Origin of the sequence: Paracoccus onchidii (assembly GCF_028294535.1) — a bacterium.
Lineage (GTDB): Bacteria > Pseudomonadota > Alphaproteobacteria > Rhodobacterales > Rhodobacteraceae > Paracoccus > Paracoccus onchidii.
In genome coordinates this window covers 1-56906 of the sequence record NZ_JAQBIE010000013.1, presented here as the reverse complement: position 1 = coordinate 56906, position 56906 = coordinate 1, and the positions used below count along the sequence as shown (strand labels likewise).

General features: G+C 60.8%; 50 protein-coding genes, 2 tRNA genes and 2 pseudogenes. 28 read left to right on the top strand and 26 right to left on the bottom strand.

Going from position 1 to position 56906, the window contains the following annotated elements; translation table 11 throughout:
• The first annotated feature begins 62 nt into the window (after positions 1–62).
• Positions 63–1928 (top strand): autotransporter assembly complex protein TamA, encoded by a 1866-nt coding sequence (locus PAF17_RS11550; RefSeq protein WP_271889251.1) that lies wholly within the window; start codon positions 63–65, stop codon positions 1926–1928.
• Positions 1928–6406: a translocation/assembly module TamB domain-containing protein gene (locus tag PAF17_RS11545; RefSeq protein ID WP_271889250.1), complete on the top strand. Its 4479-nt coding sequence runs from the start codon at positions 1928–1930 to the stop codon at positions 6404–6406. The genes PAF17_RS11550 and PAF17_RS11545 overlap by 1 nt, the downstream gene beginning before the upstream one ends.
• Before the next feature lie 16 nt (positions 6407–6422).
• Here the strand turns inward: PAF17_RS11545 and PAF17_RS11540 are convergent, their stop codons facing one another.
• Together PAF17_RS11540 and PAF17_RS11535 are read right to left on the bottom strand one after the other, a co-directional pair.
• Positions 6423–8024, bottom strand: coding sequence for a PAS-domain containing protein (locus PAF17_RS11540; RefSeq protein WP_271889249.1), 1602 nt, complete (start codon positions 8022–8024; stop codon positions 6423–6425).
• Between the two features lie 67 nt (positions 8025–8091).
• Entirely contained in the window at positions 8092–9408 is a 1317-nt protein-coding gene (locus PAF17_RS11535) for an ActS/PrrB/RegB family redox-sensitive histidine kinase (RefSeq protein ID WP_271889248.1), read from the bottom strand.
• 70 nt (positions 9409–9478) lie between these two features.
• On the opposite strand from PAF17_RS11535, the gene PAF17_RS11530 reads away from it, so the two are divergent.
• From PAF17_RS11530 to PAF17_RS11520, 3 genes are all read left to right on the top strand, one after another.
• Positions 9479–10108, top strand: coding sequence for an SCO family protein (locus PAF17_RS11530; protein ID WP_271889247.1), 630 nt, complete (start codon positions 9479–9481; stop codon positions 10106–10108).
• Between the two features lie 72 nt (positions 10109–10180).
• Positions 10181–10735 (top strand): ActR/PrrA/RegA family redox response regulator transcription factor, encoded by a 555-nt coding sequence (locus PAF17_RS11525; RefSeq protein WP_271889246.1) that lies wholly within the window; start codon positions 10181–10183, stop codon positions 10733–10735.
• 74 nt (positions 10736–10809) lie between these two features.
• On the top strand, positions 10810–11121 hold the full coding sequence (locus tag PAF17_RS11520; RefSeq protein WP_271889245.1) for an H-NS histone family protein: 312 nt from the start codon (positions 10810–10812) through the stop codon (positions 11119–11121).
• A gap of 63 nt (positions 11122–11184) precedes the next feature.
• On the opposite strand, the gene PAF17_RS11515 is transcribed toward PAF17_RS11520, so the two are convergent.
• Genes PAF17_RS11515 through PAF17_RS11505 form a run of 3 tightly spaced genes read right to left on the bottom strand, consistent with a single transcriptional unit; the run spans position 11185 to position 12927 of the window.
• The gene (locus PAF17_RS11515) at positions 11185–11793 is read right to left on the bottom strand and encodes an HD domain-containing protein (protein ID WP_271889244.1); all 609 of its coding nucleotides are present in this window, start codon (positions 11791–11793) and stop codon (positions 11185–11187) included.
• Complete coding sequence (gene secB / locus PAF17_RS11510; RefSeq protein ID WP_271889243.1) at positions 11794–12324, bottom strand: protein-export chaperone SecB; 531 nt, start codon at positions 12322–12324, stop codon at positions 11794–11796.
• Between the two features lie 57 nt (positions 12325–12381).
• Positions 12382–12927, bottom strand: coding sequence for an FxsA family protein (locus PAF17_RS11505; RefSeq protein WP_271889242.1), 546 nt, complete (start codon positions 12925–12927; stop codon positions 12382–12384).
• Between the two features lie 113 nt (positions 12928–13040).
• Between PAF17_RS11505 and PAF17_RS11500 the strand changes: the two genes are divergently transcribed.
• Both PAF17_RS11500 and PAF17_RS11495 read left to right on the top strand, forming a co-directional pair.
• The gene (locus tag PAF17_RS11500; protein WP_271889310.1) at positions 13041–13694 is read left to right on the top strand and encodes a Tim44/TimA family putative adaptor protein; all 654 of its coding nucleotides are present in this window, start codon (positions 13041–13043) and stop codon (positions 13692–13694) included.
• Entirely contained in the window at positions 13694–14326 is a 633-nt protein-coding gene (locus PAF17_RS11495) for a Smr/MutS family protein (protein ID WP_271889241.1), read from the top strand. The genes PAF17_RS11500 and PAF17_RS11495 overlap by 1 nt, the downstream gene beginning before the upstream one ends.
• An 18-nt stretch (positions 14327–14344) precedes the next feature.
• Here PAF17_RS11495 and PAF17_RS11490 read toward each other — a convergent pair whose 3' ends face one another.
• The 8 genes from PAF17_RS11490 to tsaE all read right to left on the bottom strand — a co-directional run bounded on the left by PAF17_RS11490 (position 14345) and on the right by tsaE (position 25435).
• Positions 14345–14521 (bottom strand): PLD nuclease N-terminal domain-containing protein, encoded by a 177-nt coding sequence (locus PAF17_RS11490; RefSeq protein WP_271889240.1) that lies wholly within the window; start codon positions 14519–14521, stop codon positions 14345–14347.
• A 57-nt stretch (positions 14522–14578) separates the two neighbouring features.
• The gene (hslU, locus tag PAF17_RS11485; RefSeq protein WP_271889239.1) at positions 14579–15886 is read right to left on the bottom strand and encodes an ATP-dependent protease ATPase subunit HslU; all 1308 of its coding nucleotides are present in this window, start codon (positions 15884–15886) and stop codon (positions 14579–14581) included.
• A gap of 57 nt (positions 15887–15943) precedes the next feature.
• Positions 15944–16501: an ATP-dependent protease subunit HslV gene (gene hslV / locus PAF17_RS11480; protein WP_271889238.1), complete on the bottom strand. Its 558-nt coding sequence runs from the start codon at positions 16499–16501 to the stop codon at positions 15944–15946.
• 173 nt (positions 16502–16674) lie between these two features.
• Positions 16675–16995: a thioredoxin gene (gene trxA, locus PAF17_RS11475; RefSeq protein WP_271889237.1), complete on the bottom strand. Its 321-nt coding sequence runs from the start codon at positions 16993–16995 to the stop codon at positions 16675–16677.
• 60 nt (positions 16996–17055) lie between these two features.
• Positions 17056–20433, bottom strand: coding sequence for a double-strand break repair helicase AddA (gene addA / locus PAF17_RS11470; RefSeq protein ID WP_271889236.1), 3378 nt, complete (start codon positions 20431–20433; stop codon positions 17056–17058).
• A complete protein-coding gene (gene addB, locus PAF17_RS11465) occupies positions 20423–23371 on the bottom strand; it encodes a double-strand break repair protein AddB (RefSeq protein ID WP_271889235.1) in 2949 nt (982 codons plus the stop codon). The genes addA and addB overlap by 11 nt, the downstream gene beginning before the upstream one ends.
• Positions 23364–24038 carry a nucleotidyltransferase family protein gene (locus PAF17_RS11460; protein WP_271889234.1) on the bottom strand — a complete coding sequence of 225 codons (675 nt, stop codon included), beginning with the start codon at positions 24036–24038 and terminating at the stop codon, positions 23364–23366. Before PAF17_RS11460 ends, addB begins: the two co-directional genes overlap by 8 nt.
• Positions 24023–25435: a tRNA (adenosine(37)-N6)-threonylcarbamoyltransferase complex ATPase subunit type 1 TsaE gene (gene tsaE / locus PAF17_RS11455; protein WP_271889233.1), complete on the bottom strand. Its 1413-nt coding sequence runs from the start codon at positions 25433–25435 to the stop codon at positions 24023–24025. Before tsaE ends, PAF17_RS11460 begins: the two co-directional genes overlap by 16 nt.
• Positions 25436–25522: 87 nt before the next feature.
• Here tsaE and PAF17_RS11450 point away from each other — a divergent pair, with 87 nt between their 5' ends.
• Entirely contained in the window at positions 25523–26122 is a 600-nt protein-coding gene (locus PAF17_RS11450) for a COG3650 family protein (RefSeq protein WP_271889232.1), read from the top strand.
• Between the two features lie 3 nt (positions 26123–26125).
• Here the strand turns inward: PAF17_RS11450 and dapB are convergent, their stop codons facing one another.
• Positions 26126–26965: a 4-hydroxy-tetrahydrodipicolinate reductase gene (dapB, locus tag PAF17_RS11445; RefSeq protein WP_271889231.1), complete on the bottom strand. Its 840-nt coding sequence runs from the start codon at positions 26963–26965 to the stop codon at positions 26126–26128.
• 70 nt (positions 26966–27035) lie between these two features.
• Between dapB and rbfA the strand changes: the two genes are divergently transcribed.
• Genes rbfA through truB form a run of 3 tightly spaced genes read left to right on the top strand, consistent with a single transcriptional unit; the run spans position 27036 to position 29153 of the window.
• Complete coding sequence (gene rbfA, locus PAF17_RS11440; RefSeq protein WP_271889309.1) at positions 27036–27458, top strand: 30S ribosome-binding factor RbfA; 423 nt, start codon at positions 27036–27038, stop codon at positions 27456–27458.
• The gene (locus PAF17_RS11435) at positions 27448–28206 is read left to right on the top strand and encodes a phosphodiester glycosidase family protein (protein WP_271889308.1); all 759 of its coding nucleotides are present in this window, start codon (positions 27448–27450) and stop codon (positions 28204–28206) included. The genes rbfA and PAF17_RS11435 overlap by 11 nt, the downstream gene beginning before the upstream one ends.
• A 53-nt stretch (positions 28207–28259) precedes the next feature.
• Positions 28260–29153: a tRNA pseudouridine(55) synthase TruB gene (gene truB, locus PAF17_RS11430; protein WP_271889230.1), complete on the top strand. Its 894-nt coding sequence runs from the start codon at positions 28260–28262 to the stop codon at positions 29151–29153.
• 36 nt (positions 29154–29189) lie between these two features.
• Here the strand turns inward: truB and PAF17_RS11425 are convergent, their stop codons facing one another.
• The 3 genes from PAF17_RS11425 to PAF17_RS11415 form a co-directional block, all read right to left on the bottom strand.
• Complete coding sequence (locus PAF17_RS11425) at positions 29190–30017, bottom strand: C40 family peptidase (RefSeq protein ID WP_271889229.1); 828 nt, start codon at positions 30015–30017, stop codon at positions 29190–29192.
• Complete coding sequence (locus tag PAF17_RS11420) at positions 30014–31387, bottom strand: leucyl aminopeptidase family protein (protein WP_271889228.1); 1374 nt, start codon at positions 31385–31387, stop codon at positions 30014–30016. Before PAF17_RS11420 ends, PAF17_RS11425 begins: the two co-directional genes overlap by 4 nt.
• 68 nt (positions 31388–31455) lie before the next feature.
• On the bottom strand, positions 31456–31833 hold the full coding sequence (locus PAF17_RS11415; protein WP_271889227.1) for a hypothetical protein: 378 nt from the start codon (positions 31831–31833) through the stop codon (positions 31456–31458).
• A gap of 144 nt (positions 31834–31977) precedes the next feature.
• Between PAF17_RS11415 and PAF17_RS11410 the strand changes: the two genes are divergently transcribed.
• Positions 31978–32625: a carbonic anhydrase gene (locus tag PAF17_RS11410; protein ID WP_271889226.1), complete on the top strand. Its 648-nt coding sequence runs from the start codon at positions 31978–31980 to the stop codon at positions 32623–32625.
• Between the two features lie 107 nt (positions 32626–32732).
• On the opposite strand, the gene PAF17_RS11405 is transcribed toward PAF17_RS11410, so the two are convergent.
• The 4 genes from PAF17_RS11405 to PAF17_RS11390 all read right to left on the bottom strand — a co-directional run bounded on the left by PAF17_RS11405 (position 32733) and on the right by PAF17_RS11390 (position 36146).
• Positions 32733–33755 carry an aspartate-semialdehyde dehydrogenase gene (locus PAF17_RS11405; protein WP_271889225.1) on the bottom strand — a complete coding sequence of 341 codons (1023 nt, stop codon included), beginning with the start codon at positions 33753–33755 and terminating at the stop codon, positions 32733–32735.
• A 31-nt stretch (positions 33756–33786) separates the two neighbouring features.
• On the bottom strand, positions 33787–34467 hold the full coding sequence (locus PAF17_RS11400) for a glycosyltransferase family 29 protein (RefSeq protein WP_271889224.1): 681 nt from the start codon (positions 34465–34467) through the stop codon (positions 33787–33789).
• Complete coding sequence (locus PAF17_RS11395; protein WP_271889223.1) at positions 34464–35516, bottom strand: glycosyltransferase family 4 protein; 1053 nt, start codon at positions 35514–35516, stop codon at positions 34464–34466. The genes PAF17_RS11400 and PAF17_RS11395 overlap by 4 nt, the downstream gene beginning before the upstream one ends.
• Before the next feature lie 189 nt (positions 35517–35705).
• On the bottom strand, positions 35706–36146 hold the full coding sequence (locus tag PAF17_RS11390) for a hypothetical protein (protein ID WP_271889222.1): 441 nt from the start codon (positions 36144–36146) through the stop codon (positions 35706–35708).
• Between the two features lie 146 nt (positions 36147–36292).
• Between PAF17_RS11390 and leuB the strand changes: the two genes are divergently transcribed.
• The 6 genes and pseudogenes from leuB (at position 36293) to PAF17_RS20185 (ending at position 39989) form a co-directional block, all read left to right on the top strand.
• Entirely contained in the window at positions 36293–37417 is a 1125-nt protein-coding gene (gene leuB / locus PAF17_RS11385; protein ID WP_271889221.1) for a 3-isopropylmalate dehydrogenase, read from the top strand.
• 137 nt (positions 37418–37554) lie between these two features.
• Entirely contained in the window at positions 37555–38511 is a 957-nt protein-coding gene (locus PAF17_RS11380) for a DMT family transporter (protein ID WP_271889220.1), read from the top strand.
• A 48-nt stretch (positions 38512–38559) separates the two neighbouring features.
• Positions 38560–38636, top strand: a tRNA-Pro gene (locus PAF17_RS11375).
• 268 nt (positions 38637–38904) lie between these two features.
• Positions 38905–39333, top strand: coding sequence for a hypothetical protein (locus tag PAF17_RS11370; protein ID WP_271889315.1), 429 nt, complete (start codon positions 38905–38907; stop codon positions 39331–39333).
• Positions 39302–39703, top strand: a pseudogene (locus PAF17_RS11365) (IS3 family transposase); the annotation flags it as partial. The gene PAF17_RS11370 and the pseudogene PAF17_RS11365, both read left to right, overlap by 32 nt.
• 22 nt (positions 39704–39725) lie before the next feature.
• The gene (locus tag PAF17_RS20185; protein WP_408636412.1) at positions 39726–39989 is read left to right on the top strand and encodes an ImmA/IrrE family metallo-endopeptidase; all 264 of its coding nucleotides are present in this window, start codon (positions 39726–39728) and stop codon (positions 39987–39989) included.
• A 190-nt stretch (positions 39990–40179) separates the two neighbouring features.
• Here the strand turns inward: PAF17_RS20185 and PAF17_RS11360 are convergent, their stop codons facing one another.
• Positions 40180–41058 carry a sulfotransferase family protein gene (locus tag PAF17_RS11360; RefSeq protein ID WP_271889219.1) on the bottom strand — a complete coding sequence of 293 codons (879 nt, stop codon included), beginning with the start codon at positions 41056–41058 and terminating at the stop codon, positions 40180–40182.
• 352 nt (positions 41059–41410) lie between these two features.
• On the opposite strand from PAF17_RS11360, the gene PAF17_RS11355 reads away from it, so the two are divergent.
• The 3 genes and pseudogenes from PAF17_RS11355 to PAF17_RS11345 all read left to right on the top strand — a co-directional run.
• Positions 41411–43027: a glycosyltransferase gene (locus PAF17_RS11355; RefSeq protein WP_271889218.1), complete on the top strand. Its 1617-nt coding sequence runs from the start codon at positions 41411–41413 to the stop codon at positions 43025–43027.
• Positions 43017–44552, top strand: a complete 1536-nt coding sequence (locus PAF17_RS11350; protein ID WP_271889216.1) for a capsular polysaccharide export protein, LipB/KpsS family — start codon at positions 43017–43019, stop codon at positions 44550–44552. Before PAF17_RS11355 ends, PAF17_RS11350 begins: the two co-directional genes overlap by 11 nt.
• A gap of 336 nt (positions 44553–44888) precedes the next feature.
• Positions 44889–45089: pseudogene (locus PAF17_RS11345) on the top strand (DDE-type integrase/transposase/recombinase); the annotation flags it as partial.
• Between the two features lie 313 nt (positions 45090–45402).
• On the opposite strand, the gene PAF17_RS11340 reads toward PAF17_RS11345, so the two are convergent.
• Positions 45403–45479 (bottom strand) — tRNA-Met (locus PAF17_RS11340).
• A gap of 103 nt (positions 45480–45582) precedes the next feature.
• Here PAF17_RS11340 and selD point away from each other — a divergent pair.
• Positions 45583–47745, top strand: coding sequence for a selenide, water dikinase SelD (selD, locus tag PAF17_RS11335; protein ID WP_271889215.1), 2163 nt, complete (start codon positions 45583–45585; stop codon positions 47743–47745).
• A gap of 43 nt (positions 47746–47788) precedes the next feature.
• Here the strand turns inward: selD and gltX are convergent, their stop codons facing one another.
• The gene (gltX, locus tag PAF17_RS11330) at positions 47789–49111 is read right to left on the bottom strand and encodes a glutamate--tRNA ligase (protein ID WP_271889214.1); all 1323 of its coding nucleotides are present in this window, start codon (positions 49109–49111) and stop codon (positions 47789–47791) included.
• Positions 49112–49191: 80 nt separating this feature from the next.
• On the opposite strand from gltX, the gene PAF17_RS11325 reads away from it, so the two are divergent.
• Complete coding sequence (locus tag PAF17_RS11325) at positions 49192–49599, top strand: metallopeptidase family protein (protein WP_271889213.1); 408 nt, start codon at positions 49192–49194, stop codon at positions 49597–49599.
• Positions 49596–50549 carry a 1-phosphofructokinase family hexose kinase gene (locus tag PAF17_RS11320; protein ID WP_271889212.1) on the top strand — a complete coding sequence of 318 codons (954 nt, stop codon included), beginning with the start codon at positions 49596–49598 and terminating at the stop codon, positions 50547–50549. Before PAF17_RS11325 ends, PAF17_RS11320 begins: the two co-directional genes overlap by 4 nt.
• A gap of 50 nt (positions 50550–50599) precedes the next feature.
• Here the strand turns inward: PAF17_RS11320 and putA are convergent, their stop codons facing one another.
• Positions 50600–54001: a bifunctional proline dehydrogenase/L-glutamate gamma-semialdehyde dehydrogenase PutA gene (gene putA, locus PAF17_RS11315; RefSeq protein ID WP_271889211.1), complete on the bottom strand. Its 3402-nt coding sequence runs from the start codon at positions 53999–54001 to the stop codon at positions 50600–50602.
• Between the two features lie 111 nt (positions 54002–54112).
• Here putA and PAF17_RS11310 point away from each other — a divergent pair, with 111 nt between their 5' ends.
• The 4 genes from PAF17_RS11310 (at position 54113) to rpsI (ending at position 56141) form a co-directional block, all read left to right on the top strand.
• Positions 54113–54577 (top strand): Lrp/AsnC family transcriptional regulator, encoded by a 465-nt coding sequence (locus PAF17_RS11310; RefSeq protein ID WP_271889210.1) that lies wholly within the window; start codon positions 54113–54115, stop codon positions 54575–54577.
• 29 nt (positions 54578–54606) lie between these two features.
• Positions 54607–55029, top strand: a complete 423-nt coding sequence (locus PAF17_RS11305) for a PaaI family thioesterase (RefSeq protein WP_271889209.1) — start codon at positions 54607–54609, stop codon at positions 55027–55029.
• 153 nt (positions 55030–55182) lie between these two features.
• Positions 55183–55647: a 50S ribosomal protein L13 gene (gene rplM, locus PAF17_RS11300; RefSeq protein ID WP_271889208.1), complete on the top strand. Its 465-nt coding sequence runs from the start codon at positions 55183–55185 to the stop codon at positions 55645–55647.
• Between the two features lie 2 nt (positions 55648–55649).
• A complete protein-coding gene (gene rpsI / locus PAF17_RS11295; RefSeq protein WP_271889207.1) occupies positions 55650–56141 on the top strand; it encodes a 30S ribosomal protein S9 in 492 nt (163 codons plus the stop codon).
• 201 nt (positions 56142–56342) lie between these two features.
• On the opposite strand, the gene PAF17_RS11290 is transcribed toward rpsI, so the two are convergent.
• On the bottom strand, positions 56343–56906 hold a 564-nt coding region (locus PAF17_RS11290; RefSeq protein ID WP_271889206.1), incomplete at its 5' end, for a hypothetical protein.

The following is a 56906-nucleotide window of genomic DNA, read 5'->3' as shown; positions in this document are numbered from 1 at the left end:
CTGGAAATTTCGCCGCATTTCTGTTCATAATGACGAAAAGCCAAAGGGACGGGGCAGGAATGATGCGGGCATATCTGCGGGCAGGCTTGGTGCTGACGACCGCGCTGGGATTTGCCGGAATGGCGCTGGGGCAATCCTCATCGCCGTTTTCGGGCTGGTTCGGGGGCGGCAGCGAATCTGAAAGCCCTGTCGATTTCACGGTGCGCATCACGGGGGGCGATGAAGACGGGCTGGAAAAATCCATCCGCAACACTTCGCTGATATCTTCGGCGCTGTCCGAGGGGCGCGTTACCGGTCAGGATATTCTAGCCGCCGCACGTGGCGATTACGCCCGTATTCTGGGCGCGCTTTATGATCAGGGGCATTATTCAGCGCTGATCTATATTACCCTGGATGGGGTCGAAGCCGCCGAGATCGCGCCACTGGATGCGCCCGCCAATGTCCGGAAGATCGTGGTCACCGTGGATCCGGGGGCGGAGTTCAAATTCTCTCGTGCGGCCATTGCTCCGATTGCCAGGGCGGACGACATTTCCAAGGATTACGCCAGGGGCGAGCCGGCAGGAACCGGCACCATCAAGAACGCAGCCGTCGATGGGGTGCAGGGGTGGCGGAACCGGGGTCATGCCAAGGCGGATGTTTCCGGCCAACAGATTGTCGCGGACCACAACCAGAACGCCGTGGACAGTCAGATCCAACTGGAACCCGGCCCGGCCGTCACCTTTGGTAAGCTGAACATATCGGGTTACAAGCGGATGGATCCGCGCCGTCTGCGAAAGATCGCCGGCTTTCCCGAGGGTGAGCAATTCGACCCCGAAGAAATCGAGAACGTTCGCAAACGCTTGCGCCGCAGCGGCGTGTTTTCCGCGATCACCCTGGAAGAAGCCGACGATCTGGGGCCGGGAAATACGCTGGACGTGAACTTGGCCGTGGTCGAACAGAAAACCCGCCGGATCGGCGCGGGCTTCGAGATTTCCAGCACGGATGGGGCGCGGGTGTCGGCCTATTGGTTGCATCGCAATCTGTTCGGCGGCGGCGAAAGCCTGAGCATTGATGCCGAGATTTCGGATATCGGATCCGATGTCAGTGGCCGCGACGAGGAATTCACTATTCGTATCGACCGCCCCGCGACCCTGACACCCGACACATCGGCCTATGTCGAAACCAAACTGGCGCGCATGCGCGAAGAGGATTACGATTCCGACAGCGCCAGCATTGCCTTGGGTTTCCAGTATCTTCCCAGCGATGAACTGACCGTGGATGTCGCGATCCAATATCAGTATTCGCGTGTGAACGACGCCGATGAAATCCGCAAGTTTCGCGTTCTGGCCTTTCCGATTTCCGCGACATGGGACAAGCGCGATGACCCGACCGATGCGAAGCGCGGCTTTTATCTTGACGGCGAGGCGACGCCCTTCAAGGGCTTTGACGGCACCGATTCAGGGGCACGGCTGACCGGCGAGGGGCGCGGTTACTATTCATTCGGAGAAGATGATCGTTTCACCCTGGCCGGACGGGCCGTTCTGGGCACGATCCTTGGCAGCGAAATCCAGAATACACCACGTGAATATCTGTTCTATTCGGGTGGTGGCGGAAGCGTGCGTGGTCAGGCCTATGAATCCCTTGGGGTCGAGGAAATCGTCGGCAGGGATGGCCCGATCGAAACGGGCGGCATGAGCCTGGCGAATGCCAGCGCCGAAGTCCGGTTTCGTGTGCGCAACAATATCGGATTGGCCGCCTTTGTCGATGCAGGCGAGGTCTGGACCGAAGGAAGCTGGTCGGGCGAAAGCTATTGGCATGCGGGGGCTGGCGCGGGTGTGCGCTACAACACGCCTGTCGGACCTTTGCGTTTTGATATCGCGGCGCCTCTGGGCAATGGTGATACCGATGACGGAGTTCAGGTTTATCTCGGATTGGGGCAGGCATTCTGATGCGCAAGACTTGTATATTGCTGTTCGCTATCCTGTTTCCGCTGACGGTTCTGGGACAGGATGTCGCCGACCTGTCCGAAGAGGTGGATGACGATCGGGGGTTTCTGACCCGGCTGCTGGAAAAGAACCTGTCGGGGGATGGCCGACAGGTCACGATCGACGGTTTCGAAGGCGCGCTTTCGTCGCGGGCAACCTTCCGCAAGATTACCATCAGCGACCCTGACGGGGCATGGCTGACACTGGAAGATGGTGCGATTCAGTGGAATCGCGCGGCGCTGCTGCGGGGCAGGGTCAGCATCGCTGAACTGCATGCGACACAAATCGATCTGCCCCGGCTGCCTGCCGCAGGCGAATCCGCGCCCTCTGCCGAGGCCAGGGAATTTGCGCTGCCAGAGCTGCCGGTTTCAATTGCCATCGACAAGATCGAGGCCGAGCGCGTCGAACTGGGCGAACCGGTGATTGGCGTTGCCGCAGCCATCAGCGTGAATGGCAGCATGAGCCTTGCCGATGGCGAAGGCGAGGCGCAGCTGACCGTCGACCGGTTGGACGCTGCGCGCGGGGAATTTGTTCTGGATGCAGGATATTCGAATGAAACCAAGGAAATACGCGTCAATCTAGGCCTGGATGAAGCGGCTGACGGGCTGTTGGTCAATTTGGTCAACCTATATGATAAACCTTCGGTCAAGGCGCAGATTTCCGGCGAAGGGCCGCTATCGGATTTCAGTGCCGATATCAGTCTGGAAACCGACGGCCAGCCACGCGTCGAAGGCATGGTTGGCATTGTCGGCCAATCCGGACCGGATGGCAGCGACGGCACCGGATTCAGCTTTGACCTTGGTGGCGATATTGCCGCACTTGTTCCCCCGGCGGACCGGGCGTTCTTTGGTGCGCAAACGCAGATGTCGGTAAAGGGCTGGCGCGGCGCTGATGGACAATTGCAGATCCCCGAACTGGCGGTTGATACCGAGGCGCTGGGTATCTCGGGATCGCTGGCCATGAACGCGCAATCCGCGCCGAAAAAGGCCGATCTGCAGATTCTTCTGGGGCGCGATGCCAATGCCGCCACCGTACCCGTCGCCCTGCCATTCGGTGATGGCGGCATGAGTGTCGAGGGCGGTCAGTTGCAGCTGACCTATGATGCCGCGCAAGGGCAGGGCTGGAGCCTGACCGGACAAGTCGATGAACTTGATCAGGGTGACATCAGGATTCAGGATCTGACGCTGAATGGCGCGGGCGAGGTGTTGCTGGACGGCAGCGCCCTGCAAGAGGTCACGGGGAAAATCGAGTTCGGCACCGCCGGAATGGAATTCGCGGATCAGGGATTGGCGGATGCTGTGGGTGCGTCGGTGACGGGCGATGCAAGCTTTGACTTCACACCGGGGCAGTCCTTTGTGGTGCCCGAACTGAAGGTCGCCGGGGATCAATATGGCCTGACGGGCTATTTGATGTTGTCGGGTCTTTCCGCCGGGTTTCTTGTTTCGGCGGATATTGATGCGGAATATGCGGATCTCGGACGCCTTTCCGGTCTGGCGGGCAGGCAGGTTTCGGGGCGCGCGGATGCGGCGCTGACCGGATATTATCGGTTGTTCAACAACAGCTTCGACATTGATGCAAAGATTTCCGGCTTGGACATCCAGATCGACCAGGAACAGGCTGATCGCCTGCTGGCGGGCGAATCCGTCATCGACCTGAGCGCAAGACGTGACGACACGGGTATCGAACTGCAGCATTTCGGGATCAATGCGCAGGGTTTGACCGCAGAGGCGCAAGGCTATCTGAACAGTTTGTCCAGCGATGTGACGGCGCAGATCTCGATGCCGTCGCTGTCTGCGGCGGATCCTGACTATGCTGGCGGTCTTGACGCACAGGCCAAGATTTCGGGGGCGGATGGACAAAGACGGCTGACCGTGACCGGCGAAGCCGACGATTTGCAGATCGGCATCGAGGCGTTGGACAATGCCTTGCAGGGGCGCACGAATCTGACGGTCATCGCACAGCAGCAGGATGACGGTTTCGGGCTTGAGAATTTTCAACTGTCCAATCCGCAGCTGAGCGCCGAAGCGGAAGGAAGTTTCGTCGCGGGGGCACTGGACGCCACGGCCAGTTTCGACATTCCCGACATGGCTGCCTTCAAGGCTGGATGGTCGGGCGACCTGCAGGCCGATGCCAAGGTGACCGAAACGGATGGGGTGCGATTTCTGGACCTGACCGGAACGGGCCAGAACTTGAGCCTCGGGCAGCAGAATGTCGATGGCGCGCTGACCGGAACCACCTTGCTGAAGGTCGAGGCCGAAGAAAATTCAGGCGTGATCACCCTGCGGGATGTGCGTCTGAACAACGAACAGGTTACCGCCCATGCCGACGGTGTCTATGGCACGGGTGTCACCGACATCACGGCACAGATCGAGGCGCGTTCGCTGGCGTTTCTGGGTGAAGGATGGCGTGGCTCGGTCTCGCTCGACGGTGAATTCAAGCAGGCAAACGAAGATGTGCGGCGTCTGGAATTGACCGGGACTGCCCAGGATCTGGCGATTGGTCAGGCGCAGGTCGATGGCGCGTTGGCTGGCGAAACGCGCCTGAAGGTCACCGGGACAGAACAGAACGGCGTTTTCAGTATCGAACAGGCCCAGTTCGAAAATCCGCGATTGAATGCCTCGGCCAGCGGTAAGGTCGGCGCGGGCGAGACGGATCTGAATGCCACCGTCAACGCCCAGGATCTGCGTTTTGTCGGCAATGGCGTAAGTGGCGCCGTTGCGCTTGAAGGGCGCGTCAGTGAAAGCAACGGGGTTCGCCGGATCGAAGCCACCGGGCAGGCAAATGCCCTGTCCGTCGGTCAGGCATCGGTCGATCCGCTGTTGCGGGGACAGACGAATTTCGAACTTGCCGCATCGCAATCGGATGCCGGGCTTTCAGTTCAGCGCATCGATATTGCCAACCCGCAATTGCGGGTGGACGCCAGTGGTGACACCTCGACCGGTTTGACCGTTGATGCGCGGCTGAACGATCTGGGATTGGTGGTCCGGCAATTGCCTGGGGCCGTCACGGCGTCAGGGACGGTTCGCGAGCAGGGTGAGAATTTCATTCTCGATCTGAATGCGACAGCCCCCGGCGCGACCAATCTGCAGATTTCCGGATCGGCTGCGCGGAACTTTGCGACAACCGACCTGAGCATTACAGGCAACACCAATGCATCGCTTGCCAATGGTTTTCTGCGCACGCGCAGCATCGAAGGGCCGCTTGGGGTCGATTTGCGTTTGGCGGGCGCGCCGTCATTGCAGGCCCTGTCCGGGCAAGTGCAGTTGCGCAACGGCGAGCTTGCCGAGCCCGGTCTTGGCTTGCGGCTGGAACGGATGAATGTGACGGCTGGTTTCCAGAACGGAAACATCAATGTCGATGCAGAAGCAGGTGTCGGAGCGGGCGGACGGCTGACGGTTGATGGTCCGGTGAATCTGACTGCCGGCAGCGCTGATCTGGATGTGGTGCTGGACAATGTTGTCGTGCGGGATCCAAATCTTTACGAGACGCGCATCAATGGGGATGTGCGCTTCACCGGCAGTTTCGCCGACGGGCCACTGATTTCTGGCCGTGTCGATCTGGGCGAGACCGAGCTTCGCATTCCTTCCACGGGTCTGGGCGGCGCAAAATCCATTCCCGATATCGAACATGTCGGAGATACAAGGCCGATGCGCGCGACGCGTGCCAAGGCGGGGATCGAGGAATACCCCAGCGCAGCATCGCGCGATGCCGGAATGGCGGCACCGCCATCGACGCCGCCGGCGAACCCTCCGCGTCTGGACCTTCAGATCAATGCCCCCCAAAGGATCTTCATTCGCGGTCGTGGGGTCGATGCCGAGATGGGCGGAGATTTGACCGTTCAGGGAACGACCCGGAATGCGATTCCCATCGGGCATCTGGAACTGATCCGCGGGCGTGTGGATCTGTTGGGCAAGCGTTTCGTGCTGACCGAGGGGCTGGTCGAGCTGCAGGGGTCATTGATCCCGGTGATTACGCTTGTCGCCGAGACAACCCAGGATGACATCACCACCCGCATCATTATCGACGGAGAGGCGCGCGACCCGGATATCAAGTTCGAATCCTCGCCCGAATTGCCCGAGGAAGAAGTGCTTTCGCAGCTGTTGTTCGGGCAGGGGCTGGACAATATCAGCCCCCTTCAGGCTGCGCAGCTGGCCAATGCGCTGGCGGTTCTTGCCGGCCGGGGCGGCGAGGGTATCGTCAGTCGTCTGCGTGCCGGCGCAGGGCTGGACGATCTGGATCTGCAGACCGATGATGAAGGAAATGTCGAAGTTCGCGCCGGAAAATACCTGAGCGAGAATGTCTATACCGACGTCGCGATCGGCGATGATGGGACGACGAACATAAATCTGAACCTCGACATCACGAAAAGCCTGCGCGCACGCGGATCTGTTGCAAGCGATGGTGAAAGCACCATAGGTGTCTTTTTCGAGCGCGATTATTGACCTGTTGGCGCGGATCTCAATCCGCGCCGATCGCCCGCGCTGTCTTCACGTCGATTTGGGATTCTGCGGGGTCAGTGATCTGATCCCATGACGCTTCTGACGACCGGAATCGCAGCATTCGACGACCGCCGGCCAGGGTGGATACGCTCCAACGTAGCAGCTTGCCATCAGGCCCGCTGATGGCGCCACTGCTGCGGTTCTGACCATCCTGGCCCGACAGGCGTGAGACCAGGGCATCAAAGCCGGGTCCCGTTTCTATGCGCTGCTGCCATTGCGCCAGCGCCGCGGCCAGATCTTCGGGCTGGTCCTGCCACAATTCCCGATAGGACTGGTTCATCGTCAGCATGTCACCGCCGGGACCAAAGACGATCAGGGCGTCTTCTATTCCGTCAAGAACATGTGCGGCCATCAAAAGCTCGGCTCGGAATTGTCGGGTCTTGGACATTTCCGAGGTGATGTCCTCGAACAGAAATGCAACCGCACCATCGGGGTGAGGACGGCCGGTCACGCGATAGGTTTGCCCGCCGGGCAGGGACCAGGTTTCGACATGCCGTCCTGTGGCTGCGGCGCTTTCCAACTGATTCATCTGCTGGCGCCAACTGCGGAAATCCTTTGGTTCCGGAACCATGCGCAGTTCGCGCAACTTGTCCAGCAGGTCGAACAGGGTCGGGCGGGCGGTCAGGAAACCGGTCGGCAACCCCGTCAGATCCAGCAGGGCGGGGTTGAACAGTTGCAGGTTTCGTTCCCGATCAAAGATCGCAAGCCCGGTGGGCAGATCCGCAAATGTCTTGGTCAGGGTCTGCACGAATTCCCGCAGGCTGCGCTCGGCGCGGACGGCGGCATCGGCGGGAAGGGCGAACATCATCGTTTCGTCGCCGATTTTGTGACTGTAGCATTCGAACCAGGAAATGACGCCATTGGTATCCAGCTGCGCCCGACGGGTTTGATTGTCCGTCCCGGGTGCCTGCCTTGAGGCCTCAAGCAGCCGGGGAAGCGGCCAACCGATCATAGCGCCGTCGCGTTCCTCGACACGACGCAGATAGGTGCTGTTGGCCCAGGTGACACGACCCTCGCCATCCTGGCGCCAGATCAGAGTCGGGGTCTGGTCCAGCGCGCCACGCAGCAGGTCCAACTCTTCTTCCATGGCTTGCTGACACAGTGCATCGACGACGATACCGGCACCTTGCGCCGACGGATCAGTCAGGGTTATTCGGATTGTGTCCCCGCCGATATGTTCTGCCACGACACGCAGGGTGGCGGTTCCGCTGCCATCGTTTCCGACAAGCTCATCCCGCCCATGTGGGGGGATGTCTGCCAGCCGTTCCTGTGCGTTGTCAAAGCGCGGCGCAAGCCATTGCATCAGTCGCTGCCATTCCCCCGAAGGTGCGGGGATGCGCGACAGAAGATCGCGGGCCGGTTCAGTGGCATCGATCAGGCGGCCTTCCTGAAACAGGAACACCATCGGTTGAAGCCGCGCTTCGAGCCGGCCCGCACGTTTCGTCGCAAAATAGCTGTTTCGTGTGCGATCCCACAAGCGTATGCAGGCTATGGCAAGGACAACCGAAACCGTCCCGCCCAGAATCGCGGTCGCAACAACGACGATACCTTCAGAAAACACGGGACTCAGCCTCCATTCGTTTTTCTGACCATAGGGTCGGCGGACTTAATGATCGGTTAACGCGCAGCTATTCGAGGGGCGGGTTGTGGCCCAGACGCGCCCTTTCATCCATGACGATCCGTTCCAACGGCCAGCGCACGGTGACCAGCGCCCCGGGCCCGCCATTGGCAAATGACAGCTTCGCGCCCGATCGTTCAAGCAGGGTCTTGGCGATGAACAGTCCAAGCCCCATGCCGTCATATCCATCGCGTTGCGCGCCCGTCTTGCGGCTGGTCAGAAAGGGGTCACCGATCCGCGCCAGCAAGGCGGCAGGATAGCCCGGTCCGTCATCGCGAATGGTCACGGTCAGATGCGAGGCGGTTGCAACCCCTTCTATGACGACGCGGGTGCTGGCGAAATCGACGGCGTTCTGGATCAGGTTGCGCAGTGCGTGCGTAATGGCCGGGTCGCGCCTGATGCCCGGTCCTTCGGCAAGGATTTCCACGAAGGGACCACGGCCCTGATGCGGCTCGGCAGCGTCTTCGAGAATGGCGCGCAGAGGCGCTGCGTGCAGCAACAGGTCATCCTTGCCCGCGCGACCCATGCTGCGAAGGATTTCGCCGCAACGCTCGGCCGATTGACGCAGGGCAACAGCGTCATCGCGCAAATCCGGCCGATCCGTCAGTTCATCGGCCAGCTCGGCCGCAATCAACTTGATCGTCGCCAGGGGGGTGCCCATTTCATGCGCTGCCGCCGCCACAACTCCGCCAAGATGTTGCAGGCGCTGTTCCCGTGCCAGGGCCATTTGCGTGGCAAATAACGCATCCGCGGTTGCCGTCAGCTCTGCGGTCACCCGATGCGTATAGACCGCGAAGAACCCAACCCCGATTACCAGCGCGACCCAATGGCCAAGCGCCAGCAAAGGCTGTATTTCCAGCGGCGTTCCATGACGGTCATGCAACGGCAGGGCCAGCCAGGACGCCAGCGTGATCATGACGACTGTCGCCAGCCCCAGCGCAAGGGTTTGACGGGAGTTCAGCGTCGTCGCAGACACGGTGACGGGTGCAAGAACCAGCAATGCGAAGGGATTGGTCAGGCCGCCGGTCAGGGCAATCAACGCGGAAATCTGAATCAGGTCGAAGGCCAGATGACGCGCGGCGCGGCCAGGTGACGTCCGTCGGGGCGGATTGAGAATTTGCCAAAGGTTCATCGCCAGCATGACGCAGATCAGCGCCAGCACCGACCCCAGCGCAAATTCGATTCCAATGGTCCAGGCCGCGATGACCGCTGCAAGCTGTCCGACGATAGCGACCCAGCGCAACAGAACCAATGTGCGCATGCGGATCGGTTCGGCCCGCCGGGCGGAACCGAGCTGTTCACTAATCTGTGCGGATTGCTGCGACATCGCGTGCCTTGATACCTGTCCGGCTATGCGCGATCAATGCGGCCGAATTCAAACCCGAAAGGACTGCCATATGCCCAATCGCACTAGCCTGATCCTTGGATCTGTCGCAGCCTTGGCACTGCTGGTTGGCGGCGGTGTCTATCTTTCGCAGAAAAGTGGCGGCGATCAATACGCACAATGTCGCAGCAGTACGGTTTCCGGTGGTATGGACAGTTTCGGCGCCGATTTCACCCTGACGCGGGATGATGGCGAACGGGTAACTGCCGCACAGGTATTTACCAAGCCGACCCTTTTGTATTTTGGATATACCTTCTGTCCAGATGTCTGCCCGCTGGATAATGCGCGAAACGCAGAAGCGCAGGCCTTGCTGGCCGAGCAGGGCAAGGATGCGCAGATGGTTTTCATCACCGTGGATCCACGTCGCGATACGCCGGAAGTTTTGGCCGATTACACAGATATGATTTCGGACGAGATGATTGGCCTGACGGGCACGGACGAGGAAGTCGCCGCGGCGAACAAGGGCTGGCGCAACTATTACAAGGCCAATGACGAAGAAGACGATGAATATTATCTGGTGGACCACATGACCAATACTTATCTGGTCATGCCGGGAAACCAGACCGTCGAATTCTTTGCACGTAATGTTTCCCCCACCGAAATGAGCGAAAGGGTCGGTTGCTTCATTGATAAGGCGACCTGAATCCATTCAGATCGCGCCACATTGAATTTTCCGCCCTTTCACGTTTAGATCGGGCAAACGCGAGGGCTGACCATGAACGATGAAAAACGGCTGGCGCTGGGGCCGGATCCTTCCTTGCTGCTGGTCGATGACGATGACATGTTCGTTAGCCGTCTGGCACGGGCAATGGAACGTCGTGGCTTCCAGACCCGCACGGCGCTGTCGGTCGCAGATGCGATGGTCATGATCGAAGATTCCGCCCCCGCCTATGCGGTTATTGATTTGCGGTTGGAAGACGGCAATGGGCTGGATGTCGTCGAAGCGCTGCGCGAGGCGCGCGAAGAGGCCAAGATTATTGTTCTGACGGGATATGGCGCCATTGCAACGGCGGTGGCCGCCGTGAAAATGGGCGCAACCGATTATCTTTCCAAGCCGGCTGATGCCAACGATATCACCTCGGCGTTGCTGGCAGACGGAGAGCTTTTGCCGCCGCCACCCGAAAACCCCATGTCGGCGGATAGGGTAAGGTGGGAACATATTCAGCGTGTTTATGAACAATGCGACCGCAATGTCAGCGAAACTGCACGCCGTCTTCATATGCATCGCAGGACGCTTCAGCGAATTCTTGCCAAAAGGGGCCCAAGATAAATAGTTCTGATTCTATTGAAACTAAACTATGTTGATATAGGTTGCCTGAATATCAGGAAATGGACGCCAAAGATATGAACATAGATTTTGACAAACTTAACCTTAAGGAAATGCGCGAATTGCGGGCAAAGATTGACCGCGCGATCAATTCCTATGAGGATCGCAAAAGGCGTGAAGCACTGGCCGCCGTTGAAGAGGCCGCAAGATCCCATGGTTTTAACCTGTCGGAGCTGACGGGCGCCAAGCCCCCTCGTACCGGAACCGTCGCGCCGAAATATGCGAACCCGAATGATCCGACCATGACCTGGACGGGGCGTGGACGTAAGCCGCGCTGGGTGCAGGAAAACCTTGAAAACGGCAAGACGCTGGAAGATCTGTTGATCTGAACGGATCGGAAGACGGTGGAAACACCCGATCTGCGTGAATCTGAACCTGCCTGACGGGGCCTGTCAGTTTCTTGAATCGATCAGGCCCATCAGGAAATGGAAGCGCGCCAGATACGCGGCCCGCACTGTCGCCGGCGGTTCGGGCGTGATTTCCAAAGATGTCAGCAGCTCCGCGTTCGGAACTGGAAACAATCGCCGGGCTTCGCTTTCTGAAAAGCCCGCGATCTGAACCGCTTCGAGGCGGGCAGATATCCGGTCTGCCAGCTTGATCTTTTTCTTGATCGCCGCGGGAAGTATCGCAGGCAGGCCGAAACGGCGATGGATTGCGGTTGTCAGACGTTCATCCATTGCACCATATTCGTGACCAAGTGCGGATTTTACCGGCGAAATCATGTCTCCGATGACATATTCCGGTGCATCGTGCAGCAGGGCAGCCAGGCGCCACGAAGGTTCCGATGCAGGGTTCAGGCGCGCGAAGATATCTTCAACCAGAACCGAGTGTTCTGCGACTGAATACGGCCAGTCGCCATGCGTCTGGCCGTTCCAGCGCGCCACGAAGGCAAGGCCGTGGGCGATATCCTCGATCTCGATATCGAAAGGGGTCGGATCCAGAAGATCAAGGCGCCGGCCCGACAGCATTCGCTGCCAGGCGCGGCTGGATCTGCGTGCCATTCAGGAAAGTTTCTGATTGGCCGGTGCGCCGGCTTCCGTTTGGGCCTGGGCGCGGCGCGCCAATTCCTGACGATAGAGTGCGACGAAATCGACCGGATCCATGTTGAAGGGCGGAAAACCACCATCGCGCGACAGGTCAGAGACAATCCGGCGCACGAAGGGGAACAGCATGCGCGGGCATTCGATCATCAGAAACGGGTGCAACTGGTCTTCGGGAACGCCTTCGACATGAAACACCCCGCCATAATCCAGCTCGATGAGAAACATCGTGCTGTCATCGGCCTTGTTCTTCGATGTGACCCGAAACTTGGAAATCACCTCATACTGATGCTCGGTCGAACGCTTGCGCGCATCGAGGCTGACCTGCACGGTCATTTCGGGCTGCACATCTCCCGATGGGGCGCCTTTGGTGGCAACCGCGTTTTCGAAGGACAGATCCCGGATATATTGCGCCAGGATCTGCATGCGAACCGGCTGTTGCGCCGGTTGCTGCGCGGCTGCTTCACCGTTCGGAGTGGTTTCGTCGGCCATTTTTCTACCTCACAAGTTCGAACTTGGGGCAGGTTCTAGCAGGTGGTTGTTACGGCCTCAATGGCGCGTCCAGCCCGAATTGCCGCGCGGTGGCTGGTCGTCGCCCTCCAGTTCCGGCGGCAGGTCTGTGGGCGTGCGGCGACCGTTTCCGTCATGTGGTTCGGTCACTTCGTATTCACCGTCGATCACGCCTTCGCCATAGGGGGCGCGGTGCGTGTCACGCCGGTGCATGCCCGAATTGACCGAAAAACCAGAAACCCGCACATGGCGGGACAGCTGGTTCATGACCCGATCGCGCAGTTTTGGCACCAGCAACAGCAACCCGACGGTATCGGTAAAGAAGCCGGGGGTCAGAAGCAGCATCCCGGCAATCAGGATCATCACCCCATGCGCCAGCGGCCGGCTGGGATCGCGCAACTCGTTGAAACTGCGTTGGACTTCGGCCAGTGCACTGGCGCCCTGACTGCGCATCAACGATGACCCGATAACCGCGGTCAGGATCACGATCGCCAATGTCGGCCAAAGCCCGATCAGCCCGCCCACCTGAATGAACAGCGCGATTTCAACAATCGGTATGGCGACAAACAGCCAGAAAAGCCACATCTGAATTCCCCTTCCTGCCAGTGCCTGAACTGGACTTGCACCGGTCCGATACTTACATAGGAATGCGAAGCAAAGAAACAAACCGAACTGTCATTATTGAGGCCTTCAACATGCTGTCCAACCCGCTGATCCAGTTGCTTGTGCTGGCCGCGATCGCGATTTTTCTGATCTTGCGGCTCCGCAATGTCCTGGGGACGCGTGACGGATTTGAACCGCCAAAGGCCGAAGCGCCTGAAACCCAGCGCCGTTTCGAGGTGATCGAGGGCAGCGCCGATGAGGTTGATCACGACATCGTTGATCTTGTCGATGCCGACAGCCCCGCCGCCGCCGCGCTGGCCGCGATGAAGCGCGCCGAGCCATCTTTTGCGGCGCATGATTTCCTGTCGGGCGCCAAATCGGCCTATGAAATGATCCTGATGTCTTTTGAACGCGGAGAGCTGGACGAGGTTCGTCCCTTCCTGTCAGAGCCGGTTGCCGACGCATTCCAATCGGTCATCGACCAGCGCAAGGCGCAGGGGCAAAACGTTGAGGCACAGTTTCTGGGCATTCGTGAAACCTCTTTGGCCGGCGCTGAATTTGATACGCAAAGCGGGCTTGCCGAGTTGTCGGTTCGCTTTGTCGGTGAAATGATCGCAGCGACCCGCGACGCCGATGGCAATGTGGTCGAAGGCGATCCCAAGGCATCACGCAAACAGCGCGATGTCTGGACCTTTGCGCGCCGTATGGGCCAGAACGATCCGAACTGGCAGTTGGTCGCAACCGGCTGATGGCCCGGCGCCGGCGGGGATTGACGACCGAAGAACGAGAGCTTTGGTCCAGGGTTGCGCGTAGCGCCACCCCCTTGCCGTCAAGGGGCGGTGCCCCCGCAGAGGAACCGCCCAAGAAGGCCTCATCGCGCGATCTGTCAGAGGTCAAGCGGCAGGCCGAAAGTTTTGAGGCCGAAAGTTTTGGTGCCGAATTGGCGCGGTTCCGCATCGGACAGAATGCGCTGCCCAACCCGGCGGCGCATCGCGCCGAGGCCAGCCCGGCCGAGCGCCTTCGCAGTGCACCGCTGCGGATGGACCACAAGCTTCACCGCAAGATGTCTCAGGGCAAGATGAAACCACAGGCGCGATTGGACCTGCACGGCATGACGCTGAGCGCTGCCCATCCCGAACTGATCCGGTTTGTGCTGAGCTGCCATCAGAACGAATTGCGCCTGATACTGGTGATCACGGGCAAGGGCCGCGGCGATCACGGCCCCCTTCCGACACGCCCTGGCGCATTGCGCCATCAGGTGCCCCACTGGCTGCATACGCCGCCGCTGTCCGGGGTTGTTCAGCAGGTCACGGCCGCACATTACCGCCATGGCGGCGAGGGCGCGTATTATGTCTATCTGAGGCGCGGCGCGTTCGCGTGACGGCGCCGCGCGTCCTGTTCAGGCCCGATTGCCCTTTGGGCCCATGAAATACCAGATCAGCAGGCCCAGAACCGGCAGCACTGCGATCAGGATGATCCACAACAGTTTCGTGCCGTTGGTTTCATTCGTATTGATGACCGTGGCAATCGCCCAGACATCCAGAACAAAGATGATGATCCCGAATAGGTATTCCATGACCGATTTCCCCGTTGCTGATCCAAAGGCCAAACACCGCGGACCGCCTTCTGGTTCCTAGAGAACGTATCGCGACAGGTCGGCCGAGCGTGACAGATCTCCAAGATAGCGCTCGACAAAGGCTGCGTCGACATCGACCTGTTCGCCGCCCTGGTCCGGTGCGTTGAAGGACAGTTCCTCGAAGACCCGCTCGATAACGGTGTAGAGCCGGCGGGCACCGATGTTTTCGACCGTGCCATTCACCTCGGCGGCGATGCGGGCCAAGGCCGAAATGCCGTTCTCGGTAAAGGTGACGGTAACATTTTCCGTGGCCATCAGTGCGGTATACTGGCGCGTCAGGGCGTTATCGGTTTCGGTCAGGATCCGCACGAAGTCATCTTCTGTCAGCGCCCGCAATTCGACCCGGATCGGCAAACGCCCCTGCAGTTCAGGCAACAGATCCGAAGGCTTTGACACGTGGAACGCGCCCGAGGCGATGAACAGGATATGATCCGTCTTCAGGGGGCCGTATTTCGTGCTGACGGTGGTCCCTTCGATCAGGGGAAGCAGGTCGCGCTGCACGCCTTCGCGGCTGACATCGCCGCCGCGTGCATCGGCGCGCGCGCAAACCTTGTCGATTTCATCGATGAACACGATGCCGTTTTCCTGAACCGATTCCAGTGCCGCCGCCTTGACGGTTTCATCGTCCAGCAGCTTGTCGGCCTCTTCCGCGATCAACAGCTCATAGCTTTCCGCCACGGTCACCTTGCGCCGGACGCGCCGCCCGCCAAACGCTTTCATCAGGCCGGACAGATCCATCATTCCACCGACTCCGGCACCCGGTTGACCGGGAATTTCCATGCCGCCCAAGGGGTTGGAATTGTCCTGCAGTTCAAGCTCGATCTCGGTATCGTCCAGTTCGCCGCGCTTGAGCTTGTCGCGGAACATCTGACGGGTGGCGTCCCGCGCGCCTTCACCTGCCAGGGCTTCGATCACGCGTTCCTCGGCGGAATGATGCGCGCGCGACTTGACCTCGTCGCGCATCCGTTCGCGCGTGCCGATGACGGCGGTATCGACCAGATCGCGGATGATCTGTTCGACATCGCGTCCGACATATCCCACCTCGGTGAACTTGGTGGCCTCGACCTTGATGAAGGGGGCATTGGCCAGCTTGGCCAGACGGCGGCTGATCTCGGTCTTGCCGACGCCGGTGGGGCCGATCATCAGGATATTCTTGGGATAGACTTCGTCGCGCAGGTCATCGCCAAGTTGCTTGCGCCGCCAGCGGTTGCGCAGGGCAACGGCAACGGCGCGCTTGGCCTCTTTTTGGCCGATGATGAAACGGTCCAGTTCAGAGACGATTTGGCGCGGGGTCAGGTCGGTCATGATTTGCCTCGGGTGGGGTGACTGTCGTCGGGAAATGCGGCGCAAGCAGGCCGTGGCCTAGCGTTCCAGCATTTCGACGGTCAGGTTGCCATTCGTGTACACGCAGATATCCGCTGCGATAGCCATTGCCTGACGTGTGATTGCTTCTGCATCCAGATCGGATGCCAGCAGTCCACGCGCCGCCGCCAATGCGAAATTGCCGCCCGAGCCGATGGCGGCAACGTCATGTTCGGGTTCCAGAACATCACCCGCACCGGTCACGACATAGACCTGATCGCCATCGGTCACGATCAACATGGCTTCCAGGTTGCGCAGGTATTTGTCGGTACGCCAGTCCTTGGCCAGCTCCACACAGGCGCGTTGCAGCTGTCCGGGGGCGGATTCCAGCTTTTTCTCAAGCCGTTCAAGCAGGGTAAAGGCATCGGCGGTCGATCCCGCAAAGCCGACAACGACATCGCGCCCGCCCGGCGAAAGGCGGCGTACCTTGCGTGCGGTTCCCTTCATCACGGTCTGACCGACGCTGACCTGCCCGTCGCCGGCAACGACCACCTTGCCGTTGCGGCGCACGGCAAGAATCGTGGTGCCGTGCCAGCCAGGAAATGAATCATCCGCCATGAAAAGGATCTCCGTCGTTTGTGCGTTTGGGTTCAGATATGGTCAGGCCCGGCGCTGCGCAACCCGTTCGGCCTGTCGGTCGGAATGCGATTTCGTGATTGCCACGAACTGCCTGCCATGAAAAACGCCGCGGCCCGGCGGGACGCGGCGCATGTGGGACAGCGGGCCGCCGATCAGACGGATTCGTCGATCCAGCTTTTCAGTGCGGCCTTGGGTGCGGCGCCCATGCGGTTCGAGATCACTTCACCGTCCTTGAACATGAACAGCGCGGGGATACCGCGAACGCCCAATGCAGCGGCCTGTTCGGGGTTCTCGTCGACATTGACCTTTACCACTTTCAGTTTACCGGCATATTCATCCGACAGTTCTTCGAGGGCTGGGCCGATCTGTTTGCACGGTCCGCACCATTCGGCCCAGAAATCGACGATGACCGGGGTATCTGCCTTGCGCACTTCGGTATCGAAGTCGGCGTCGTTCACATGCACGGTTGCCATGCTGAAAGCTCCTTGCGATGGCCGGTCGGGTTGCGCCGGCGCGATGAATTCCGACTACAGCTATGAACGCAATCGCGCGGGGTCAAGGGCGGCCAGCACGTCATCCATTGCCGCGTCAGGCATGGTCATCAGCGAACGCGTGGCTGTCCACAGCACCGAAACCCGCAACTGATGGGCGGGATAGATCAGGCGCAGGGCCTCGCGATAGGCGGCCATCTGACGCAGGATTCCGTCGGGTGTGGCCTCGGGGTGATCGGGAACCTGGCTGTTTGATTTGTAGTCGATGGCGTGAACCAGATCGGGCGCCACGACCAGCCGGTCTATCGTTCCATGCAACAAGGGAATTTGCGGCAATGGGGCGGTCAGTTCAACTTCGCGCAGAACCACGGCATCGGGCGGTGGCGTCATCACCTCGGTCAGCTCGGGTGCGGTGATGACCTGCCTTGCCTCGGTCAGCAACCAATCCAGTTCAGCCTGATCGGGAAGCCCGCCTTCGCCCCCCGCCAAGGCCGATCGCGCAAGTTCGGGCCATTCGTCTTGCGGAGTGTCGGGCAGATGTTCCAGCAACAGGTGCAGTCGCGTGCCGCGCAACATCGCGGCGGCAGGGTCGGCATTTTCCACCATCGCGCCGATGACCTTGGCACCGCCAAGGCTGGTGGCGGCCGTTGGCAGGATGCGCTCGGGCGGTGGGGGCGCGGGCAGGTTCGCCCAGTCCGGCAAGGAAACCTTTGGCCGAGGCGGGGTGTCATCCTGCTGCACCGGTTCCGAGGGCCACTCGCCATAGGACAGCCGCAATGCGCTGCCGATGCCGTCGATATCGATCTGACTGCGATGCAGGCCGGTGCGTTCGGGGGCGGCCGCGATCATGCTGTACCAGCTGTCCAGATTGTCACCGGTTTCACCGGCGGCCGCGACAACAAGCCAGCTTTCCGCCCGCGTCATCGCGACATACAGAAGGCGCCTGCGTTCCTGTTCCTGCTTCAGGGCAAGATCGGCGACAGCATCCGCGACGATTTCGGGACGGTCCCCCGAGGCCCCGCGCCAGAATGGCAGATCACCGATCTGAATTGTCCGGGCGCGGGAATCCGGGCGGCGTTTCTTGGTTTCAGGCAGGATGACCACCGGACTTTCCAGTCCCTTCGAGCCATGCACCGTCATGATGCGGATCAGGCCACCCGCGCCGCCGGGAAGCTGGCGCTTGACCTCGACCTCGTCACTGGACAGCCAGACAAGGAACCCGGTCAGAGACGGCGTTTCGACCGTTTCATAGGCCAAGGCCTGTGACAACAGCTCGTCGATGCCGTCCTCTGCCTCGGTTCCCAGCCGTGCCAGCAATGCTGCCCTGCCGCCGTGGCGGATCAGCAATCGCGAAATCAGGTCATAGGGTCGCATGATATCGGTTTGCGACCTTAGATCAGCCAAAACTTCTCGGACTCGATGGTGATCCGAGGATCTGAGCCGTTGATCTAGTAACATTTTGCCGCGCCCTGCGGCCAGGCGAAACAGGTCATCTTCGGTCAGCCCGAACAGCGGTGATCGCAGGGCGGCGGCCAGCGACAGGTCATCTTCGGGCGTTGCCAGAACGGCCAGGGTTGCGGTGATGTCACGCACCGCCAGTTCGGCCGCCAGTTTCAGCCGGTCGGCCCCCGCGACCGGCAGGTTGGCCGCCTTGCATTCGCGCAGCAGATCATCGAACAGACCGGCGCGGCGCTGCACAAGGATCTGGATGTCGCCGGCGGCGATATTGCGCACGCTGTTTGATTTGGCGTCAAAAAATGGCGTTCCGATCATCGATTTGATCTGGGCCGCAATGCTGCGTGCCAGCACCGTGTCGGCGGCATTTTCGGCGGGGGCATCGACAGGGGCCGTCCAGTCGCTGGCCTCGGGTTGTTCGGGTTCCGGCAGGGGGGGCCAGATATCGACGCGACCGGGAAGGTTGTCACGGAAGGCGATGTGCCGGGGTGGTGCGCCCAGACCCTGGGCAGCCTGTTGCTGGAACACCGCGTCAACAAGGGACAGGATCGCCGGAGAAGACCGAAAACTGTGCGCCAGGCCGCGCTGTTGCATGGGGCGTTGGACCGCGTCGAAATCATGGGCGAAACGATCGCGCATTTCCTCGAACACGGCGATATCTGCCCCTTGGAAGGAATAGATCGATTGCTTGGGGTCGCCGACGACAAACAATGTGCGGGGGCGGTCTTGCGCGCCCATCCCGCTGGTAAATTCATCCGTCAGGCTGCGAATGACCCGCCATTGCGCCGGGCTGGTATCCTGGGCCTCATCGACAAGGATATGGTCGATGCCGCCATCCAGTCGCCACAACACCCATTGCGCCATGCTGGATTCACGCAATAGGCGCGCGGTGCGCAGGATCAGGTCATCGAAATCCAGCCACCCATGCGCGGCCTTGCGCTGGGACATGCGTTTGGTGAATTCATGGGCAAAGCGATGCAGGGCAAGGGTTTTCTGTGCCAGCGCCAACCCCAGTGCCAAGGCTCTGGCATCCTGCACCCGCAGCATCAGATCCTCTAGCTCTGACATGAACGGAGCGCAGGCCCCCGTCTGCAGGGCCTTGGTTGGCAGTTTGCCGATCTTGGCCGTATAGGGTGCCTTGGCGGAACCGCCAGTCAGCAAGGCGCCGATCAGGATGTTCAGGTCGGACAGGTCCGGATCGTGCCAGTTGCCCTGCAACAGCTTGCCCGCAAGCCGGGCATCGGTGCTGGAGCCCTTGGCAAAGATCGGGATCAGCGCGTCAAACAGATCACCCTCGGCCCCATCAAAGACCTGACCCAGCAAGGCATCGCCATCCAGACCTGCGGGCAGGGACAGCGCGGACCAGATCCGATCGGGATCCGGCGGCGATGCAAAATCAGCGGATGACAACCCGGCCAGAAACCCGTCAAGATTGTCCCCGCCATGCAGCGATGTCAGGTCGCGCATCGCGGGATCGTTGTCCTCGGCCATTTCCTCGACAATCTCGGCGCGCAGGGTGCGGGCGCTGCGATCATCCATCTCGGCAAAGCCCATCGGCACCCCGGCCTCCAGCGGAAAGCGGCGCAGCAGGGCGGCGCAAAAGCTGTGGATCGTTTGCACCTTCAGGCCACCCGGCGTTTCGATGGCGCGTGCGAACAGGCGGCGTGCTTCGGACAGGTCGGGGGCCTGAACCTCGCCCAGATCCGTCAGGGCAGCACGCAGGCTGTCTTCGGGCAGCATTGCCCATTCGCCCAGCCGCTTCAGCAGGCGGTTCTGCATTTCGGTCGCGGCGGCCTTGGTATAGGTCAGGCACAGAATGCGTTCGGGCGGGCTGCCGGCCAACAACAGGCGCGCGACCCGATCGGTCAGCACGCGCGTCTTGCCCGAGCCGGCATTGGCCGTCAGCCATGTCGAACGCGCCGGATCCGCGGCCGCGATCTGGTTCAGTGTCGCATCATTCGTCATCGCCGACCTTTTCCGGTATGGCGGGATCGGCCAGAGACCATTCGCCCAGACGGGCCAGATGATCATAATCGCCCGCATAGCTGGTTTTCGTGGGGGCCCGCATTGATGTGAAGCCCGCTTCGCCGCGAAGATAGGCCGCGATCAGGCGCAGGAACCCTTCCCAGTTTTCGGTTTCGAACTGAAAGCTGTAGCTGCGTTCGTGGGTTTTGCCATCGCCGCCCAGCTGGATATAGCGAATTCCGGCGACATCCACGGGGCCAAGATCGCTAAAGCCGCCACGCCGCGCCATTGCCGCCTCGAGGATCAATTGCTTGTCGAAATGTTCGATCTGGGCATCGGTGGGCGGTGTGCCTGATTTATAGTCATAGATCATCGCCTGACCGTCATTTTGCAGATCGATCCGATCGGGTTTGGCCGTCAGTTTGAAATCCATTGCCGGTGTGGTCACCGCGCCGCGCGCCTCGACGATATGGGGCTGACCCTGCGCCAAGCGTTCGATTTCGTCACTGACGATCTGATCGGCGATGCGCGCGATGCGGGCCTGCCAGAACGCCCGCGCCGACGGCCATGGAACGTCCTGTTCCAGAACGCGGGCGGTGATATCCAGAAAATCGCCCTTCAGCTTATCCGGCGGGGTTTCGGCTGTGGGCTTTGATTTCAACAGCTCTTCGACGATGCGATGCAGGGTCTGACCCCGCAATGCGGGATCCGGTTCGGGGCGCAACGGGTTCAGGGGCCGCAGCTTCAGCACCCGTTTGGCATAGACCGCATATGGGTCACGGATCAGCAAGGAAATATCGGTGACCGGCAATTCGTCGAATGGCGGCGCCGGCGGGATCGGGGACGGGCGCAGCGCGGGGGCAACACCGTGATCCGGTCGCGCCAGCCGTTCGGCCATGGCCAGCCAGTGCTTGCCCTTTTCGCGCATTTGCCCCAGGGCTTCGGGACCGTGGCGTTCGGGAAGGCCCGCCATGAGGTTGGTCAACCGGTTCAGCCAGCGGGACGGGATGGTTTCGGCCTCGGCATTGCGTTTCGCGCGGGTCAGGATCACCTGTTTCGCGCCGATGGCCTGCTGAAAATCATGCGCGGCCAAGCCGATAAGGCGTTCCGGCAGGGTCAGTCCTGCCTGACCTCGCATCTGCCGCGACAACCATGGATCAGGGGTCAGCGCCCGGGGCCAGCCGCCTTCGTTCAGGCCCGACAGGATGACCAGATCATCGCTGAGGATTCGGGCTTCGCGCGGGCCGCGTATTTTCAGCAACGGGTGATAATCGGCCTCGGTCCGGTCGGACAGTTCCTGCATTTCGCCAAGCAGCAGTGTCGCGAAGTCGCCCGGGCCCAGATCCGGTCCGGTTGCCGCATGTTCGCGCAGATGTTCCAGGCAGCTGCGGGCCAGCTGGCCGGGCTTTCTCCTCCACAGTTCCGAGGCTTCGTGATCGCCATCGGGACCCGCCGCCAGATCCCGTGCGATAAGGACCAGATCGGCAAGGCGGTCGGAAATGGGGCGGGGACAGGTGTCGTGCTCATGGGATTTTATGCGGCTGATGATCGCGGCGACCCATCCGGCCCAGATCTTGCGGGTCTCGTCACCCTTGTCACCCCAGTCAAGGAGGGTGTCGGCGGTCGGAAAGCTGGGCCCTTTGGCGCGCAACCGCAGTTCCAGATCACGGGCCTGCTTGCGGGCATCCCGGCTGTCAATTCGATCTGATCCGGTGGCTGTCAGCGGATGTTTCAGCAGGATCAGCAGGCGATCGATGGTCAGCGGCTGCCCGAACAGTTCCGCGATCTGGCGCAGGAACAGGCCCGGCGCCGTCAAGGGCAGGGGGCGGCCGGCACTGTCATCGGGGCGCAATTGCCAACGATCCAGAGCCGCATTTACCCGTCGGATCAATCCGCTATCTGCGGCAATCAGGGTGACGGGCTGTTGTCGCTGTGCTGCGTCGCGCATGACCAGCGCAATCGCCTCGGCCTCTTGTCCGGGTTGATCGGCCTCGATCAAGGTCACGTCGCGTGTTGCGTCAAGCAGATCGGGCAGATGCGGACCCTCTGCGATCCACTGATCCGTGACCGGTGCTGGCCGCAGCGCCAAGGATACCAGCGCATTGCGATCAGGGGCAGGGGCCGGTTGCGCGGACCAGGCACGGGGCATCCCCAGCGATTGAACAAGCGGTGCATAGCGAGCCTGAGGGTGATCGTCGGCACCGCTGAGGATGCCTTGCCAGACCGAAGCGGGCTGATCGTGGTCGAAACCGGGCAGCACGACCGCGCCATTGGGCAATGCCGCCACGGCCTGCATGAACATGCGCGTCGCACCGTGAGATCCGGTCGAACCCGCCACGATGATCGGATCGGCGGGCAGGTTGTGCCCGTCACCCCATTCCGAGACAAGCTGTTCGGCGATTGCACGCTGGCGCGAAGCGCGGTCAAGGGGATCGCCCCGCAGGAAGAAGCCGGATGCAATGCGCAGGAACTCCAGTGCATTCTGCCAGTGGCGGGCATGATCGCCGGTATCGATCTGTTCCAGCGCCTCGGGGCCGCAACCTTCGGTTTGCATCTCGGTCATCAGATCGGTCAGTGACCGCGCAAGCGCCGGCACCGAATGCCCGGCCGCCAGATCAGGACGTCTGGCCAGAAATCCCGAGATCAGCTTTGCCAGCTCAAGGCGGCGCGCCAGCGGTGCCGACAGCGGACCGGCGTTCCTGGCCGAGCCGGCGCCGAGATCGGTCACGACACGCAGTTGCGGCAACAGCAATGGCCCGCGCTGATCGAAGGCTTGCTTCATCGCCGTCAGAGTGCGGCCGGAATTCGCATAGATGGTAATGCGGGCGATGTCTTCAGGTTTGTGCCCGGCCAGACGGTCCAGAAGCCCGGCGACAAATTCATTCGCGAAATCGACGCCGGGCGGCAACGCGAAGAGGCCGTTTTCCCACCTAGTCATCGGCCAGCATCGCCTCGGCCTGGGTTATGGCGTCGGGGCGGCCGACATCACACCAGCCGCCATCATGGATCAGGCCAAAGGCCGTTCCATCCGCGATCATCAGATCCCATAACCGGTTCAGTGAAAATACCTTGTCCGGGATCTCGGTAAGTCTTTCGGTTCGGATGATCTGTGCACCGGCATAGACGAAATCGCCCTTGCGGCTGATCCGCCCGTCGCAATCCATATCGAAATCGCCCCCACCGACCCGCGCGGTCGCCCGTTCCAGCGGGACCAATGCCAAAAGCGCCTCCATCCTGTCGTCCCATGCGTTTGCAAGTGCAGCCAGCGGATTGCGACCCGTCCAGACAACGTCGGGGTTCAGTGTCGCAACCGGACCTGTGCCCAACATGGGAAGGGCGGCGCGCAGCCCCCCTCCGGTATCCAGCAGAAGATCGTTTTCCTCGCTGATCGCGACATCCGTTCCGTCAAGATGTGCGGCAATCTGTCCGGGCAGATAGTGGCTGTTGACGGCGATGGGGTGCAATCCCGCCTGACGACCCAGCTTCAGGGCGCGATCCAGCAAGGTCTGTTGTGCAACCTTGATCAGCGGCTTGGGACAGGTATTTGTCAGCGGGCGCATGCGCGTGCCCAATCCTGCCGCGAAAATCATCAGGGGCGGGCGCATTTTCTGCGGATCCTTTCAATCGTATCTGAATCGGGTGCGGGCAGCCCTTTGACCAGCTGCGCAAGCGAGGTCAGGGCGGGGTGTGACAGATCGCGCCACAGGTTGTCCCAGACCCGCGGCATGAATTGCAGGTATCTGGATTTGCCATCGCGCAGGCAGAGCCTTGCGAAGATTCCCATGATCCGCAGATTGCGCTGGGCGCCGAGCAAGGCATAGGCCGCCCGAAAGCGATCGTCGTCCAGACCGGTCGCATCCAGATAGCGGGCGATGGCGGATGTTTCGATTTTCCGGGGCACATCACGGCGGGCATCCTGCAGGGCCGATACCAGATCATAGGCCGGATGCGTGGCGACAGCGTCCTGAAAATCGATCAGGCCAAGGGGGGCATCACCACGCCAGATCAGGTTCTCGGCGTGAAAATCCCTCAGCGACAAGACAGGCGGCAGGTCCGCGGCCCATTTTGCATGCAGGGCTGCGACGGTTTCGCCGATCTGCGTTGCGGGGTCCGGATCGCTGTCGGTTGCCTGCGGATACCATTGGGCGAACATCCCGACCTGCTGTGCCAGCATCGCGCCATCCAGAGCCGGAACAAATCCGGGTGGTTCGTGACGGTGCAGTTCGATCAGGAAATCCGTGATGCGATCATAGATCTGTGGCGTCAGCTGCGGTTTTTCCACAAGAACCCGTGCGACCAGATCATCGCCAAGATCCTCGACCAGCAACAGCCCGGCAGGCAGGTCGCGATGCAACATCGTCGGGGCTTTGAAGCCGCGCTCTGTCAACCATTGCGATATCGCGCAGAATGCTTCGCTGCTGCCACCGGGGTCGTCCATCAGAACGGCGTCGCCCCGGGCAGAGAGCAACCGGAAAAACCGTCGCGCCGAGGCATCGGCCGCAAGGGGGCGGATATCGTCCCCGATCCTGCCGGCCTCTACCAGAAAGCGCGCGCATCGGGCCAGGCGGTCAAGGCCCTCGCCGATCATCGTGATTCGGCGCAGATCCGGATCGTCCAGTGTTTCAAAGGCCAGAGTCCAGGCACCCGGGGGCAGCATATCCAGCCTGTCGGGCCATTCGATCAGGCAAATGGCATTGTCCTGTGCCTCTTCCAGGCCCAGCTCGTCCAGCTCGGACGGGTCGGTCAGACGGTACAGATCCGCATGCCAGATTTCGGTTCCCGAAGGATCGTCATAGGTCTGGACCAGCGTGAAGGTCGGGCTGGGGACATCTTCGGCCTGATCGCCCTGTCGCGCACGGATGAAGCTGCGTGCGAAATGGGTCTTGCCCGCGCCGACCGGTCCGTCCAGCAGGATGGTCCGCCCGGGCCCTGCGGCCGCGGCAAGCAGGCGCGCCAGCAGGACCACGGTGTGTTCGTCGGCGATCAGGCAGTTCGATGTCATGGCTTGGTTCTATCCCGTTGCTGGCCGCGTGCAAATGACCTGTAGGCCAGGACCTGCTAGATTGGAAAGAACCGGAGGAAAAGTTTGATGAACAGATATGTTGCGATACTGCTATGGGTGCTGGGCGCACCATGCGCGATGGCACAGGATCACGCGCTGCCCACATTGTTTGATGTCACTGGCGTGGCCAGTGACGATGTGCTGAACATTCGCGCGCAGCCCGACGCGTCCGCCCCGATACTGGAGAGTTTGCCCCCCGATGCCACGGCGATCGAAATCACCGCCGAGCGCGATGGCTGGGGACGGCTGAATGTTGGTGAAACCGTTGGTTGGGTGTCCCTGCGCTATCTGGTCGATCAACCGCAGGTCTGGCAGGCGGGGCGCTTGCCAGACGGTTTTTCATGCTTTGGAACAGAGCCGTTCTGGGCGCTGACCGTCAGGGATGGCCATCTGACATTGCAACAACCCGGAGAGGAAGGGCAATCCTATCCGGTGCAGGATGTGCTGGATCGCGGTTTCGCGCAGGATCGGTTGCGCGCGGTTCTGGCCGACGGAGCAAGCGTGATCGCAACGCCGCAACAATGTTCCGACGGCATGTCCGACCGACTATATGCCCTGCGTGCAAGCGTCATCCTTTCGGCGTCGCCGCCGCGGTTGCTGGACGGATGCTGCTCCGTCCAGCCCTAGGGGTCAATCGTTCAGGCCCAGGACGTCGGACATGTCGTATTCGCCCGGACCCTTGTCCTGCCCCCAAAGTGCGGCACGTATCGCCCCGCGGGCGAAGATCGCGCGGTCGGTTGCCAGGTGGCGCAGCACAAGGCGTTCGCCATCGGCCGCGAAAATGACATCATGTTCCCCGACCACATCGCCGCCGCGGATGGCGGAAAACCCGATGCTGCCTTCGGGGCGGGCACCGGTGATTCCCTCGCGTGCGGCGGTGCGCAGATCGTCCAGCCTTGCGCCCCGGCCTTCGGCGGCGGCTTCGCCCAGCATCAATGCGGTGCCCGAAGGTGCATCGACCTTGTGGCGATGATGGCTTTCGACCACCTCGATATCCCAATCCTCGCCCAACGCGGCGGCGACCTTGCGCGTCAGCCCGACAAGCAGGTTGACCCCAAGGCTCATGTTTCCGGCGCGGATGATCGGGGCGTGGCGCGCAGCAGCTGATAGCCGGGCCAGATCCCCGGCCTCCATTCCGGTTGTGCCGATCACATGGACGGCACGGGCCTGTGCGGTCAGTTCCGCAAATGCGACGGTTGCTGCGGGCGAGGTGAAATCGATCACTGCCTGGGCGCGGGCAATCGTTTCCACGGCATCATCGCTGACGACGATGCCGACCGGCGCGCCGCCCATGGCTTCGCCTATATCGCGACCAACCCAATCATGACCGCTGCGTTCCAGAACGCCGACCAGCCGGGCCTGCGTGCTTTCCAGCAGCAATCGAATCAGCATCTGACCCATTCTGCCGGACCCGCCGGTTACCACGATGCCGGGCAAACCAGCGCTTCCTGTCTGTTCTGTATCACTCATGCGTCACCCCCAGTGCTTTCCTGCGTCATATCCCGTTGCGGTGCGGCTCGCGACCCCCTACATCGGTGTCATGGCACAGAACCGTTTCTCTACTGGTCAAGGTCCCTCACAGCGGCAGTTGCGCGTGGGCGAACTTATCCGCCGCACCTTGTCCGACGTGCTTTTGCGCGGCGATGTGCATGATCCTGAACTCAACCGTCATTCGATCACGGTCGGTGAGGTGCGTGCTTCGCCCGACCTCAAGGTGGCGACGGCCTATGTTCTGCCCCTGGGTGGGCATGATGCCGAAGAAGCGTTGCAGGCCCTGCGCCGCAACGCCGCTGAATTGCGTCATCTGGTCGCAAAGGGCCTGACGCTGAAATATGCGCCCCAGTTGCGGTTCCAGCTGGACGAGACCTTTGACCGGCTTGACGACACCCGCCGCATGTTCGCCGAAGAGCGTGTGCGCCGTGACATTGAAAACCCCGATGACGATGATCGCGATGATGCTTGAATTGCAGCGCCAGCTTGGCGTTGCAATCGGTGCTGTGTTCGCGATGGCGTTGCCAGCGTCCTCAGAGGGGTGCGGGCGTCTTGAACATGACGGGCAGGGTTATGTCGTTTGCGAGGTGCGCGCCGATCAAGAGCCGCGTCTTCGGCTGTGGCAGAACGGCGCCGATGGGCAACCACTGAAAAATTTCAGCAATGTGCGCAAGACGCTGGCACCTGACGAGTCACTGGGCTTCGCGATGAATGCCGGGATGTTTCATCCCGATTATCGGCCCGTCGGCCTGCTGGTTGTCGATGGCGAGACGCTTTCCGATATCAATCTGGCTGCAGGACGCGGCAATTTCGGCATGTTGCCGAATGGGGTGTTCTGTACGGGCGGCGAAAGGCCGTTTCAGGTCACTGAAAGCCGCAACTTTGCAACGCGCCGGCCAGAATGCCGCCTGGCCACGCAATCGGGACCGATGCTGGTCATCGATGGTGATCTGCATCCGCGCTTCCTGATCGATTCAGACAGCCGCTACATTCGCAATGGGGTCGGGGTCTCGGATGATGGAGATACCGCTTGGTTCGCCATTTCCGACCGGCCGGTGACATTCCACGAATTCGGACGCCTGTTTCGCGACGGTCTGGGTGTGCGCAACGCGCTTTATCTGGACGGATCGATCTCGCGGCTGTTTGCACCGGCGGTGAACCGTGCCGATTTCGGTCGCGCAATGGGGCCGATCATCGGGTTGGTCGACAGCAACAGTTGACGGCCATGGCCCTTGGCGCTATGCCCCGCGGCTTCGCATTTGCAGAGGGTTTCATGGGACGCAAGAAGGGTCGCGATATCAATGGCTGGCTGATTGTGGACAAGCCGGCGGGCATTACGTCGACATCCGTCGTGAACAAGGTCCGATGGGCGCTTGATGCCAAGAAGGCCGGGCATGCCGGCACCCTTGACCCGGATGCGACGGGCGTGCTGGCCGTGGCGCTTGGCGAAGCGACCAAGACGGTTGCCACGATTACCGATGCGTTCAAATGCTATGATTTCACGATAGATTGGGGGGCGGAAACCTCGACGGACGATGCTTCTGGCGAAGTGCTGCGCCAAACGGATACGCGGCCCGCGCGCCAGGACATCGAAGCCGCGCTGAAAGAGTTCCTGGGCGAGATCATGCAGGTCCCGCCGCAGTTCTCGGCGGTGAAGGTCGACGGTGCACGCGCCTATGATCTGGCCCGAGAGGGCGAAGAACTGGAATTGGCCGCGCGACCGCTATGGGTTGAAAGCCTGGATCTTCTGGATGCGGATGACCGTTCCGCCAGACTTGAAATGGTGTGCGGCAAAGGTGGCTATGTGCGGGCCATTGCGCGTGATCTTGGGCGCAAGCTTGGCTGCCTGGGGCATGTTCGGACGTTGCGCAGAACCTGGTCTGGCCCCTTCGATGTCGAAGATGGCGTGAATTTCGAGGATGTCGACCGCGAACGGCAAGACTTCCTCGAAGGCAGGCTCTTGCCCCTGGAAACCGCCCTGGCAGACCTGCCGATGTTGCGTGCGACGCCGGATGGCGCGCGACGCATTCGCAACGGAAACCCCGGCGAGGTGACCGGTGGTGCGGAATGGGGCGAGCTGGTCTGGGTTTCGGATGCCGGGGGTCCGGTTTGCATCGGCCGCTATCAGGGTGGCACGGTCCAGCCGGAACGGGTGTTCAACCTCTAGAACGACGCCCCGGACCCATGATCCTTGATGGCGCAGTTATCGTGGGTGACAGGGGCGCCGGATACCCAGAAACGGCCCGTCGCCGGCGGCATCGATCCGGGCAATGGCATCCTTGATGGGTTCGCGGATCACCGCCATCTTCCACGCTGTCGCGTGGATCATCACGTCCGCCGAAATCGCCATTGCGACATGACCCGGCCAGAACAGCAGATCGCCGCGCTGAATTTCCGAAACCTCGGGGAAGCAGTCGCGTTGCAGATCGCTGTCGCCGGGGCACGGCATGGCACAGGCAGTCAGCGCGGCCTGAACCAGACCGGAACAATCGATACCCCAGTCGCTGTTCCCGCCCCAGAGATAGGGCGTGCCAAGCAGCGATTCTGCGACAAGGACCGGGTCGGTCTGCGGCGTGTCATGAATATGCTGGACCGGAACGAACCCCCCGGTTGCGAGGGCCGCGAAACCACCTTCCGTCCCCGTCACCGCAAGCCGGGCTCCTATGGACAGGGCATGAAGCTGGTGTTGTTTCAGGTCTGCTGCTGGATAGACATGGGTCGCCGGAGCAATCACACGATGGGTGATCGCCGGACGTTCGGCGGTCAGCGCCGCCGCAAGCAGCCAGCCGCAATAACCATCAAGCGCGGTTTGAACAAAACACCAGTCGTCGCTTTCATCGATGACGGTTACATCCGCGCCGAAATTCACCTGTCGATCACGCCGCCCATTGGGCATATTCATCAGATCGGCCAAGGGCACGGCCACGCGCATCGGCGTGCCGGCGGTGTATTGCGGTCGCTCCAGAATGCCGCGCAGGCTGTCCAGGGCGATGCGGTCCGTGGCGGGGGTGATGCGGCGGTCAACGCTCATGGCAGCATATCCGGCAGGGCGGTGAGGATGGCGCGAGGGCCCTGGCCGATGCCGCCCTTCGGGCGTGCGGGGGCGGCTGCGGGCTGCCAGCCATAGATGTCCAGATGGATATATCGCTGTGCCTTGCCGGCGAAGCGGCGCAGGAACAGGGCCGCGGTGATCGAACCTGCCATGCCACCTGCCGGGGCGTTGTCCAGATCGGCGATCTGCGGTTCGATCCTGCCTTCATAGGCCGGCCAGAACGGCATGCGCCACAACGGGTCCCGTGCCGTTTTCGCCGCCTTGGCCAAGGCAAGCGCAGTTGCGTCATCATCACAGTAAAAGGGTGGTATATCGGGGCCAAGGGCCACCCGCGCCGCGCCGGTCAGGGTCGCAAGCGAAATCATCAGATCGGGCGATTCTTCGCAGGCCAAGGCCATGGCATCGGCCAGCACAAGCCGCCCTTCGGCGTCGGTATTATTGACCTCGACCGTCAGTCCAAGGCGGCTGGTCAGCACGTCGCCGGGGCGAAATGCATTTCCGGCAATGCTGTTTTCGACAGCCGGAATCAGCACCCTGACGCGCTTGCCCTTCGCAGCACCGGTTTCCGCCAGCATTTTCAACAGGCCCAACGCATTGGCGGCGCCACCCATGTCCTTTTTCATCAATCCCATTGACGAGGGGGGCTTGATATCCAGCCCTCCGGTGTCAAAGCAGACACCCTTGCCGACAATCGTCAGCATTGGCCCGCTGTCACCAAGGCGGATGTCGATCAGGCGCGGCGCATCCTGTGCCGCGCGGCCGACGGCATGGATCAATGGCAGGTTTTCATGCAGCAGGTCATCGCCGCGCGTGACCGTGATGGATGCGCCAAGGCTGTTTGCCAGATCAGTGGCCGCAGCCTCCAGCTGGGATGGGTCCATGTCGTTGGCGGGTGTATTGATCAGGTCGCGGATCAGGAACTCCGCAGCGGCGAAGCTTTCGATACGGGCTGCATCCACGCCATCGGGTGCGACCAGTTCCGGGCCATCGGCGGGTTGACCCTTGTAGCGGGTAAAGCGGTATTGACCCAACAGCCAGGCCAGCGCCGCTTCTTCGGGGTTCAGCCCATCCGGCATTGCCGCGATGCGCCAGGTGCCGGCCGGCAATTTGCGGGCGCGCGCGAAGGCAAATCGTTCGCGTTCAGCCAGTTCTGGGTCGCCAAGCCCAAACAGCGCGCCGACAATTGCCCCGGACCCGTCCGGCAACAGGCAGATCTGGCCGGCATCGCCCCTGAAACCGCAGGCTTCGGGCCATGCCGGGTTGCCGATTTCCTTTGGCAGCGCATCGCCCTTCCACAGGGGCCAGATTGGCAGGGCATCATCGGAAGCGGGCGCAAATCTGGGTGTCATGGCTGGTTCCTTCGCTGTTCATCGCGCAGACTACTACCTGCACAACTGCCCGCAAGCCCCCGCTGGCCCTAGCCGCTTTCACTGCGATCCCAGATCGCGGTCAACGAGCGATTGCCAACGCGTTTCAGGCGCGCACGCACCGCAGCCAAGGCCCAAAGGTCGCGCCGCTCGGCGCAAGTGCCAAGATCCATGGCCACCCCGGCAAGGGACAGAAGCCCGATTTGCCATGCCAGTCGCGACAAGCGGTCGGCATGGGCGACGGTCTGCGCCAGGTCGTCTGCATCAAGCGCGGCCTCGGTCGCCTGCAGGGCAAGCGCAAGCTGTTCCAGGGCGATCCCGATCACATTCTCGGCGGCGGTTTCGCCCAGCTCGCTGACGATGTCGCCAACCCTTCTCGAGTCGACCTTGACGGGTTCCGTCATTGCCAGCGGCATGATTTGCGCCATCGATTATCTCCTGCAACTGTTGCTGTTCGCGTGTTCAGGCAACATGGGCAAAAGCCGTGAACAAAGCCTTGAGCGTTGCGCAAGAAACCGCTCGAATTTTCATCAATCTTCCCATATCAAGCAACCAAACTGCGCGAGGTAGCTATGCATAACGTACGTCCTTTGCCCCAATATCTGGTCGGACGCTTTCACGGATGGAAAGCCACAGCCTATTCCGACAACAGCGCTTGGTATCGTCACCTTGCCGATGAAGGGCAGCATCCACGAGCCATGGTGATTTCATGTTGCGATTCGCGCGTGCATGTCACCGGCATTTTCGGGGCGGATACCGGTGAGTTCTTCATCCACCGCAACATTGCCAATCTGGTGCCGCCTTATGCGCCGGACGGACAGCAGCACGGCACATCGGCTGCGGTGGAATATGCAGTGACGGCGCTGAAGATCTCGCATCTGATCGTGGTCGGGCACACGAATTGTGGCGGCGTTGCCGGCTGTCATGCCATGTGTTCGGGACACGCCCCCGACCTGGAAGAGAAATCCAGTTTTGTCGGGCGCTGGATGGATATCCTGCGTCCCGGTTACGAACGCATCAAGGATTTGCCGGAAGATCAGCAGATCAGGGCGTTGGAGCGCGAGGCCGTAATGGTGTCGATCGAAAACCTGTCGACTTTCCCCTTTGTCAAAGAGGCTGTCGACGCGGGCAAGCTGTCGCTGCATGGTTTGCTGCACGACATCCGCGAGGGATCGCTGTGGCAGGCCGAAGATGCCGGCAAACGCTGGACCGAGTTGTGATCAGGCCATAACGTTATCTGGGCCAAGGAAAACGGGCGGCGAAGGTTTCACCCTCGCCGCCCGCTGAATTTTCCCCCGTTGAATATTCGGGGGCATTGCCGGGGCGATCAGCCCTTTTTCAGGACGCGCTTGCCCAGCAACTCGGCGATCTGCACGGCGTTCAGCGCCGCGCCTTTGCGCAGGTTGTCGCTGACGCACCACAGGTTCAGGCCGTTCTCGATCGTGCCATCCTGACGGATGCGGCTGATGAAGGTGGCGAAATCGCCCACGCATTCGACCGGGGTCGTGTAGCCGCCGGGTTCGCGTTTGTCGACGACCATGATGCCGGGGGCCTCGCGCAGGATGTCGCGGGCTTCGTCTTCGTCCAGGAAGTCTTCGAACTCGATGTTGATCGCTTCCGAGTGGCCAACGAAGACCGGCACGCGAACGCAGGTCGCGGTGACCTTGATCGACGGATCGATGATCTTCTTCGTTTCGACGACCATCTTCCATTCTTCCTTGGTCGATCCGTCTTCCATGAAGACATCGATCTGAGGAATCACGTTGAAGGCGATCTGTTTCTGGAACTTGCTGGGTTCGACCTCTTGACCGGGAACATACATGCCCTTGGTCTGGTCCCACAGCTCGTCCATACCTTCCTTGCCCGAACCCGACACCGATTGATAGGTCGAGACAACGACGCGCTTGATGCGCGCGCGATCATGCAGCGGCTTCAGCGCGACAACCATCTGCGCGGTCGAGCAGTTGGGGTTGGCGATAATGTTTTTCTTCGCATAGCCTTCGATCGCGTCGGGGTTCACCTCGGGGACGATCAACGGAATGTCGGGGTCATACCGATACAGCGACGAGTTATCGATCACGACGCAACCGGCCTTGGCGGCGACGGGGGCGTATTTCTTGGTCGCGTCCGAGCCAATCGCAAACAGGGCCATATCCCAACCGCTAAAGTCGAATTGGTCAATGTCCTGAATTTTCAGCGTCTTGTCGTCAAAGCTGACCTCAGTTCCCTGACTGCGGCGCGATGCCAGTACGGCAATCTCGTCCACCGGGAACTGGCGTTCGGCCAGGATATTCAGCATCTCGCGGCCCACATTCCCCGTGGCGCCGGCAACAACGACTCTGTAGCCCATAGGGGACTCCTTTTCCTGCGGTCGCTGGCATTTAGCGCAAGCAGGGGCCGGATGGAAGGGGCGGGCTTGGTGTGGGCGGCGTCAGGGTGTCCGTCGTCGGGTATATGATCAGCCGATCATCGTGCTGCGCAAGGTCGCGGACCCATGCTGCCTCGGCCTGAAAGTCATGTGGAACCTGCGCTGCGCTGCGGCTGCCAGACAGGCTCTGGCTGGCAAAGAAATCAAAGCCGTGCAGCGCAAGCCGTTCAAGATGTGATCGCAACAGCAGATCAATCATCATCGCGCCGGTAGTGGGCGGAGCAGCCAGCCTGTCGCGCAGGTCATGGTAAGCGTCCAGCGGATGCAGATAAAAGCCGGGCCCATGCGCGGTGCGCCAGTCAAGCCGCTTGCGCTTGTGTGACATCCAGAGGATACGGCCGGGGGCGATCCGGGCCTTGTCCTGATCCGAAAGGCGGGTCGCCAATGCCAGCCAATCCGTCCTGCTGCCGTGGCTTTGCGGGCTTGGCATAGGTGCGCGATTGATGCGCACAACCAGATCGGCGGCATCGATCCGCGCCCCCTGGGCGGTGTGAGCAAGCGCGCGGGCATTGCCCACCAGCGCGACCGAGCGCCCCGACAGCGCAGCGAACAGTTCCGCGCCGGGGACCGACAGCCGCGCGAGGGCGGTTTCGTCACGCATCAGCCGTGCCGCATAAAAGCCCAGCCGCGTCATTCGCGTTCCAGCAGTTCGCGATAGATTTCCACCAGGGCGCGGGCCTCGGCCTGGATGCTGTGATTGACCTCGACATGTTGCCGTGCGTCTTGTCCGGCCTGTCGCCGTGCCGCGTCGTCGTCAAGCCAGTGGCCGATTGCATCGGTCAGCGAATCCGCATCACCGGTTTCGACCAGGCTGCCGCTATGGCCATCGGCGATGATCGCTTCATACGCGCCGACACGGGACCCGATCGCAGGAACCCCACAGGCCATGGCTTCCAGAGGGGTCAGGCCGAACCCTTCCCAACGCCCCGGAGCGACGAACAGGTCCAATGCCTGATAATGGCGGACAAGGTGATCCCAGGGCAATTCGCCCAGAAAACGGATGCGGTCCTTCAGTCCGGCGGCGTCGATGCGCGCAACAAGGTTGTCGACAAAGGCGCGATTGTCCGGGGTAACGCGGCCGGTGAAGATGATCTGGGCGCGGGGTCTGTCGGGCAGCAGCCGCAATCCCGCCTCGACCAGAAGATCGACGCCCTTTTGTTCGCGCACCCTGCCAAAGCATCCGATCAGCACCGCATCGGGATCCAGCCCCAGTTCGCGGCGCAAGGCCGCCCGATCGGATGGTGGATGAAAGATCGCCGTATCTACCCCGTGCATGACCACCGTTGCCGGGCGCTCAAGGTAACTCGCGGCTTGCGGGGTTGTTGCAACCAGCGCTTCCTGTTGGCGGATCAGCCAGCGGGTAAAGCCCGTGTGACGCCGCTGCGCCGCCGAAGTAAACATCAGGCGGAACTTGCGACGCAGAACGCGACGCAAGATCAGGCCAAGCGCCATTTCCGTGTTGCGCCGCGCATGCCAGACCCGCCACCGGTCACGCCCCAAGGCCGCCACCTGTGCCAGCGGCATATGCGGCACATCGTCGGGCAGGCCGGGGCCGGTGGCGCGTATCGGGATCATCCCTGCCTGTACCGGGATCAGGCGCACGACGGTCGCGGTCACCCCCGACAGGCGCCGCTTGAGGTTTGGCGCAATCACAAGCGGCGTTTCGTCGGGGGTTTCAGCCATGCTTGGCCTCCGGGGCAGGGAATCTTGGATAATCCTGATCACAGCTTGGATCGGGCGGCAACACCGGCAACATAGCGAAACCCGATGCCCGAGGATAGGCTGCGGATCGGTCGGCGCGGATCAGGTCATGGCAGAAATCGACGGCATATATGCTTGTGCGCGGACGGGGCGCGAAATCACCCCTCTAAGTCACCCCGCTTCGGTGGGGCGCGGTTCGGATGGGTTTGGTTCGGTGGCGCCGCCCATATCGATCAGGCGATCAATCAGCGGATCAACTTCGGGCCCGATCCGATCGCAGCTTTCCGGATCGTCCAGCAGGGCATAGGCCGGGGCAATGACCTCTTGTTCATAGGCGGCGGGGTCCATGTCCAGCTTGCCTGCCAGCAATTCACCGGTTCCGGTCAGCAGCGTCCATGCGCCGTCGCTGATGGCGTAGGCCGGGCAGTTCGAGGTAATGACATCGGCTTCGACGATTTGTCGTGTCAGGGACTGGGCTTCGCTTTGGGACAGCGACGAAATGTCGGGCAGCGGCACCACCAGCCGGTCCTGCCCCAATGAGGCATCTGCCGTGGCCAACAACAATGTCCCGCCCGCGACTGTCGCAATCATCAGTGCATCCAGAAATTTCATTACGTTTCCCGTCTGTCTTTCGCGCGGATATGGGGCATGAAAGCGACTAAACGCGCAAACCAAAACAACGTGAGCTTGACCCGCCCCTGCACCGGGTCTAACCCCACAACCCATCAGCCAATCGCGCGACCGCAGGGAGATTTCGCATGTCCGAACCTTATTCGCTTCTTATTCTGCCGGGTGACGGTATCGGTCCCGAAGTGATGGCAGAGGTGGTCAAGGTCATCGACTGGTTTCAGGCCAATCGCGGTCTGAACTTTGACGTCAGCCACGATCTGGTTGGCGGTGCGGCGTATGACGCCCATGGCGTTCCCCTTGCCGATGACACGATGGCACGCGCTCAGGCTGCGGATGCCGTGTTGCTGGGGGCCGTGGGTGGCCCGAAATACGATCAGCTGGATTTCAGCGTCAAACCTGAACGCGGCCTGTTGCGACTGCGCAAGGAAATGGATCTCTTTGCCAATCTGCGCCCCGCGCAATGCTTTGATGCGCTTGCCGATTTCTCGTCGCTCAAGCGCGATGTGGTGGCCGGACTGGACATTCTGATTGTCCGCGAACTGACCTCGGGCGTCTATTTCGGCGAGCCGCGCGGCATCCATTCCGATGACAACAACCCCGAAAACGAAGGCGGCCGCGTCGGCATCAACACCCAGCGCTATACCAGTGGCGAAATCCGCCGCGTCGCGCGTGCTGCCTTCGAACTTGCCAAGCGTCGCGGCAACAAGGTCTGCTCGATGGAAAAGGCCAACGTGATGGAATCCGGCATTCTGTGGCGCGAAGAAGTCCAGTGGGTTCATGACAATGAATATCCCGATGTCGAACTGACGCATATGTATGCCGATAATGGCGCAATGCAGCTGGTTCGCCGCCCACAGCAATTTGACGTGATCGTCACCGACAACCTGTTCGGCGATATCCTGTCGGACGCGGCGGCGATGCTGACCGGCAGCCTTGGCATGCTGCCTTCCGCCAGCCTCGGGGCGCCGATGGCCAATGGTCGCCCCAAGGCGTTGTATGAACCAGTTCACGGCTCGGCCCCCGATATCGCGGGTCAGGGCAAGGCCAACCCGATCGCCTGCATTCTCAGCTTTGCGATGGCGCTGCGGTATTCCTTTGACCAAGGCGATGCCGCGGCCGAGTTGGAGCAAGCCGTCGAAAAGGTTTTGGCGGATGGGGTGCGCACACCGGATCTGATGGGCGCGCAGGGCGGCATTCAGGTTTCGACGGCGCAAATGGGCGACAAGATCATCGCCGCCCTGGCCGGCGGCTAAAGCCGCCTTGCCTTCGGCGTCATCCGTTGTGGCGCGACAGCCCGCAACAGGGTTTCGCTGATGCCCCTTGGGTCGCGACGGCTTGACAAATCTGGCCGTCGCTTCACTGTTCGCGGTAACAGGGCTGAGGTGGCAAAATGGGCGCAGACAATATCCGGGGGGCACTTCTGGCGCTTTTGGCGATGGGCCTCTACGCCACACATGATGTCGTGATCAAGGTTCTGGGCGCCTCTTACCCTTCGTTGCAGATACTTTTCTTTTCATCGCTGATGTCGTTTCCGCTGGTGTCGATGGTGCTGATGCGCGACCCGACCAGCGGTACGCTAAGACCGACGCAGCCGGGATGGGTTGCCTTGCGGACCCTGTGCGGGGTCGTCGCGGGAATGGGGGGATTCTACGCGTTCTCGACGCTGCCGCTGGCGCAGGTCTATGCGATCCTCTTTGCGTCCCCACTGCTGGTGACGATCTTGTCCATCCCCTTGCTGCGAGAACGGGTTGGCGCGCATCGCTGGGGTGCGGTGGTGATGGGGCTGATCGGGGTTCTGGTCGTTTTGCGACCGGGCGCACAACCGCTTTCGCTTGGCCATCTCGCCGCGCTGATCGGGGCTTTGGGCAGCTCTACGGCGGCGGTCATCGTACGCAGGCTTGGTCGTTCGGAACGGCCGCTGGTTCTGATCATGTGGCCGATGCTGGGCAATTTCGTTCTGACAGGGGCGTCGTTGGGGTTGGAATACCGGCCGATGGAACTGTCGCACCTGGCCCTGACCGGAGTGATTGCGGCGTTGGGGCTGACGGCCGGTTTCCTGCTTATTCTGGCCTATCGCGCGGCCGAGGCGGCGCTGGTTGCGCCAATGCAGTATTCCCAGATCCTCTGGGCGATTGGATATGGCTGGTTCCTGTTCGGTGAAAGCCTTGACACGCCGACCATGGCCGGCGCCATAATCATCATCTCATCGGGTATCTATATTGTCTGGCGCGAACGCAGTGGCGGAAATTCCACCAACCATCCGGCGACATCGGCGCGTCTGCGCAACGAAACGGTAACCGCCCCCAAGACTGCATTATTGCAAAGATTATGGCAGCCCCGCAGTTGATGGGGCTTGCCAACTGCCCGCCGTCGCGCTATTGGCCCGTCTCACGGTCGGAGCGTAGCGCAGCCTGGTAGCGCACCTGCTTCGGGAGCAGGGGGTCGGAGGTTCGAATCCTCTCGCTCCGACCAACTTCCCGTTTGTCGATAGTCAGGACATTTGTCCTTTCGCGTCACGATATGCCCTTTGGGCGCCGTTACGCCCTGGCTCGGTTTGCCCGCCGCTAGAGGGCAAACACGTTGTCAGCACCTGCCGCGCAGGTGTGCCGCTTCGTAAAGACCCACGAAATTTCTTCGAGCCAAAGGACCGCGTTGCTGCTGCCTACGCCGCGTGACAATGGGTTTATAACCAATACCATATGGTTGTCGGCGAAGTAGCGCAGGTGGGTAAAAGAACTGGATGGAAAATATACTAATCAGTATGCGTGAACGCATGTCTTGGAGCGTCGCGCGAGTTATCTTCAAATGGGCGGGTCTCGAACCAGCGCATGGGTGGGACAAAACTCAGGCAAAGTACGCAGAGATCCGCAATCCAGATGCCGAAGCAAAATTGCTCGAGTACCTGAGTGATCACAACGTCTGCGGCGACAAGTTCACAAAGATCTACCAAATTTCATCGGATCAGAGAGACGCCCTCCAGGCAGCGATGCTGAACCTTACTCCTAGCAATAACGGGTTCGCACTTTGCTATCCACTTTCGCAGAATCTGGAGGAGATTTCTCAGCTGGGCGACCCGGAGCTAGTTGCAATCCAGAAAACTGACGACGGGGTCGGGGCTGTCTATGCCAACGCGGTTCGGCTGGTCGATGCAGAGCCGGCAGACGACTGATGTTGTGTTGCAGGCTCTGCATATGGCGGTCTGGCGTCGAAAGCCTAAGGGGAAGGTCCTGATCCATTCGGACCAAGGCAGCCAATTCACCAGCATGGACTGGGCCGCCTTCCTACGTTCCCACAATCTGGAACATTCCATGAGCCGGCGCGGCAACTGCCATGACAACGCGGTCGCGGAGAGCTTCTTCAACCTGCTCAAGCGCGAACGGATCAGACGCAGGACATACAGAACCCGCGTAAAAGCCAGGCAGGATGTGTTCGATTACATCGAGATGTTCTACAATCCGAAGCGCAAGCATGCGAGAAACGGGATGCTGTCGCCCGTAGAGTTCGAACGGCAGCGGAAACCGAGACCCGAAGGCGTCTAGGAAACGCGGGGCTATTCATTACATGCTTCACCGGCATCTTGTCGGTGATGGCATAGATGATGACAGAGCATATCGAAGCACCGAGGTTGGAAAATACCACAACACCCTGATCGGGCCGAAAGAGGAGACGGAGGCCAATAAGTTTGCTGCCAATCTCTTGATGCCCCGTGACGCAATAAATCGCGAACGGGCGAGGCTGAATGATGACGTGTCTGCGATGGCAGGCCTGTTCGAGGTTTCGAGGCACGCTATGTCCATTCGCATGGGCGTGCCCTTCACTGGCTAGTTAAGTATATAGCCCCCCTTTTTAACGCCCAGGCTGGACGCCGAATGATCAACCCACGCACGTAAACGTGGATTTTCCGTCGTGGGTTGTCGAAAGATTGGACAAGCGGGCCTGGCACTTGGGCGTGGCGCGACAATCTCTGATCAAGCCAGGATTGTTGAGCAACTTGGGGACGCGCGGTCAGAGTGGATCACAGCATACCCTCAACATCATCCCGCAGGGTCAGCGCCTGGCCATCCCAATTGTAACCGTACTGACGCAACGCATCCCAAGCGATGCCGTAGATATGTGCCCGCTGCTGCTCCGTCAGCCGCTGGTACTTCTCCGTCGAGGCCTTGTTGATCGGCTTCCACAATTTTATCCCGCCATGGCCCGTCTCGCCTTCCGCATAGAGTTCATGGGACCTCATCACCTTGTCATCCCATTCGAGTCCCAAGTGTGCCACTATCTTGCGCAGGAACCGCTCAGGATCCTGAACGAAATCCTCATAGCGCACGAAGGGCAGGCCATCATAGCGATCCTGCAGCATCTTCCGAGTATAAAGAACAGTGAAGCCGGTCAGGGTTGGGTCCTCGCCCATCAGTCCGAAAGTAAGCGGGTCGATCCCCTCGGCCCAACGGAACTGCTGCTTTTTCTGGTGCTTGCCCTGGTCTCGCGCCGGTATATCGCGATACGCGCTTGTCACGACAGAGAATGGATTTCGGACCAGTGTGAACCCACGGCGGGGATACTTGTGCGTCCATACTGCGTTCTTGAGCAGCAAGATGTTACCCGGAGCCAACTTGCGATGCGCGACAAGCGGATCGTCCTGCGGAATGCTACGCTCTTCGCGTTTAGTCAACGCCCTAAAGAGTTTCAAATCCTCTGCCGTATCGGGTTCCAAGATCTGATGGACGACCTCGATCTGAGGGTGAGCACTCAAGCAACGTAGCACGAGCGTCTCGCCCGAGCGCGAGAAGCTGGCCATGTGAAAAATAGGAGTATCCATAGAACTTTCTGGCTGTAACTGTTCGCCAAGAAAAAGAGCATGAAAACAGCCGGTCAACAACCCACAGACGGGGAATGTCATGAACTTTGTGTGTCTGGTCCGGCCCATGCGGGTTTCAGATACGGCTATCTTGTTAGCTTAGCGCAGCGTTGCGTTGCGTTATGAACCGGGCAGTCTTGCGAGGTTGTTTGCGGTTCGTGTCAGAATGGAGCTTACACAGACCCGAAAACTATTCATCGCAATGAGACGCCGCATCTGCGTGGTCCATGTAGGCGTGAGATATGCTGCGGCAGTGCATGCCGCAGCATGGACACTTGCGCGCACATACTGGATACATTCACTGGTGACGCGCGTTGGTTGTTGCCTCTAGACTTGGATGCTAGGCGCGAGATGGGCCAATGGATTATTGCTAACGCAGGGTGTGAACCAAATCATGATCTTTCTCTATCGGGCAAAAACTTCCCAGCGTGGCAATGCCGTGGATCGCCTTCCTCCGCCGCTAGTCGTGGTTCTGGATCCGATCGCAACAAAGGATCAGGCTGGCTGGAAAGCAGTTGTCGAAGCGATAGCCACCAAGGCCGATCGCCCTGTCTACGGGCTGTCTTCACACGCGCTGGATGGTGTAGAGGCTGATCTCGGCTTTGAACCGGCAGACATTGATCTCTGGATGGCGTTCGACCTGATTATTCCCTCTGAAAACGATCATGCTGCTTTGCCGACTGAATTGCTGGGGTTCCTGCTGACCCTTCGCATGAGATCTGTCAGAACCCTGTACCCCGACGGACATTTGGTGCCGTATAGCCGTCCCTCGGTTCCCGGTGCGCGACGAGTCCTGTTCCTGTTTCCCGGAATGTTCTGTCCCCCAGAGATGGGATCCCACCAAAGGGCGTGCTCGACCGTGATGGCCCTGCTGAACGCAGGGTTCGAAGTCGATATCGTCTTACGGGCATCCGGTTCCCAGGACTTCAGGTCCAAGGAACGTTACCTGCGCCTTCTTTCGAACCGGACAGAATGGTTTTCGACCCCGCGTGCGCTGAAGACGGAGGAACGCAAAGCTTACGAGACACAATGCAAGGCCGAAGGCATTCGGCCACGTTTTCCGCTGACATTGCAGGAACGCATGGGGCCGCTGAGTTCTCCGGCCGCCAAGGAACTCGTCGAAAGACTTCTTGCTACACAAAGCTATGACAGCGTGCTGGCGTCCTATATCTGGTGGAGTGATCTGCTGCGGTCCATTGATCTCGATGGGGCGCGGCTAATCTACGATACCCATGATGTTCATACCATGCGACTGGCGCAGCATTCTGATGCAGTGGCAGAGTCGATATTTGACATGGAGGCCGAGCGGGAGAAGGAAATTTCTGTATTGCGGGAGGCTGATCATGTGCTCGCGATCTCGCAGCGAGACAAGGACATCTTCGAGGAAGATTACGGGTTGACGAATGTTGTCAATATCCCTGTTCCCTATATTGGTGGCGCCAGACCTGGTCGTCTGCCACGATCTATGCAGTCGCTGACCTTCGGATTTCTGGGGTCTGGCATGGATGCAAATATCAGAGCACTCGAGTTTATATTGTCAGAGTGGTGGCCGAGCATTCATCACCATACTCCTGAGAGTAAATTCCTGATAGCAGGAGCTATCTCGGACAATCCGACGGTTCAGGACATCGTTTTTCTCAGGGACGAGGTCACCTCTCTCGGACGCGTAGAGTTCATAGGCAGTTTTTACGACCAGATCGACGTCCTTCTTTCGCCGGTGATCATTCCGGGAGGCTTGAACATCAAGATGGTAGAGGCCCTGCTCAGCAGTTGCATTGTCATTACCAACACCCTCGGCGCACAGCCGCTTCTGCCGCTGGAGATAGCCACCAAGGCGGATACAGCTGACGAGGTCATTGGTTTGATCGAAGGGATCGAGTCCGGATCAGAACATCTGAGAACCAGTATAGACGCCAATTTCCGCGAGGCGAATCGACTGTTTCAGACCCAAGATGATGCTGTCCTGGTTGTACGTTCCATCTTTGCACATGATGTCGAATATGCTCTTTGATAGGCGTCCGATTGCCGTCATCCAATGCGGTGATGGGCTGGAAAACCGGCAGCGCATCCTGCCGCTGGCGCTCTCTCTAAAAGATGCCGGCTGGTTCCCCACTGTCTTCGTGGATCGGTTTGAGCGCGGTGGTGCGATGTTTCTGGCCCATGGGGTCGGGGTCATTCCTATGGCAACCGCGCCGGTGCCAAAAAGCTACAGGCCGCAATCTGTACCGACCCTCAACGAACTCTGTCCGCTGGACATGCAGCGGGCATGGGCCAATGGAGGACGTTTGCAGGAGCGGAAGAACCGCGAGATTTTTCGGCGTTATTCCTATGTTCTCGACCGGATTCGGCCTGGGATGATCTGCGTCTGGAACGGCTATACCGGCGCGACGGCCAATGCACTGCGCTGCTACAAGGATCACCACGGCATTTCTGGCGGCTACATGGAGAGGGGGATCGCCGGAAATTCGATCTTCTACGACTCCGAAGGTGTCAACGGGTTCTCTGCCCTGGCGCGGGGCACGGTCCAGACGGCTGAGCCGCCGACCTCTGTCAGTCCGCACCTGCAGAAATACCATGACCAACTCGATGCAGGGGCGCGGCGGAGCGTGCCGCGCATCCTCGTTCCTCTGCAGGTTCAGGATGACAGCAACATCCTCCTGTTCGGCAACCGAATGCTGAAGATGCGGGACCTTGTCTCCTACGCGGTGAAGTTCGCCTGTGCGATGGGCGAGGACTGGAAGGTCGTCGTCCGTCCCCATCCCGAGGAAAGGCCGAATACACGTCTCAACCTGCCGCAGCATGAACGAATTGAGATCGACGATGTTTCTTCGCTCGAAGAGACGATTCTGTCGACCAGCATCTGCCTCACGATCAACAGCACCGTCGGGCTAGAGGCCGCCTTTCTGGGCGCCACAACCATATGTCTCGGTGAGGGAATCTATTGCCGCGAGCCCTTCGTCCTCCAAGGGCAGGATCGCCCTGTTTCGGAAGTGGTTGCGGAAGCGCGCGACCGATTGGCCGATCCGTGCCCCCACGAGGCCAAGAAACGTAACTTTCTCTACAGGATCCAGTCTCATCATCAGGTCGCCTACAGGACGGGATCAACCGCATCAGGACGGATCGGCGAGTGGCGCGAAGCCGCACAGCGTATGCGCCCGGGCCTGCGCGAAACGGTCGCACGCGCACTGCGGCGGTCACATTCGAGCATTCTTCACCGATCCGCGACCCTGCCGCAAGTTTGGCGCAGAATGCAGAAGCTGGATGCAGGACCGCCGCTTGAGGTTCATGTTTTTCTGAAACCACGCGACCGGCTGTTCCTGACCTATAGGAACGTTTCCGAGCGCATTACCCAAGGCTATCTAGTTTCCATGCTGGAGGAGAGGGGGATTCCGATGAGTTCATTGTCGCGCATGGACACACCCGGGCTAGGCAGGGGACGCATCGCGATCCTGCACTCGGAGTCCGATCTAGACCTTTCCGACTATGACCTGGTTCTGGATGAATATGGATATCCTCATGTGAAAACATACAGATGAAATCGACAAGATGTTTTCGCCGCAATCATATATCCTTCGGCAGTGCGGTCCACCTCATGTCTGAGCTATCCCCAGGAAATCGGACGCTGCCGCAAGCTATGATTTGCTGTCTGCTGATCTTCGACGAGAAGGAGATCAGAGATGTCGAAACGGAAGCAGCCTTCGCCTGAGTTCAAGGCGAAGGTGGCGCTTGCAGCGCGGAAGGGTGAACATATGGTGGCCGGTTCGGGATTCATCCGACGCTCGGTAATCCCCCCCGATCTTAAGGCGATTCGGAAGTAGAATTTTCTCGGCAGGATGAACGAGGAGATTCCGATGAAGAAGACACGATTCACCGAGGCCCCGAATGAGGTCTGGTCGATGGACTTCATGGCCGACAGGCTGGGGGATGGACGGCAATTCCGGCTGCTAAACGTTTTGGACGACTTCAACCGCGAAGGACTGGGCATTGAGATCGACTTTTCACTGCCTGCGGAACGGGTCGTTCGAACCCTGAACCAGATCATCGAATGGCGCGCTATTCCCAACATGCTACGGACTGGAATACGTCAGTGGCACCCTCAGTCGATCTGACCGAAAAGCATCGGGCATTCTTGGAGTGGCACCGAACGAAGGTATTCGACGTCAAAGCGCCTGACGCCCCGCCTGCTGAATGAAAGCTGAAGCAGATTTGAAATTTCGCTTAAGGCAGAATCGGGTAAGTTTCTTCGGACTGCGTGGACTGACTAATCCCTGTGCGGCTGTCGCAACCTATCGCAATCAAGCACCTAGGATGTTGGCGGATGGGTGGGCGGGTAGGCCCGCGGTGACTAGCCAACACCCCGCATAAACAAGGGCTGATACAGGTAAATGGTAGCGGAGGAGGGACTTGAACCCCCGACACGCGGATTATGATTCCGCTGCTCTAACCAACTGAGCTACTCCGCCACAGGTGAGGGGCGATTTAAGGCGTGGCGCGAGGGGCGTCAAGCAGTTTTCTTGCCTTTTCCCGATCACGCGCTACGAGGGTGCCAGAGTTGAAGGAAAACGGATGCAGCCTGATATTGCCGTCTCTCGTGATCTGGTTCTGGTCGGCGGAGGACATACCCATGCACTCTTGTTGCGCAAGTGGGGGATGCGCCCGTTGGCGGGTGCAAGGCTGACACTGATCAATCCGAACCCCGTGGCTGAATATTCGGGGATGCTGCCCGGTTTCATTGCCGGCCATTATTGTCGCGACGAGATTTCAATCGATCTGGTAAAACTGTGCCGGCACGCCGGGGCGCGCCTGATTCTGGACCGGGCCACGGGTATGGATCGCGAGTCGCGAATGATCACCTTGGCGGGACGCGGACCGGTGGCCTATGATCTGATGTCGATTGATATCGGCGTCAGCTCGGCCACCGACGCCATTCCGGGCTTTGCCAGATATGCCGTGCCGGTCAAGCCAACGGATCGGTTTGTCGAGGTCTGGCAGCGCTTTCGTGACGCCGGTGGTGGGCGGATTCTGGTCATCGGGGCCGGGCTTGCGGGGGGCGAGATTGCGCTTGCCGCCCGTCGCGCCCTGCCCAATGTGCCGATCCATGTCATCGAAGCCCAGCAAATGCCTTTGCGAGAGGTTTCGGCGCGTTCACGCAGGCTGATCCGTGCGCGGATGCAGGCCGCCGATATTCGTCTGTCATGTGGTGCGGCGGTGGTGGCCGTGACACAGGGCGGCGTCGAGCTGGCCGATGGCACCCGTCACAAGGCTGATCTGGTGATCGGGGCCGGGGGTGGCAGCGTCGCGGGGTGGCTGGGACAGCAAGGATTGCTGATGCAAGGGGACAGGGTTGCGACCGATGCACGGCTGGTCAGTTCGGATCCTGCGATCCATGCCGTCGGCGATTGCGCGGTTCTGCGCACTGCCCCACGGCCGCAAGCCGGCGTTTTCGCGGTGCGTCAGGCCCCCGTCCTGTTCCACAATCTTCGCAACGCGTTGATGGACAGGCCGGCCCGCCGCCGTTTTCGGCCTCAGCGTGATTGGTTGCGTCTGATCGCGGCCGGGGGGGATGCCGTTGCCGATAAATGGCGACTGGGCATGCAAGGTGATTGGATCTGGCGATGGAAGGACCGGATCGACCAGCGCTTCATGGCCAGATTGCACGACCTTCCCGACATGCCAGCGCCGGCTCTGCCCCGGAGGTTGGCGGCAGGTGCGCGTGACGCAATGGGCGAGAAGCCGCTTTGTGGCGGTTGTGGCGCCAAGATGGGGCGCGCTGCCCTGCGGCAGGTTCTTGCACGGCAACCGGATGTCGCGCGCGCCGATATTCTGACCGGACCGGGCGATGATGCCGCGGTGATCGAAATGGGCGGAACAAGACAGGTGCTGACCACGGATCACCTGCGGTCTTTCCTGTCCGACCCTGCGCTGATGGCGCGGATTGCGGCATTGCATGCGCTGGGTGATATCCGGGCGATGGGCGCACGCCCGCAATCCAGCCTGATACAGGTCACCTTGCCGCGTATGTCCGAACAGCTTCAGGCCCGCAGCCTCGCAGAAATCATGGAGGCGGCAGGCAAGGTGCTGGCGCGCGCCGGGGCGCCCATTATCGGGGGGCACAGTTCAGTCGGGGCCGAATTGACAATCGGGTTTTCGGTGACTGGTCTGGTCGATGAACCGATCGGGCAGGCCGCATGTCCCGGGGATGTTCTGGTCCTGACCAAACCTATCGGCAGCGGCGTAATCATGGCCGCTGAAATGCAAAAGCGTGCGGCGGGGGCGCATGTTGGGCGGGCATGGCGGGTCATGGCGCAGGATCAGGGCCGGCTTGCCGCGATACTGGCGGGTTCCGGGGAAGGCGGGGCGCGTGCGATGACCGATCTGACCGGTTTCGGTCTGGCGGGCCATCTGGCCGGAATGGCCGAGCAATCGACCGCGACCTTGCGGGTCCAGCTTGGTGCCTTGCCAATTCTGGACGGTGCCGAGGAACTGGCCAGGCAAGGGATCCGCAGTTCGCTATATGCCGCAAATCGTTCCGCGGTGATCGCCATGGTCACGACCCCTGATACGCCGCGCGGGCAACTGGTCTTTGATCCGCAGACCTCGGGCGGGTTGCTGGCTGCCCTGCCGGCCAGTCAGGCAGGGCAACTGATGCGGGCTTGCCGCGATGCAGGCGAAGAGATCTGGGAAATCGGTTGCGTCCAGAAAGGTCCGGCGCAGGTCATTTTCGAATAAGATCGCCGAGATGGCAGGCGCTGGGACGCGCCTGCAAAGGGGATCAGCCGCGGGCTTTCACGACACGCAGCAACGGCATGACATCGGACATATCCGGCCCATGCGCCTGACCCGTTACGGCCTTGCGCAGCGGCATGAACAACCCCTTGCCCTTGCGGCCCGTGGCGGCCTTGACCTCGGCCGTCCATTCCGACCAGCTTGAGTCGTGATAGGGCGGAGGTGGCAGCAGGCGCATGGCCTCGGCGATGAACTCGGCGTCTTCGGGGTCGATCTGGGGTTCGGCGCCCTTGTTGAAAATGGTCCACCATTCGCCCAGATCGTCCAGCCGCGTGATGTTTTGCGACGCGACGCGCCAGAACCGCTGAGCCTGATCGTCGGGCACGCCAAGCGCGGCAATCCGATCCTTGACGGCGTCAAATGGCATGGCCTGATTGCGTTCGCGCGTCAGTGGCCACAGGTCCTCGGCATCGAACTTGGTCGGGGAAGCGCCGAAATGCGACAGGTCGAATTCCTCGGCAAGCTCATCGAGGCTGGCCAACTTGACCGGTTGGCCCGATCCAAGGCGCGCCATCAGCGACAGCAGTGCTTCGGGCGCGACGCCGGCTTCGCGCAGGTCCTTCAGCGACAATGCGCCGATACGCTTGGACAGTTCTTCACCCTTGGCCCCGGTCAGCAGGCTGTGATGGGCGAATGATGGCGGTGTGCCCCCGATCGAGCGAATGATCTGGATCTGGGTTGCGGTATTGGTGACGTGATCCGAACCGCGTACGATATCGGTCACCCCCATATCGGTGTCGTCGATGCTGCTTGCAAAGGTGTACAGAACCTGCCCGTCGGCGCGGATCAGCACCGGGTCGCTGACCGAGGCGGCGTCGATCGAGATGTCCCCGAGAATGCCGTCATTCCATTCGATGCGTTCGTGATCCAGCCGGAAACGCCAATAACCTTCACGGCCCTCGCCCCGCAGTTTTTCCTTGTCGGCATCCGTCAGGCCAAGGCCGGTCCGGTCATAGACCGGCGGCTTGCCCATGTTCAGCTGCTTCTTGCGCTTCAGGTCCAGCTCGGTCGGTGTTTCGAAGACTTCGTAAAGGTTGCCGGCCTTGCGCAGGTCCTGGGCGACGCTGGCATAGCGGTCAAGGCGCTGCGACTGCCGTTCGACGCGATCCCAGTGAAGCCCGAGCCATTCGAGATCGCGCTTGATGCCATCGACATATTCTTCCTTGGAACGTTCCTGATCGGTGTCGTCCAGTCGCAGGATGAATGTGCCGCCGGCCTTGCGCGCGATCAGGTAATTGAAAAGCGCGGTGCGAAGATTTCCGACATGGATGTGCCCGGTGGGGGACGGTGCAAAGCGGGTGATGGTCATGGAAACGTCTCCTGTTGCAGGCTGCTCTTTCACAGAAGGCGTTTTTTGTCCATATCAGGGAGAGAACGCAGGAGGCCTGAATGACTGATTGGGACGGGTTGAAAGCCCCCGATGCGGCAGGATTGGAAGCAATGGCGCGTGCCGCGTTGGCAACCTTGCCGGCGGAATTCGCAGGTCACGCGCAGGATGTGGCGATTCGCGTCGCCGAATTCGCGCCCGAAGACATGCTGGATGAATTGCAGATCGATGATCCGTTCGAGTTGACCGGGCTGTATGATGGTATTCCTCTGACCCATAAATCGGTGTCCGATCAGCCCGACGGCCCCGATATCGTCTGGCTGTTCCGGCGCCCGCTTCTGGATGAATGGGCGTCGCGGGGAAACGTGTCCCTGGGCGAACTGGTCGGCCATGTCGTCACGCATGAGCTGGCCCATCACTTTGGCTGGAGCGATGAACAGATCGCGCGTGTGGACAGGTGGTGGGAATGAGCGATCATGCCCCGATCCTGACGGTGACACTGAATCCGGCGCTGGATCTGTCGACCGGTGCGGATGAGGTCCGCCCTGATCTGAAACTGCGTTGCGACAAACCGGTTGTCGATCCCGGCGGCGGTGGGATCAATGTCAGTCGGGCGATCAAGATCATGGGCGGGCAATCCACCGCGATGGTTGCCCTTGGTGGCGCCACGGGCGCGCGGATTTCGGAAATGTTGCGTACGGATGGCCTGAGCGTAAAGCGTCTGACCGCACCCGGCGAAACCCGGCAATCCCTGGCCGTCAAGGATCGCTCGACGGGCGGGCAATATCGCTTTGTCCTGCCAGGGCCGGAATGGCACATGACCCATGTTTCGGGCATGATGTCGGCCATCGCCGAATCCGCGATGGCCGGGGGCTGGGTTGTGGTTTCGGGGTCCAATCCTCCGGGTGTTGCGCCGGGGTTCGAACAGATGCTGACAGTGCGGCTGAAGGATGGGCGCGCCAGATTGTTGGTCGACACCTCGGGCGAGGCGTTGCAGGCGCTGGCGGGTTCATCGACGCCCGTCGACGTATTGCGCATGGATAGCCACGAGGCCGAGGGTCTGGCCGGGCGGCCCCTTCCCGACAGGCGCGACAGCGCGGAATTTGCCGCCGGGCTGGTACGTGATGGCGCGGCCAGGGCCGTGATCGTGGCAAGGGGGGCGGACGGGTCCGTCATCGCCGAGGCCGACAGCGCCTGGCATGCCGAAGCCGCCAGCGTTCCTGTGGTCAGCGCCGTGGGTGCGGGGGACAGTTTCGTGGCGGGGTTCGTGCTGGCGATGGCGCGCGACTGGCCGGTTCCAGAAGCCCTGGCCCTTGGTGCAGCGGCGGCATCGGCGGCGGTCATGACCCCCGCGACCGAACTGTGCCATAACCACGATGTCGAACGTTACTATGCGCAGCGTGTGATCACGCGGCTTTGACATGTTTTCGCCTTTCCCCGACATATTCGGGGAAAGGCACTGTTATCGGGTCAGCCTGCCAGCAATGCGGCGTTGCCGCCTGCTGCAGTCGTGTCGACACATAGATGGCGTTCATGGGCTGCATGTGCCCGATCGGGCATCGCGGTAATCAACGGAATGATCGGACCGGTTTGTGCCGCCAGCGTTTCGGCATATTTCCGGGCGATGTCCTGATCTCCCCACCAGATCGCAGCCGAGATCCCGGCAATGCCGGCCAGATCCTCGGGTGCGATCATCCCCGAAACCGCAACGGCCTGACCGCCCAGGGCTTCGACCGCCCGGACCTGTGCACGCGCGGCATCCGCGCCCGGCCCGAGGCACAGGATCGGCGGACGTGCGACCGTCACCAGACGGTTCAGCTCGCCGGTGGGACCGGGCATGATCTGTTCGTCCAGTACGACCTCTTTCGGGGCCGGCATGTTCAGCCGCGCCGGATCGGCCTTGTCGTCCCAGGTCGCCGTGGTCGCGGCACCGTCGACCGGTTTGAAGAAGCGGCTGACATACAGCGGACCGCCGGCTTTGGGGCCGGTGCCGGACAGGCCTTCGCCGCCGAATGGCTGGCTGCCGACAACGGCGCCGATCTGGTTGCGGTTCACATAGAGGTTGCCGCAATGAATTGCGTCGGTCACCTCTTGCACGCGCGAGTCGATGCGCGTGTGCAGGCCGAAGGTCAGGCCGAAGCCACGGGCATTGATGTCGCCGATGACCTTTTCCAGATCGCGGTTGCGGAAGGTCGCGACATGCAGGACGGGGCCGAAGATTTCTCGTTCGAGATCGTCGATGCCATTCACCTTCAACAAGGTCGGCGACAGGAAATGACCGCAATCGGGGGCGGGAACCTGATGCAGGATGCGATTGTTGTTCGTTTCCAGATAGGACGCAATGCCTTCATGCGCTTCGGAATCGATCAATGGGCCGACATCCGTCGACAGCTTCCAGGGATCGCCGACGCTCAGCTCGTCCATCGCGCCTTGAATCATCTTGATCAGGCCTGGCGCGATATCTTCCTGCACATACAGGCAGCGCAGGGCCGAGCAACGCTGCCCGGCGGATTGGAAGGACGAGGCAACGATGTCGCGCACCGCCTGTTCGGGCAGGGCGGTGGAATCGACGATCATCGCGTTCAGGCCACCGGTTTCCGCAATCAGCGGGGTGCCTGGGGCCATATGGCTGGCCATGGCACGTGCAATCACACGGGCCGTATCGGTCGAGCCAGTAAAGACCACGCCATTGATGCGTTCATCCGATGTCAGGGCCGCGCCGACCGTGGCACCATCGCCGGGCAGGAATTGCAGGGCAGATACCGGCACGCCGGCTTCGTGCAACAGGCGCACGCCGATGGCCGCGATCAGCGGGGTCTGTTCGGCCGGTTTTGCCAGAACGGCATTCCCCGCAGCCAGAGCGGCCGAGATCTGGCCCGTGAAGATTGCCAGCGGGAAATTCCAGGGGCTGATGGCAGTGAACACGCCTCGGGCAGATCCGTTCTGCGCCTCGGCCTGCGCCGCATAGTAGCGCAGGAAATCCACGGCTTCGCGCAGCTCGCCGACGGCGTCGGTCATGATCTTGCCTGCCTCACGGGCCAGCGTGGCGAAGATGACGCCGAAGTTTTCCTCGTACAGATCCGCAGCGCGGCGCAAGATGGCGGCACGTTCGGCGGCGCTGGCATCCCAGGGGCGGGCATCGGAAATGGCTTGTGCAACAGTGGCGGAATCGGCTTCGTCAACCTGCGCCACGGTGTCGCCATCGGTGGGGTTCCGGACCGGCATCGGTTTGGCCGAAGGCGGCGAGACCGTGATCGGTGCCGCGTCGGGAATGGCGATGTCGCGGGCCGCATCGATGCGTGCCAGCGTTTCGGCATCGGTCAGGTCGAAGCCGGTCGAGTTGCGGCGTCCTTCACCGAACAGGGCGCCGGGGGTGACAAGCCCCGAAGGCGCGCTGGCGGTCTTGACGTCATCGAACGGATCCGAGGCGACCTCTTCGGGGCTGACGCTTTCATCGACGATCTGATGGACAAAGGATGAGTTCGCGCCGTTTTCCAGCAAGCGCCGCACCAGATAGGCCAACAGGTCGCGATGTGCCCCGACCGGCGCATAGATGCGACAAGCCCCCTTGGTTTCGCGGATCACGATGTCATGCAGGCGCTCGCCCATACCGTGAAGCCGCTGGAACTCAAAATCGATATCGCCAACCATTTCCAGAACCGCAGCGACGGTCTGGGCGTTATGGGTGGCGAATTGCGGATAGATGCGATCCGCATATCCGATCAGCTTCTTGGCATTCGCGATATAACTGACATCGGTGGCGGCCTTGTTGGTGAACAGCGTAAAGCCGGGCATGCCTTCTATCTGGGCATGTTTGATTTCGGTATCCCAATAGGCGCCCTTGACCAGACGGACCATGATCTTGCGATCAAGCCGTTCGGCCGTGGCATGCAGCCAGTCGATCACGGCGCCCGCACGCTTGCCATAGGCCTGCACGACGACCCCGAAACCATCCCAGCCGGCAAGGGAAGGATCCGACAGGACCGCTTCGATCACCTTGAGTGAGATGACCAGCCGGTCCTGTTCCTCGGCATCGATATTCATACCCATGCCTGCGGCCTTGGCCTTGCGCGCCAGATCCAGGACGATGGGCACCAGCTCGGCCAGAACACGTTCTTCCTGCGCGACCTCGTAGCGGGGGTGAAGGGCCGAAAGCTTGATCGAGATGCCGGGGTTCTTCCGGACCGAGGGCTTGTCGCAGGCCTTTGCAATCGCGGCGATCGCGCCCGTATATTCACGGGCATAGCGCGCCGCGTCTTCGGCCGTCATCGCGGCTTCGCCCAGCATGTCATAGCTGTAGGTATAGCCTTGCTTTTCCAGATTGCGGGCGCGGTCCAATGCGGCGTCGATGGTTTGCCCCAGCACGAACTGGCGTCCCATTTCCTTCATGGCGCGGCCCACGGCGGTACGGATCACCGGCTCACCCAGTCGGCGGATGGCTCCGCGCAATGTGCCTGCGATGCCCGGTTGTTCGTCATCCAGGACCTTGCCGGTCAGCATCAGCGCCCAGGTCGATGCGTTCACAAGCGAAGAGGACGCCTCGCCCATATGCTTGCCCCAGTCGGAAGGCGCGATCTTGTCTTCGATCAATGCATCGATGGTCATCTTGTCGGGAACGCGCAGCATGGCTTCGGCCAGGCACATCAGGGCGACGCCTTCGCGCGTGGACAGCCCGTATTCCGCCAGGAAATGTTCCATCAGGCTGGGCTTGGCTTCGCTGCGGATGCGCCGGACCAGATCGGCGGCGCGTGCCGAGATCTGCCTGCGCGTGTCGTCAGTCAGATCGGCGCTGGAAATCAGGCTTTGCACAAGCGTGGCTTCGTCACGGAACTTGGCGTCGGTCGTGAAGGCCGAAAGATCGGTATGGGTCATGGGGCACCTCCTGCGGGAATAACTCTTGATAGCTGATCCTGCGCAGGTAATGTGTCCAACTAGAGATATTAATCTGGGCAATATGCCCAAAATTCAGGGATTATTCAGGCCATGGACGATGTTCTTGACGCCACCAACCGCAAGATTCTGGGCGAACTGGTCGTGAATGCGCGAATCCCCGTGACCGAACTGGCCAAGCGCGTCGGCCTGTCCAAGACCCCGGTGGCGCTGCGGATCCGGCAGATGGAAGAGATGGGCCTGATCACCGGCTATCGGGCCATGCTGTCGCCCCTGAAGCTGGGGCTGACGCATGTGACCTATATGGAAGTGCGGTTGACGGATACACGTCAGAAGGCGCTGGAACAGTTCAATGCCGCCATCCGCGTGATCCCCGAGGTCGAAGAATGCTATATGATTGCAGGGGGCTTCGATTATCTGGTCAAGGTTCGGTCGCGGGATATGGCTGATTTCAGGAATATCATGGCTGAAAAAATATCAACCTTGCCCCATGTCGCGGGCACATCCAGCTATGTATCGATGGAAGCGGTGGTCGAGCAGGGCTGGACCTCGATCTAGGCTGCCTGTGCGGGGCAATTGGGGGGAGAATGGGGCAGATCATGAATGTCGAGGCGTTGAACGCCTTTCTGTCGGCAGAGTTTCCACAGGTTGCCGGGCGGTATGTGGTTGAAACTGTCGAGCCGGACTTGCTGGTCATGCGATTGCAGGTCAGTCACGCCCATTTGCGTCCTGGCGGTACGGTCAGCGGGCCGACCATGTTCGAATTGGCTGATCTTGCGATCTATTGCGCGATCCTTGCCCGTATCGGTCCGGTCGCGCTGGCGGTCACCACAAACGCAACGATTGATTTCATGCGCAAGCCCGCGGCCGGGGGCGATCTGACCGCGCATTGCCGCATTCTGAAGCTGGGGCGCGTGCTGGCCGTCGCGGATGTGCTTCTTTATTCGGAAGGTCAGGATGAGCCAGTCGCGCGCTGTTCGATGACCTACTCGATTCCGCCCAAAAGCTAGGTTTTTCGGGGCTCGCAGTGGGGTATTTTAATACCTATTTAGCAAGCCATTGTTATTGCTTGGTTAATTGGATCGCTTGGCACTTGACCCGAGCGCCGCGATTTTCGATATACCGCCATCTCGAATTGATTATCGACCCCGAAGGGACGTCAAATGAAAACCTATACCGCGAAACCGGCGGAAATCGAGAAGAAGTGGATCCTGATCGACGCCGAGGGCGTTGTTCTGGGCCGTCTCGCCTCGATCGTCGCAAATCGCCTGCGTGGCAAGCACAAGCCGTCGTTCACGCCGCACATGGATATGGGCGACAATGTTATCATCATCAACGCCGACAAGGTGCAGATGACCGGTAACAAGCGCGCCGACAAGAAATACTACTGGCACACCGGCCACCCGGGCGGCATCAAGCACCGGACCGCTGGTCAGGTTCTGGATGGTGCACATCCCGAGCGTGTCGTCATCAAAGCCGTCGAGCGGATGATCAGCCGCAACAAGCTGGGCAAGCAGCAGATGACCAATCTGCGCGTCTATGCCGGTGCCGAGCACCCGCATGAAGCTCAGCAGCCCGAAGTTCTGGACGTGAAGTCCCTGAACGCCAAAAACACCCGGAGCGCGTGATCATGGCCGAAGACATCAAAACTCTCGACGACCTGAAATCGGCCGTCTCGGGCACCGAGACCGCGGTTGCGGCTGCTCCGGTTGCGCGCGAGCCGCAGCGCGATCAGCTGGGCCGTTCCTATGCGACCGGCAAGCGTAAAGACGCGGTTGCACGCGTCTGGGTCAAGCCCGGCTCGGGCAAGGTCACCGTCAACGGCAAGGACATGGGCGAATATTTCGCCCGTCCCGTGCTGCAGATGATCCTGCGTCAGCCCTTCGACGTGGCCGGCGTTGCTGGACAATATGATGTGACCGCAACCGTCAAGGGCGGTGGTCTGTCGGGTCAGGCCGGTGCCGTGAAGCACGGTATCAGCCAGGCGCTGCAACTGCACGAGCCCAGCCTGCGCGCCGCGCTGAAAGCTGCCGGCTTCCTGACCCGCGACAGCCGCGTGGTCGAGCGTAAGAAATACGGCCGTGCAAAAGCACGCCGCAGCTTCCAGTTCTCGAAGCGTTAAGAGCTACAGATATTCTATCTGGAACGCGGTCCCATCGGGGCCGCGTTTTTCGTTTCTGTGACCCCTATACATGTTGGCGATCTGTGCTGGTCTCGGGCTGGCGCGGTCAGGTCGCTAGGGGGGCAACTCAAACAGCCCGCGCAACAGGCTGTGTAAACGCTTCTTGGCTGCCTTACGCGGCGGCGCCATCTCGATAGCCACTCAACCAAAGCTGCGGCGCAGGCTGCTGCAATCCCCGGTATCCGGGATCTGGCGCACAGATCGGCCGGGAAAGATCTGTATCCATGGGGCCAATCTTGATGCGTTTGCAGATCTGTTATCCTGGTCGCGGATTTCAGCAATGTGGCAGGGGTTTTTGATGAGGGGATGTGTTTTCGCAGCGTTCGCGCGTGTTGCGGTTTGTTTTGAGGGCTGTCTGGCGTTTTCTGATTCTCTTTGATTCTGTTGATCTGCTTTTGGGTCTGGGGTGTGTTTTTGCCAGCATTTGCTGTGTTTTGTTGGGTTCCGGGGTGTTTTCGGGTGGGTTTGGCGGCGTTTGCTTTGTGCTGTGGCTGGCGGTTTCGCGTGCTGGTGCCGGGGATTCTTTTTCATGAATGTTTGTTTGTTTTCAGGCGCTTGATACTTTTCTTGGGATTCATGTGAATTTTCCTCTTGCGGCTTTTGTTGTCTATCCGTAAACACCGCTTCACCGAGACGGCGGGGACGCAAGAACGGGACGGAGCGGACGGTTTGACTTGAAGCTTTGTGAGACATTTCGGGAATTGA

Coding starts and splice junctions, on each gene's coding strand:
- PAF17_RS11425 (WP_271889229.1), bottom strand. CDS start 30,017: ATGAGCGTTGACCGCCGCATCACCCCCGCCACGGACCGCATCGCCCTG.
- PAF17_RS11535 (WP_271889248.1), bottom strand. CDS start 9,408: ATGTCGCAGCAATCCGCACAGATTAGTGAACAGCTCGGTTCCGCCCGG.
- PAF17_RS11495 (WP_271889241.1), top strand. CDS start 13,694: ATGGCCCGGCGCCGGCGGGGATTGACGACCGAAGAACGAGAGCTTTGG.
- trxA (WP_271889237.1), bottom strand. CDS start 16,995: ATGGCAACCGTGCATGTGAACGACGCCGACTTCGATACCGAAGTGCGC.
- PAF17_RS11530 (WP_271889247.1), top strand. CDS start 9,479: ATGCCCAATCGCACTAGCCTGATCCTTGGATCTGTCGCAGCCTTGGCA.
- PAF17_RS11380 (WP_271889220.1), top strand. CDS start 37,555: ATGGGCGCAGACAATATCCGGGGGGCACTTCTGGCGCTTTTGGCGATG.
- PAF17_RS11410 (WP_271889226.1), top strand. CDS start 31,978: ATGCATAACGTACGTCCTTTGCCCCAATATCTGGTCGGACGCTTTCAC.
- PAF17_RS11520 (WP_271889245.1), top strand. CDS start 10,810: ATGAACATAGATTTTGACAAACTTAACCTTAAGGAAATGCGCGAATTG.
- putA (WP_271889211.1), bottom strand. CDS start 54,001: ATGACCCATACCGATCTTTCGGCCTTCACGACCGACGCCAAGTTCCGT.
- PAF17_RS11420 (WP_271889228.1), bottom strand. CDS start 31,387: ATGACACCCAGATTTGCGCCCGCTTCCGATGATGCCCTGCCAATCTGG.
- gltX (WP_271889214.1), bottom strand. CDS start 49,111: ATGACCATCACCCGCTTTGCACCGTCCCCCACCGGGCACATCCATGTC.
- truB (WP_271889230.1), top strand. CDS start 28,260: ATGGGACGCAAGAAGGGTCGCGATATCAATGGCTGGCTGATTGTGGAC.
- PAF17_RS11435 (WP_271889308.1), top strand. CDS start 27,448: ATGATGCTTGAATTGCAGCGCCAGCTTGGCGTTGCAATCGGTGCTGTG.
- addB (WP_271889235.1), bottom strand. CDS start 23,371: ATGACTAGGTGGGAAAACGGCCTCTTCGCGTTGCCGCCCGGCGTCGAT.
- rpsI (WP_271889207.1), top strand. CDS start 55,650: ATGGCCGAAGACATCAAAACTCTCGACGACCTGAAATCGGCCGTCTCG.
- PAF17_RS11400 (WP_271889224.1), bottom strand. CDS start 34,467: ATGACGCGGCTGGGCTTTTATGCGGCACGGCTGATGCGTGACGAAACC.
- PAF17_RS11415 (WP_271889227.1), bottom strand. CDS start 31,833: ATGGCGCAAATCATGCCGCTGGCAATGACGGAACCCGTCAAGGTCGAC.
- PAF17_RS11515 (WP_271889244.1), bottom strand. CDS start 11,793: ATGGCACGCAGATCCAGCCGCGCCTGGCAGCGAATGCTGTCGGGCCGG.
- PAF17_RS11325 (WP_271889213.1), top strand. CDS start 49,192: ATGACTGATTGGGACGGGTTGAAAGCCCCCGATGCGGCAGGATTGGAA.
- tsaE (WP_271889233.1), bottom strand. CDS start 25,435: ATGACATCGAACTGCCTGATCGCCGACGAACACACCGTGGTCCTGCTG.
- PAF17_RS11505 (WP_271889242.1), bottom strand. CDS start 12,927: ATGTGGCTTTTCTGGCTGTTTGTCGCCATACCGATTGTTGAAATCGCG.
- PAF17_RS11450 (WP_271889232.1), top strand. CDS start 25,523: ATGAACAGATATGTTGCGATACTGCTATGGGTGCTGGGCGCACCATGC.
- hslU (WP_271889239.1), bottom strand. CDS start 15,886: ATGACCGACCTGACCCCGCGCCAAATCGTCTCTGAACTGGACCGTTTC.
- PAF17_RS11390 (WP_271889222.1), bottom strand. CDS start 36,146: ATGAAATTTCTGGATGCACTGATGATTGCGACAGTCGCGGGCGGGACA.
- PAF17_RS11525 (WP_271889246.1), top strand. CDS start 10,181: ATGAACGATGAAAAACGGCTGGCGCTGGGGCCGGATCCTTCCTTGCTG.
- PAF17_RS11395 (WP_271889223.1), bottom strand. CDS start 35,516: ATGGCTGAAACCCCCGACGAAACGCCGCTTGTGATTGCGCCAAACCTC.
- rplM (WP_271889208.1), top strand. CDS start 55,183: ATGAAAACCTATACCGCGAAACCGGCGGAAATCGAGAAGAAGTGGATC.
- PAF17_RS11405 (WP_271889225.1), bottom strand. CDS start 33,755: ATGGGCTACAGAGTCGTTGTTGCCGGCGCCACGGGGAATGTGGGCCGC.
- selD (WP_271889215.1), top strand. CDS start 45,583: ATGCAGCCTGATATTGCCGTCTCTCGTGATCTGGTTCTGGTCGGCGGA.
- leuB (WP_271889221.1), top strand. CDS start 36,293: ATGTCCGAACCTTATTCGCTTCTTATTCTGCCGGGTGACGGTATCGGT.
- addA (WP_271889236.1), bottom strand. CDS start 20,433: ATGACGAATGATGCGACACTGAACCAGATCGCGGCCGCGGATCCGGCG.
- PAF17_RS11305 (WP_271889209.1), top strand. CDS start 54,607: ATGGGGCAGATCATGAATGTCGAGGCGTTGAACGCCTTTCTGTCGGCA.
- PAF17_RS11460 (WP_271889234.1), bottom strand. CDS start 24,038: ATGCGCCCGCCCCTGATGATTTTCGCGGCAGGATTGGGCACGCGCATG.
- hslV (WP_271889238.1), bottom strand. CDS start 16,501: ATGGCGGATGATTCATTTCCTGGCTGGCACGGCACCACGATTCTTGCC.
- rbfA (WP_271889309.1), top strand. CDS start 27,036: ATGGCACAGAACCGTTTCTCTACTGGTCAAGGTCCCTCACAGCGGCAG.
- dapB (WP_271889231.1), bottom strand. CDS start 26,965: ATGAGTGATACAGAACAGACAGGAAGCGCTGGTTTGCCCGGCATCGTG.
- PAF17_RS11550 (WP_271889251.1), top strand. CDS start 63: ATGCGGGCATATCTGCGGGCAGGCTTGGTGCTGACGACCGCGCTGGGA.
- PAF17_RS20185 (WP_408636412.1), top strand. CDS start 39,726: ATGCTTCACCGGCATCTTGTCGGTGATGGCATAGATGATGACAGAGCA.
- PAF17_RS11350 (WP_271889216.1), top strand. CDS start 43,017: ATGCTCTTTGATAGGCGTCCGATTGCCGTCATCCAATGCGGTGATGGG.
- PAF17_RS11320 (WP_271889212.1), top strand. CDS start 49,596: ATGAGCGATCATGCCCCGATCCTGACGGTGACACTGAATCCGGCGCTG.
- PAF17_RS11355 (WP_271889218.1), top strand. CDS start 41,411: ATGATCTTTCTCTATCGGGCAAAAACTTCCCAGCGTGGCAATGCCGTG.
- PAF17_RS11370 (WP_271889315.1), top strand. CDS start 38,905: ATGGAAAATATACTAATCAGTATGCGTGAACGCATGTCTTGGAGCGTC.
- PAF17_RS11360 (WP_271889219.1), bottom strand. CDS start 41,058: ATGACATTCCCCGTCTGTGGGTTGTTGACCGGCTGTTTTCATGCTCTT.
- PAF17_RS11490 (WP_271889240.1), bottom strand. CDS start 14,521: ATGGAATACCTATTCGGGATCATCATCTTTGTTCTGGATGTCTGGGCG.
- PAF17_RS11545 (WP_271889250.1), top strand. CDS start 1,928: ATGCGCAAGACTTGTATATTGCTGTTCGCTATCCTGTTTCCGCTGACG.
- PAF17_RS11310 (WP_271889210.1), top strand. CDS start 54,113: ATGGACGATGTTCTTGACGCCACCAACCGCAAGATTCTGGGCGAACTG.
- secB (WP_271889243.1), bottom strand. CDS start 12,324: ATGGCCGACGAAACCACTCCGAACGGTGAAGCAGCCGCGCAGCAACCG.